Origin of the sequence: Nocardioides pymetrozini (genome assembly GCF_046058985.1) — a bacterium.
In the GTDB taxonomy this organism is placed as follows: domain Bacteria; phylum Actinomycetota; class Actinomycetes; order Propionibacteriales; family Nocardioidaceae; genus Nocardioides.
The window spans coordinates 2,677,402-2,730,286 of sequence record NZ_CP175556.1 but is presented as its reverse complement, the minus strand read 5'-3'; the positions used below and the strand labels follow the sequence as shown (position 1 = coordinate 2,730,286).

Below are 52,885 nucleotides of genomic sequence, written 5' to 3'. Positions count from 1 at the left end.
GATCACCCCCGAGCTGACCGCGCTGCGGCTGCTCGGGGGTGGCTCGGCGTACGAGGCCTATCTCGCCTTCGACGAGATCACCTACGGCCCCGTCGTGGTCAAGCTGGTGCGGCCCGCGGAGGTGGACGACGAGCACACCCTGGACGGTCTGGTCCGTGAGGCGACCGCTCTCGACGTCGCTCATCACCCGGTGACCGTTCGCGGCCTGCGGTACGACGCCAGCGGGCCGCGCCCGCATCTGGTGCTCGAGCACGTCGAGGGTCCCAGCCTCGCGCGGCTGATCCGGCGCCATCGCCGGCTCTCCCCGCAGCAGTACCTGCCGCTGGCGGTGGACCTGGCCTCGGCCCTGCACTTCTTCCGGCACTCCGACGTGTGCCACCTCGACCTCAAGCCGAGCAACGTCATCATGGGGGCGCCGGCCCGGCTCATCGACTTCTCCGTCGCCCGCTCGGCCGCGCACGCGGCCGAGATCACCGGCCGGATCGGGACCGACGCGTACATGGCGCCGGAGCAGGCCGCGCCGGGCGGCGCGTACGGCGTGCCGGGGCACGCGAGCGACCTGTGGGGACTGGGCGCGACGCTCTTCCACGCGGTCGCCGGCTACCGGCCCTTCCGCGACGCCGACCCCGGCGCCGCGGCGCCCGCGGACCGCCTCCCGCAGCTGCTCGAGGCGCCGGCGGAGCTGCCCGGCGACGTACCCGCCAGCGTGCAGAAGGTCGTCCACGCCCTCCTTGAGCCCGACCCCGCCGACCGGCCCCTCCCGCGGGAGGTCGCCGAGGCCCTCGAGCCCGAGATCGCCGCCCTCCCCGCCCCGCGCCTCCATTGGAAGGGTTGAGTCGTCACTTCCGACCCGTCGAGTCGCCGGTTCCGACCCGTTGAGTCGTCACTACTGCGACGACCCAACTGACGACTCAAGCGGTCACGACTGACGACTCGACGGGTAGGAAGTGACGACTCAACGTTCGAAGCGGTAGCCCATGCCGCGGACGGTCGTGATGGAGCGGGTGCCGAGCTTGCGGCGGAGGTACCCGACGTAGACGTCGACCACGTTGGATCCGGGATCGAAGTCGAGGCCCCAGACGTGGTCGAGGAGCTGCTCGCGGGAGAGCACCTGGCCGGCGTGGCGCAGGAAGATCTCGGCGAGGGCGAACTCGCGCGCGGAGAGCTCGGCCTCGCGACCGGCGACCGTCGCCCGGCGGGTGCGCAGGTCCAGCTCGACGCCGCCGGCGACCAGGACGTCCGGGCTGCCGTTCCCCGGCGAGGGTGGGCTCGCCTGCCGCAGGCGCAGGCGCACCCGGGCGCTCAGCTCGGCGAACCGGAACGGCTTGGGCATGTAGTCGTCGGCCCCGCCCTCGAGCGCGGTCACGGTGTCGGTGACCGAGTCGCGTGCCGTGAGCACGATGACGGGGACCCGCGAGCCCTGCGAGCGGAGCTGGTCGAGGAGCTCGAAGCCGTCGATGCCGGGCAGGCCGATGTCGAGGACCACGAGGTCGACGTCGCCGGCCAGGGCGCGGTCGAGGCCGGTCGCCCCGTCGCTCGCCACGGTCGTGCGATGGCCCTCGGCGCGCAGCCCCTTGGAGACGAACGAGGCGATCCGCTCCTCGTCCTCGACGATCAGGATGTGGGCCACGTCAACACCTGGGTCTGCTCGGAGCCTGCAGGCAGGACGGCGGGTACGTCGAGCACGAAGCGCGCACCGCGGGCACGCGGCCCCGGCCGGCCGGGATCGACATACGCGCTCCCGCCGTGGGCCTGCGCGATGGCACTGACGATCGAGAGCCCGAGCCCGAAGCCCTCGTCGCCCTCCGGTACGGCGGCCCGGCCGAAGCGGCCGAAGATCCGCTCGCGGTCCTCGGGTGCGACGCCGGGGCCGTCGTCGTGCACCCAGCAGCGGAACGTGGGGCCCACGACGGCCGCGCCGAGGGCGATCCGCCCGCCGGGGGCGGTGTGCTTGACGGCGTTGTCGGCGAGCGCGAGCAGCGCCTGGGTGATCCGCTGGCCGTCCAGCACCAGCTCGTCAGGCAGGTCCGGCGAGGCCTCCAGCACCCAGTCCCGCTCGCCGAGGGCGCGCGCCTTGGTGAGGACGCTGGCGAGCAGTGCTGCCGGGTCGGTGGCGCCCGGCGCGAGGAAGTCGGGCCGGTCGCTCTTGGCGAGCATGATCAGGTCGCCGACGAGCCGGGCCATCCGGTCCACCTCGTCGAGCAGCAGCGCGCGGGTCTCGGCCACCTCTTGGGGGCTGGCCACGTCGAGCAGCTCGAGATGGCCGCGGAGCACCGTGAGCGGCGTGCGCAGCTCGTGCCCCGCGTCGTCGAGGAACTGCCGCTGCCCGGCGAAGGAGCCCTCCAGCCGGTCGAGCATGCTGTTGACGGTGCGGGTCAGGGCGGTGATGTCGTCGTTCCCCCGCTCCGGCAGCCTCCGGGACAGGTCCGTGGCGCCGATGGTGTCCGCGGCCTGGTGCAGGGTGCGCAGGGGGCGCAGCAAGCGCCCCGACACCCAGGCGGCGGTCCCCGTGACGAGCACCGCGGACAGGACGGCGACGAGCGTGTAGGTCCGCATCGTCTGCAGCAGCTCGCCCCGGTCCTCGGCCAGGAAGGTGACGACGAGGAGCGCACCGCGCTGGCTGCCCTGGGCGACCGGCTGACCGGTGATCCGGACCTCGCCGCGGTCGGTGTCCAGGTACGTCGTCCCGCCCTCGACGACCAGCGGGGCGACGGCCTCCCGGAAGGCCGCGTCGTCGACGAGCTCGTCCTCGGGGAACTGCACGAGGGTGCCGTCGCCGATCCACCCGACGAGGAGCTCGTCGTCGTCGGGGACGTTGCGGGTCAAGAAGCCCTCGAGCAGCGCGCGGATCGAGGAGAAGTCGCCGGTGCGCTGGAGGGCGACGAACTCGTCGAGCTCCTGCTCCACCTCGCGCTGCACCGACGCGGTGACCGCACGGCTCTCCACGAAGTACACGATCAGGCCCGCCCCGGCGAGGGCGACGGTGACGAGCAGGGCCACCGCCGCCGTGATCCGGGTGCGAACCGACAGCCCGGCGCGGGCCGGCGCTGGCTCAGTCGTCATCGTGCCCGTCGTCGTGCCCGTCGTCGTCCCCCTCGTCGTGCCCCTCGTCGTGCCCCTCGTCGTGCCCCTCGTCGTCCCCGCCGTCATCACGGTCGTCCTGGCGGCCCCCGCGGTCGTCGCGGTCCTCGCCGCGCCCCCGCTGCCGGTCGTCGTCCAGCTTCGGCTGAGGCGTGATCACGGTGGCGGGTGGAGGCGTCGCCGGCTCGGACGACGGGGCCGCGGGCACCGACGTCGCGGCCTCGGACCCGTCCGCGGGCGCGGAGCCGAGATCGAGCGGCGCCCGGGCGGGCGGCTCGTCGGCTCCGGCGCGTACGACGGCGCCCGCGGCGAACCCGGCGAGCACCATCAGCACGGCGACCGGCAGCAGCACCTTCCACGCACGACTCATGACGGCACCATCCTGCCCGATCGTGGGCCGGCCGTGAGATGCCGATGAGAGAGCTCTCATCCTTTTGGCCGAGCGTGTCGGAAATCGACCTCGCCGCACGGTCCTCGCTCCGCTTCGGACCGCGGGCATCGGCCGATGCGGCTGCGCCGCGTCCGCCACGCTGCCGGCCGGTGTCCTCGCTCCGCTTCGGACCGCGGGCATCGGCCGATGCGGCTGCGCCGCGTCCGCCACGCTGCGGGCCGGTGTCCTCGCTCCGCTTCGGGCCGCGGGCATCGGCCGATGCGGCTGCGCCGCGTCCGCCACGCTGCCGGCCGGTGTCCTCGCCGCACGGTCCTCGCTCCGCTTCGGACCTCGCGAGCACGCACGCCCCCACTTTCGGAGGGGGGCGAGACCCGGCCGCCGGGCCTAGGGTGGTGCGGGTCACATGTCCGCTCCGTGCCCAGGGAGGCCCCGCGTGTTCGTCCCGTTCAGCGTCAACGACTTCCTCGATCGAGCCGTGCAGGTGTACGGCGAGCGGGTGGGCGTCGTCGACGAGCCGACGCAGCCCGCGCCCAGCCAGGGCGAGCTGACCTACGCGCAGGTCGGCGAGCTCGCGCGCCGGCAGGCGGCCAAGCTCGACGAGCTCGGGATCGCCCCGGGGGAGCGGGTCGCCGTCGTCAGCCACAACAGCAGCCGGCTGCTCACCTCGTTCTTCGGCGTCAGCGGCTGGGGGCGCGTGCTGGTGCCCGTGAACTTCCGGCTCAGCCCGGACGAGGTGCAGTACATCGTCGACCACTCGGGCGCCCGGGTGCTCTACCTCGACCCGGAGCTGGAGGACGCCCTGGCCGGCGTGCGGTGCGAGCAGAAGTACCTCCTCGGCGACGACGACGCGCTCTACGCGGCGCCGGGCGCACAGCCCAAGGCATGGGAGCCGGACGAGAGCGCGACCGCCACCATCAACTACACCTCCGGTACGACGGCCCGCCCGAAGGGGGTGCAGATCACCCACCGCAACATCTGGGTCAACGCGCTCACCTTCGGCCTGCACGCGGGCATCAGCGACCGCGACGTCTACCTGCACACCCTCCCTCAGTTCCACGCCAACGGCTGGGGGATGCCGTTCGCGATGACCGGCGTCGGCGCGCAGCACGTCATCCTGCGCAAGGTCGACGGCGCCGAGATCCTGCGCCGGGTCCGCGACCACGGCGTGACGGTGATGTGCGCGGCCCCCGCCGTCGCGGCGGCGGTGCTGGAGGCGGCGCAGACCTGGGAGGGCGAGATCCCCGGCAGCGACCGCGTGCGGATCATCATGGCCGGCGCGCCGCCGCCGACGAAGACGGTGATCCGGGTCCAGGAGGAGCTCGGCTGGGAGTTCATCCAGATCTACGGCCTCACCGAGACCTCGCCCCTGCTGACCATCAACCGCACCCGCGCGGAGTGGGACGACCTCTCCGCCGAGGAGCGCGCGACCCGGCTCACCCGGGCGGGCGCGCCGGCCATCGGCGTACGACTGGCGATCGACGAGTCCGAGGAGGGCGCCGGCGAGGTGCTCGCCCGGTCCAACGTGATCCTCGAGGGCTACTGGGAGCAGCCCGAGGAGACCGCCGCCGCGCTGGCCGACGGCTGGTTCCACACCGGTGACGGGGGCGTGCTCGGCGAGGACGGCTATCTCACGATCGCCGACCGCAAGAAGGACGTGATCATCACCGGCGGCGAGAACGTCACCTCCATCGAGGTGGAGGACACGCTGTTCTCGCACCCGGCGGTGGCGGAGGTGGCGGTCATCGGCGTCCCGAGCGAGAAGTGGGGCGAGACCATCAAGGCGCTCGTCGTGCTCACCGCGGACGCGACGCCGGGGGAGGAGATGGAGGCCGAGCTGATCCGCTGGTGCAAGGACCGGCTCGCCGGCTACAAGGCCCCGACCTCGGTCGAGTTCCGGTCGGAGCTGGCCCGGACGGCGACCGGCAAGCTGCAGAAGTTCAAGCTGCGCGCGCCGTACTGGGAGGGCTACACGCGCCAGGTGAACTGATCGGCCGGGACGAGCGAGGCCGCCCAGCCGGCGGCCTCCCACGCCGCGACCGTGGCCTCGGCCCATCCCGGCTCCGCCGCGGCCACCACGTCGACGGCCGTCGCCGCGGCCGTCTCGACGGGCGGCGACGAAGGGACAGCCAGGGGTCGGCCGCTGATCGGGTCCGCCAGGTCGGCGGCACCGTCGACGCAGGTCACGCGGCGCAGTCCGATCCCGAGGCGCCGCTGGTGCTGGGCCAGGCTCAGCGCGGCGATCCCGGCGGCGCCGTACCCGACGACGGAGAGCCGGTCCGGCGGGTGCACCGCGGACTGGCGGGCGTAGCGCACCGAGCGCAGCAGGTCGCCTCCGTCCTCCCAGGTCGGTACGACGACGCGGACCCCGCTGCGGGTCGCGATCCGGCTCGCCAGGGCGCCGACGGCGTCCGGGTCGGTGCGCACCGCGGGATGCCACAGCAGGAGGGTGTCCAGGTTGGGGTGGCCGTGCACCGCGACTCGGATGCCGGGCGCCTGCTGTTGCTGCATGGGACCACCGTAGGCTGAGCCCCCACAGGTCCGCGGTGCAGGAACCCGGTGTGAGACCGGGGCGGTTCCGCCACTGTGATCCGTGCCGTGACGTCGGCACGGAGAGCCAGACACTGGCCGCGGACGACACCTACCGATGAGGGGCGCGAACCCCCAGGAGGCACCGACCGCCATGGCGCGCATCGCACTGCTGTCCACGTCCGACACCGACCTGCTGTCCGCCCGGGCGAGCGGCGCCGACTACGGGTGGGCGAACCCCTCCCGCAGCGATCTCGACGCGCTGGTCGCGCTGGCGGCCGGGGCCGACCTCGCCGTCGTACGGCTGCTCGGCTCGCCCCAGCAGTACGACGCCGAGCTGGCCGCCCTGCGTGGTGCCGGCCGGCCGCTCGTCGTCCTCGGCGGCGAGCTGACGCCGAGCGCGGAGCTGATGGAGGCCTCGACCGTGCCGGTCGGCGTCGCCGCCGAGGCGCACCGCTATCTCGCCGAGGGCGGGCCGCGCAACCTCGAGCAGCTGCATCGCTTCCTGTCCGACACCGTGCTGCTCACCGGCGAGGGCTTCGAGGCGCCCGAGGTGATCCCGGCCTGGGGACTGGTGGAGCGGCCGGAGGTTTCGAGGCTCGTCGCTGGCGCTCCTCGCACCTCAACCACCGACGAGGGGCTCGTCGCTGGCGCTCCTCGCACCTCAACCACCGACGAGGGGCTCGTCGCTGGCGCTCCTCGCACCTCAACCACCGACGAGGGGCTCGTCGCTGGCGCTCCTCGCACCTCAACCACCGACGAGGGCCGGGCGAAGGTCGGGGTGCTCTTCTACCGCGCCCACCAGGCCAGCGGGAACACCGCGTTCGTGCACGCGCTGTGCGACGCGATCGACGCCACCGGGACCGCGGTGGGGGTGCCGATCTTCGCCGGCTCGCTGCGCGCGGCGCCCGACGAGCTGTTCGAGGCGCTCGGCGACCTCGACGCCCTCGTCGTCACCGTGCTCGCGGCGGGCGGCTCGACGCCCGCGGCGGCCAGTGCGGGGGGCGAGGACGAGACGTGGGACGTGGAGCGGATCGCGGCCCTCGACATCCCGGTGCTGCAGGGGCTGTGCCTGACCAGCAGCCGCGCGGAGTGGGAGGCCTCCGACGACGGGGTGTCCCCGCTCGACTACGCCAACCAGGTGGCGATCCCGGAGTTCGACGGCCGGATCAGCACCGTGCCCTTCTCGTTCAAGGAGATCGACCCCAGCGACCCGGCCGGCCTGCCGTCGTACGTCGCCGACCCGGAGCGCTGCGCGCGCGTCGCGGGTCTGGCGGTGAGCTACGCGCGGCTGCGCCACGTGCCCAACGCCGAGAAGCGGATCGCGCTGATGCTCAGCGCCTACCCGACCAAGCACTCCCGGATCGGCAACGCCGTCGGTCTCGACACCCCGGTCTCGGCGGTGCGCCTGCTGCGCCGGCTGCGGGGGGCCGGCTACGACGTCGGCGACGGGTTCGGGGTGCTCGACCTCGACGACGACACCGTCGCGGGGGACCGGCTCATCCACGCGCTGATCGCCGCCGGCGGCCAGGACGAGGAGTGGCTCACCTCCGCCCAGCTCACCGAAGCGCACGTGCGGGTGACCAAGGCCGAGTACGACGCGTGGACGGCGGACCTGCCGGCGGACCTGCGCGCGGAGATCGTCGAGGCGTGGGGTGAGTCGCCCGGCTCGCTCTTCGTCAATGACGACGGCGAGATCGTGCTCGCCACCCTGCGCGCGGGCAACGTGGTGCTGATGATCCAGCCGCCCCGGGGCTTCGGGGAGAACCCGGTGGCGATCTACCACGACCCCGACCTGGCCCCGTCGCACCACTACCTGGCGGCGTACCGCTGGGTGCAGCACGGCTTCGGCGCCCACGCCGTCGTCCATCTCGGCAAGCACGGGTCGATGGAGTGGCTGCCGGGCAAGAACGCCGCCCTGTCGGCGTCCTGTGCGACCGACGCCGCGATCGGCAGCCTGCCGCTGGTCTATCCCTTCCTGGTCAACGACCCCGGTGAGGGCGCGCAGGCCAAGCGGCGCGCGCACGCGACGATCGTCGACCACCTGGTGCCCCCGATGGCGCGCGCAGAGAGCTATGGCGACATCGCCCGGCTCGAGGGCCTGCTGGAGGAGTACGACAAGATCTCCGCGATGGACCCGGCCAAGCTGGCCGCCATCCGCGGCGAGATCTGGCAGCTGATGCACGCCGCCGAGCTGCACCGCGACCTCGGGCTGGAGGAGAAGCCGGAGGACGACGACTTCGACGACTTCCTGCTCCACGTCGACGGTTGGCTCTGCGAGATCAAGGACGTCCAGATCCGCGACGGGCTCCACGTCCTCGGGCAGGCGCCCCAGGGCGAGGCCCGGGTCAACCTGGTCCTGGCCATCCTGCGGGCCGCCCAGGTCTGGGGCGGCCAGGCCCAGGCCGTGCCGGGACTGCGCGCCGCCCTCGGCCTGGACCCCGACGCTCCGACGGTCGAGGTCGACCGGGTCGAGGCCGAGGCGCGGGCCCTGGTCGAGGCGATGGACAAGGCCGGGTGGGACCCCGCCCGGGTCGACGACCTCCACCCCTCGGCGCAGGTGCGCCAGGTGCTGGCCTTCGCCGCCACCGAGGTCGTGCCCCGGCTGACCCGGACGACCGACGAGCTGGACCACACCCTGCACGCCCTGGCGGGGGGCTTCGTCCCCGCCGGACCGTCGGGCTCGCCGCTGCGTGGGCTGGTCAACGTGCTGCCGACCGGCCGCAACTTCTACACCGTCGACCCCCGCGCGGTGCCCTCGCGGCTGGCGTGGCAGACGGGGCAGGCGATGGCGGACTCGCTGTTGCAGCGCTATCTCGCCGACGAGGGCAGCTACCCGGAGTCGGTGGGCCTCTCCGTCTGGGGGACCTCGGCCATGCGCACCTCGGGCGACGACGTCGCCGAGGTCCTGGCGCTGCTCGGCGTACGGCCGGAGTGGGACGAGGCGTCGAAGCGGGTCCACGACCTGAAGGTCATCCCGCTCGAGGAGCTGGGCCGGCCCCGGATCGACGTCACCGTGCGGATCTCCGGGTTCTTCCGTGACGCCTTCCCGCACGTCGTGGCGATGCTCGACGACGCGGTCCGGCTGGTGGCCGACCTCGACGAGCCCCTCGACGCGAACTTCGTCCGTGCTCACGCACAGGCCGACCTCGCCGAGCACGGCGACGCCCGGCGGGCGACGACCCGGATCTTCGGCTCCAAGCCCGGCTCGTACGGCGCCGGCATCCTGCAGGCCGTCGAGTCCGGCTCCTGGCGCGACGACGCCGACCTCGCCGAGGTCTACACCGCCTGGGGCGGCTTCGCCTACGGCCGCGGGCTGGACGGCGTACCCGCCTCCGACGACATGCGCGCGAACTACCGGCGGATCAAGGTCGCCGCCAAGAACATCGACACCCGCGAGCACGACATCGCGGACAGCGACGACTACTTCCAGTACCACGGCGGCATGGTGGCGACGATCCGCGCGCTGACCGGCGTCGCGCCACGGGCCTATGTCGGCGACTCCACCACCCCCGACGCCGTGCGCACGCGCACCCTGCAGGAGGAGACCAACCGGGTCTTCCGCGCCCGCGTCGTCAACCCGCGCTGGATCGGCGCGATGCAGCGCCACGGCTACAAGGGCGCCTTCGAGCTCGCCGCGACCGTCGACTACCTGTTCGGCTTCGACGCCACCGCGGGCGTCGTGCACGACTGGATGTACGAGTCGCTCGCGCGGTCCTACGTGCTCGACGAGACCAACCAGGAGTTCCTGCGCAGGTCGAACCCGTGGGCGCTGCGCAGCATCGTGGAGCGGCTGCACGAGGCCAAGGACCGCGGGCTGTGGGAGTCGCCCGACCCCGACGTCCTGGCCGCCCTGCAGGCGGCCTATCTCGAGGTCGAGGGGGACCTGGAGGAGGACGCTCGGTGACCGCGCCGGTCGAGGTCCGCATCGTCGGCGTCGGGATGGGGCCGCAGCACGTCACACCGGAGGCCGCCGCGGCGCTGGCCGGCTGCGACTACGCGCTGGCCGTGGCGAAGGGGGAGCACGACCCGCTGCTCGCCGTGCGGCAGGCGGTGTGCGCCGCGCACGGCGTCGAGCTGGTCGTCGTACCGGATCCGGAGCGGGACCGCTCGCCGGGCCTGGACCGCCCGGCCTACGAGGCCGCCGTCGCCGCGTGGTACGCCGCCCGGCTGGCCGCCTACCGGTCGGTGCTGGAGGAGCGGGGCGGGACCTGTGCCTTCCTCGTGTGGGGCGACCCGTCGCTGTACGACGGCACGGTCCGGATCGTGCGCGAGCTCGGGGTCGCCTTCGACGTGCTGCCGGGCATCAGCGCCCCGCAGCTGCTGGCCGCGCGACACCGGGTGGTGCTGCACGAGGTCGGGCAGCCGGTGCACGTCACCACGGCACGCCGGCTGCGGACCGACGTCGCTTCCGGGCAGCGCAACCTCGTCGTCATGCTCACCTCGGGCGTGGACCTCGACGGGCTCGAGGACTGGTCCATCTGGTGGGGCGCGAACCTCGGCGGGGCCGGGGAGCGGGTCGTCGCGGGGCGCGTCGGCGACGTGGCCGGCGAGATCGCCGCGGCACGGGAGGACGCACGCGCCGAGGCCGGCTGGGTGATGGACCTGTTCCTGCTGAGGGGGCCGGCCGATGGCGCTGCCTGAGCGGGACGTGCTGCTGTGCCGCGACTGCTGCTGCGGCACGACGAAGAAGCACCCGTCGGTCGACCACGGCGCGCAGCGCGACGAGATCGAGGCCCTCGACGACCCCGCCGGGCGGCGCGGCCCGCGGGTCCGGGTCCGCGTGGTCGACTGCCTCGACGAGTGCGACCGGTCGAACGTCGTCCTCGTCCGCGACTTCACCTGGCTCCCGGGCGGACGCCGGCCCAAGGACACCTGGCTCGGCGGTGTGCTCTCGCCCGCGTCGACCGAGGCGGTCGTCGACTGGGTGCGCGAGGGCGGGCCGGTGCCGGCGTCGCTGCAGCGGCACGTGTTCCGGGGGAAGCGCGGATGAGCGCCGCCGGCGCGGCCCTGCTGGTCGCCGGCATGACGTCCGACGCGGGCAAGAGCGTGGTGACGACGGGCCTGTGCCGGGCGTTCGCTCGGCGGGGGATCCGGGTGGCGCCGTACAAGGCGCAGAACATGTCCAACAACTCCATGGTCGTGCGCGTTCCGGACGGTGCGCCCGGGGAGATCGGCCGGGCGCAGTGGGTGCAGGCCCTGGCGGCCGGCGTGGAGCCCGAGGTCGCGATGAACCCGGTGCTGCTCAAGCCGGGCAGCGACCGGCGCAGCCACGTGGTGCGGATGGGCCGGCCGGACGGCGAGGTGTCGGCGCGCGACTGGCACGACGGCCGCGCTCGGCTGGCCGCGACCGCGTTCGACGCCTTCGACGACCTCCGCTCCCGGTTCGACCTCGTGGTCGCGGAGGGCGCGGGCAGTCCGGCCGAGATCAACCTGCGGGCGAGCGACTACGTCAACATGGGCCTCGCGCGGCACGGCGACGTGCCGACCGTCGTGGTCGGCGACATCGACCGCGGCGGCTGGTTCGCCGCCGCCTACGGCACCGTGATGCTGCTCGACGAGGCCGACCGCGCGCTGGTGAAGGGGTACGTCGTCAACAAGTTCCGCGGCGACGTCGACCTGCTGCGCCCGGGCCTGGCCGACCTGGAGCGACGCACGGGCCGCCCGACGTACGGCGTGCTGCCGTGGCACCCGGACCTCTGGCTGGACTCGGAGGACGCGCTCGACCTCGAGGGCCGTCGGGCGGCGCTCGGCACCGGCGCCCGGAAGGTGGCCGTCGTGCGGCTGCCGCGGATCAGCAACTTCACCGACGTCGACGCCCTCGGTCTCGAGCCCGGCCTCGACGTGCAGTTCGTCTCCGACGCGGCGCGGCTGGCCGACGCCGACCTCGTCGTCCTGCCCGGCACCCGCGCCACCCTGGCCGACCTGGCCTGGCTGCGCGAGCGCGGCCTGGACGCGGCGATCGTGCGTCACGCGGGGGCCGGACGGCCGGTGCTCGGGATCTGCGGCGGCTGCCAGATGCTCGGGCGTCGCATCGAGGACCCGGACGGCGTCGAGGGGGTCGCCGGCGCGGCGGTCGACGGCCTCGGGCTGCTCGACCTGGTGACGGTCTTCGGCGCCGAGAAGCGGCTGGCCCTCCACGAGCCGGCCGGCTACGAGATCCACCATGGCCGGGTCTCGGGCGCGACCACGGTCGGACGGGTCACCGGCACGATGGTGCACGGCAGCCTGGAGGACGACGCCACCCGGGCGGACTATCTGCGCGAACACCTCGACGTCGTCTCGTCGGCGTCCTTCCCCGCGGCGCGGGCGGCGCGCCTGGACCTGCTCGGTGACCTGGTCGAGGAGCACCTCGACCTCGACGCGCTCCTGGAGCTGACCCGATGAGCCGCCCGGCGCGGGTGCTGCTGCTGGGCGGGACCGGCGAGGCCCGCGCCCTCGCCGCCCGCCTGGTCGACGAGGCCGTCGCGGTGGTGTCGTCGCTCGCCGGGCGGGTCGCCCGGCCGCGGCTGCCCGTGGGAGAGGTCCGCGTCGGCGGCTTCGGGGGAGTCGCCGGACTGCGCGAGGCACTGGCCGGGTTCGATGCGGTCGTCGACGCGACCCACCCGTTCGCGCAGGGCATCAGCCGCAACGCCGCCGCGGCGTGCGCCGCCGAGGGCGTCCCGCTGCTGCGGCTGGAGCGACCCGGGTGGGCCGCCCGGGCCGGCTCCTCGTGGGCCTGGGTCGACAGCCACGAGCAGGCCGCGCGGGCCGCAGCGGACCTCGGGGAGCGCCCGTTCCTCACCGTCGGGCGCCAGGAGCTGGCCCGGTTCGTGCCGGCGCTGGCCCGCCACGAGGTGCTGGCCCGCGTCGTGGACCCGCCGGACATCGAGCTTCCCGCCGCCTGGGCGCTGCTGACCTCCCGTGGGCCCTACACCCTCGACGGCGAGCGTGCCCTGCTGGTCGACCGTGACGTCCTGGTCACCAAGGACTCGGGAGGGGAGCACACCTGGCCGAAGATGCAGGCCGCCGCCGAGCTCGGCGTCCCGGTCGTCGTCGTACGACGCCCGCCGCCGCCGGCCGGCGTCGCGACGGTCGCCGAGGTCGACGCCGCGCTGGACTGGGTGCGCGGGCTAGGAGCCTGACTCCGGCTTCCGCTCGTGACCGGCGCGTCCGTGGGTGCGCCGGTCCTCCTTCATCTCCGCCTCGTAGAGGTGGCGGCGGCCCTCGACCAGGGCGTCGCGGGCCGCGCGCTCGAGCCGCTTGAAGTCGGCGTAGTAGCCGTCGTCGTACTCCTCCATGATCTGGAAGGTCCAGCGGCCCTGCAGCACGTTGCGACCGACCAGCTCCTCCTGCAGCCGGTCCGCGAGCTCGGCGTGCCCGGCCTCGCGTAGCTGGTCGACCCCCTTGCCGAGGGTCAGGTCCGCGGTGCCGCTCAGCCGGTGGAAGGCATAGAGATGTCCGCGCGCGATCTCGACGGCCTCCAGGGCCTCGGAGATGTTGCCCAGCGCCTCGACCGTGAGGTCGTCGACGCCGTCGGGTCGGGTGTGCTCGTCGTCGATGGCCATGGCTCGACGATGCCCACAAACGCCGCGGAGCACACGGGTGCGCCTGGTTGACCTGAAGCAGAGTTGAGGTTCTAGCGTCGTGGTCGACGAAGGGAGAACCACGGATGACGACTCTCGTGACCGGGGCGACGGGCAACACCGGGCGCCACGTGGTGGCCGAGCTGGTACGACGGGGTGAGGCGGTCCGCGCGCTCACCCGCCACCCGGATGCCGCGGCGGCCCTGCTGCCGCCGGAGGCCGCAGTGGTGCCGGGCACGCACACGGACATCACGACTCTCGACGGCGCGCTGGACGGCGTCGACCGGCTGCACCTGACCGCCACGGCGGGCCTGGTCGAGACCGGTCCGGAGCTGGTACGACGCGCCGTCGCGGCCGGGGTGCGCCGGATCACCGTGCTGTGGGGCGGCTACGTCGGCCCGGTCGAGCAGGCGGTCGCGGAGTCGGGCGTCGAGTGGACCCGCCTGGAGCCACAGGAGTTCATGTCGAACGCGCTGACCTGGGTCGACTCGGTGCGTGCCGAGGGGGTGGTGCGGGAGCCCTTCGACCTGCCGAGTGCGGTCGTGCACGAGGGCGACATCGGGGCGGTCGCGGCCGTGGCCCTGCTGGAGGAGGGGCACGTCGGCCGGGCGTACAACCTGACCGGTCCCGAGGCGCTCACCACCGCACAGCGGGTGGCGATGCTGTCCGCGGTCCTCGGCAGGCCGGTCGAGCTGGTGCGGATCACCCGCGAGCAGGCCGTCGCGCGCCTGGTGGCCGACGGCGTGTCCCGCGCGGACGCCGAGTACGTCATCGGGTGGCATGCCGACCCGCCGCCCGAGGCGTCCACCCCGGTCGACACCGTCGCGCGGGTCCTGGGGCGTCCGGCGCGCTCGTTCGCGGACTGGCTGGCGGAGCACGCCGACCGGTTCGACGTGCCCCGCCTGGCCTCGTGAGGGGTCCCCGCTCCCGTCGGCAGGACCTCCGTCAGGCTGCCGCCCGCACCGCGTCCGCGAGCGGGGTCGCCGGGCGCCCGAGCAGGGCCTCGAGGTCGGTCGGCTCGACGTACAGCTCGCCCCGGCCGAGGCCGAGGTCGGCGTCGGCGAGCACGGCGGCGTACGGCTCGGGGAGGCCGGCGCCGACGAGCACCTCGGTGAGCTCCTCGGCCGGGAGGTCGGTGTAGGTCACGTCCTTGCCGAGGACCTCGCCGACCGTCGCGGCGAGCTCCTTCAGGCTGAACGCGCTGCCGCCGAGCTCGTAGACGGGCAGCGGGTCGTCGAGCAGGAGCGCCGCTGCGGCGGCCTCGGCGAAGTCGGCCCGGGTGGCGGCGCTGACCCGCCCGTCACCGGCCGCGCCGAGGACGGTGCCGTGCTCGGCGTACGTCGGGAGCTGGCCGGTGTAGTTCTCGAGATACCAGCTGTTGCGCAGGAAGGTCGACCGCAGGCCGGACGCCGCGATCGCCTCCTCGGTGGCCCGGTGCTCCTGGGCGAGGATCAGCCCGCTGGAGTCGGCGTTCGCGATGCTGGTGTAGGCGAGCAGGCCGACTTCGGCGGCCTTCGCCGCCGCGATGACATTCTGGTGCTGGGGGAGACGCTGGCCGACCTCGCTGCCGGAGATGAGCAGCACCCGGTCGGCTCCCGTGAGTGCGTCGGCCAGGCCGGCGGCGTCGGCGTAGTCGACACGGCGGGTGTCGACGCCGAGCGCGCCCAGCTCGGCGAGGCGCTCCGCATCACGACCCAGGGCGCGGATCTGGTCGGCGGGCACGCCCCGGGCGAGCAGCGAGGTGACGACGAGGCGGCCGAGCTGGCCGGTGGCGCCGGTGATGACGAGGGTCATGGTGGGTTCCTTCCCGGAGGTGGTCGTGCTGGACGACCTCCTCAACAGGACCTCCGGGGAGTTACTTCCCAATGGACAGTACGCACTTTGAGGTAAGGTACTGGCGTGGCAGAAAGTACCGAGACGATCTTCGAGCAGTTCCCCGGCGGAGTGTTCCCGGCCGCGTGCTCGAGCCGGGTGCTGCTCGACCACGTCATGAGCAAGTGGGGCGTCCTCGTGCTGGTGTCCCTGACCGACGGTCCCCAGCGCTGGAGCGAGCTGCGCCGGCGCGCGGAGGGCATCAGCGAGAAGATGCTCGCCCAGACCCTCAAGACGCTCGAGGCCGACGGGCTGGTCCACCGCGAGCAGCAGCCGGTGATGCCGCCGCGGGTCGACTACAGCCTGACCCCGCTCGGCGAGGACCTCGCCGAGGTGATGGTCCCCCTGCTGCGCTGGGTGGGACGCCACGCCGACGAGATCGTCGGCTCGTAGTCGCGCGGACGGCCCCGCCGACGAGACCCGGAGGTCCCGCCGACGAGGCCGGCACGCCGGAGCTCTGCTACTTCGGCGGTGCCGGGACCAGGCAGGCCACCGGAGCGGCGACGTTGCCGGAGAGGTCCTCGGCGTACAGCTCGGCGTCACCGGTGCCCGTGAGGTGCAGGATGCCGCTGTCGCCCAGCTGCTTCTGCGACGGGCCCGAGGCCGCCTCGGTGTACTTGACCCGCTGGCCGCTGTCGAAGGGTCCCCACACGTGCCCGCTTCCCGTGTCGCGCAGGTAGACCTCCGGGTCGAGGTCGACGACGTCGGTCGCGTCGAGGCGGTAGAAGCCGTCCTGGTTCTGGCCCTGGGGGTTCGGCCGGGTGCCGCCGGCCGGCGGACGGTGGCCGCCCGGGTTGGTCGACTCGGTGCAGGCGACGCTCGGCGGCGTCGTGTCGACGACCTCGATCGTGCCCGAGGCGTAGCCGGTGTTGCCGGCGGCGTCGGTGGCCTCGCAGTCGACCGGCGTGACGCCGAGCGGGAACTGCGCCCCCGAGGGCGGCACGCAGGTCGGCGTCAGCGGACCGTCCACGTTGTCCACGGCGGAGGACGCGTAGTCGACCACCGCCCCGTCCGGCCCGGTCGCCTCGACGACCTTGCTCTCGACCGTGACGACCGGGGGAGTCACGTCGAGGACGTCGATGTCGATGGTCTGCACGAACGCCGGGCCCGGCACCTCGCCGTTGACCTCGAAGGACACCGTGCACGACACGGTGCTGCCCTGGGGCGCGTCGCCGGCGAGCGTGACCGTCTCCTCGAAGGAGACCGTGTCGCCGCTGGTCACGGTGGCGGACGACGGAGTCAGGGTGGCCGTCACGCCCGGGTCGCAGGCGACCTCGTGGGTCACCTCCGCCGGCAGGTTCTGCAGCTGGCTGAGGATGACGTCGGAGACCTGGTCGGGGTTGGCGCTGGTCAGCGTGCCTCCGGTCTGCGAGGTCACGTACGACGCCTGGCCGGTCGAGTCCAGCCCGTCCCACAGGTAGCCGTCGGTGCCGGGCACCGAGATCGCGATCACCCGGATGCCGGCGGCCTGCAGCGCGGCGGTCGCGGAGCCCAGGCTGTGCCCGGCGGAGGGGTCGTGGCTGGTCGAGTCGCCGAACATGACGACGATCGGCGTGCCGTCGTCACGGAAGTCCACGGCCGTCGGGATCGCCGCCAGCGCGCCGACCCAGTCCTCGGCCGCGTCGCTGCCGCCGCCCGAGAGCGGGGTCCACGCGCCGATCCCGCCGGTGACCGCGGCGGTGTCCGCAGTCAGCTGCTGGCGCAGCAGGAAGTGTCCCGTCGGGTCGTCGGTGTCCTTGTAGTCGGCGACCGCGAAGCGGGCGGTGGGCTGCGCCGCCTGGATCTGGCCCACGATGCTGGTGGCGTTGGCCTGCACGTTGCCGATGCTCGCCGTCATGCTCGTGGTGGTGTCGGCCAGGAGGACGATGTCGGGGTTCGGCGGGATGGGCGGAGTCTCGACGGTCTTGGTGATGGTGACCGAGCCGCCGGGGGCCAGGGCATCGGCGTAGTGCTGCGGGCTCACACCCGGGTCGGCGACCGCGGCGACCGTGGAGGCCACCCCGAGGGCGAGGCTCAGCAGGCCCGCCGGTACGGCGCGGGCGAGGGTGCTGGGGGGAGGGAGATGCATGACAGGGTCCTTTCCGAGGGCTGTGACGGACAGCTCTCGGAGTCCCGGACGGGACCCCCTGATACATGGACCGGTCAGGCCCGGCCTCCTCGCGCGGCGGGCGAGTCGGGGGAGTAGCGGTGGGCGAGCGCCATCGCGAGGTCGGACAGCCTCGGCGCGACCAGGTTGAACACCTCGTAGAAGCTGCCGAACGCGCCGTTCACCGTGACCGGGCGGTCCTCGAGAGCGCGGACCACGCGCTCGGCACAGTGCTCGGGCGACTCGCCGCGACCGTCGTACGCGGCGGTGGGGCCGATCATGGGGGTCCGCACGATCGCGACCCGCATGTTGGTGCAGGTGACGTTGTCGAAGAACAGCTCGCGCCCCAGGATGCGACCGAAGACGTCGGGGGCGGTCTTGGAGGCGATGTAGGGGGCGAACTTCGGCGCGCGGATCTGGTTGCCCCACGTGACGATGTTGACCACGTGCCCGAAACGCTGGGCGCGCATGGCGGGCAGGAGTCCCATCGTCAGGCGCACGGGCCCGAAGTAGTTGACGGCCATCATCCGCTCGAAGTCGTGGAAGCGGTCGTGGGTCAGCTCCAGGGAGCGGCGGATCGAGTGGCCGGCGTTGTTGACGACGTAGTCGACGGCGCCGTGCTCGGCGAGGAGGCGTGCGACCAGTCGGTCGACCGACGCCGGGTCGGTCAGGTCGGCGACATAGGTCTCCGCGCGTCCGCCCTCGTCGCGGATCGCGCGCTGCACCCGGGCCAGCTCCGCCCCGCGGCGAGCCGCCAGGAGGACGGTGGCGCCGCGCCGGGCCACCGCGTGCGCGGTCGCCTCACCGATGCCGGAGCTGGCTCCGGTGACCAGCACGGTGCGGCCCGCCAGGGGACTCTCGGCGCCGGTCACGGTCCGCACGACCCGGGCCAGGGTCGCGCGCGGGCTGCGCGTCAGCAGCGCGATCGTGTTCATCGGGGCCGATCATCGCATGGTGGCGACGGCGGCGGCCGCGAGCGCCGCAGCCGTCCCGACCCGTCGGGCCAGGACCCTCGCCCGGTCGAGGTCGCCGCGGACCGGAGGCGGGCCGTCGCCCATCAGCGCGCGATGCTCGAGCCGGCCGGCATAGTCGTTCGTGCCGCCCAGCCGGATCCCCAGCGTGCCCGCGAAGGAGGCCTCGACCGGGCCGGCGTTCGGGCTCGGGTGCCCGGCGGCGTCGCGACGCCAGGCACGCCAGGCACCCCGCGGGTCCGGACCGAGCAGCGTCGCGAGGAGCGCGGTCAGCCGGGAGCCCGGCAGGTTGAGGAGGTCGTCGAGGCGCGCCGCCGCCCAGCCGAACCGCTCGTAGCGGGGGCTGCGGTGCCCGACCATCGCGTCCAGGGTGTTCGCCGCGCGATAGCCCACCAGGCCCGGTACGCCGACGAGGGCGCCCCACACGAGCGGCGCGACCACGGCGTCGCTGGTGTTCTCGGCCAGCGACTCGAGCGTCGCCCGGACGACCTCGCTGTCGTCGAGCCGCGACGTGTCGCGGCCGACGAGATGGGTCAGCTGCAGGCGTGCGTCGGGAAGCCGGCCGGCTCCCAGCAGACGGCCCACCTGCGCCACCTCGCGGTCCAGGGAGGTCCCCCCGAGCACGGCCCAGGTCGCGACCGCCGTCGCGAGGGTGTGCGGCAGCCGCCGCTCGGCCACCAGCCCCAGCCCGACGGCCCCGCCGACCAGCAGGCCGGCGTAGGCGGTCCCCGCGCGCCGGTCGTCACGCCAGGTGCGCCGCTCCAGCGCGGCAGCGACCCGGCCGAAGCCGGCGACCGGGTGCCCGCGCCGCGGATCGGCCAGGAGCCGGTCCGCGGCGTAGCCGAGGAGCAGGCCCGCCGCCCTCACAGGCTGGCGGCCAGCTCGCGCCGGGCGAGCTCGGCCGCGGCGCGGTCGTGCAGGCGCCCGACCAGGAGCGTGAGGCCGACGCCGAGGGTGACCCACAGGGCTGCGAGGGTGAGCAGCGAGGAGCGCCGGAAGTACCAGAGCGTGTCCGCCGGGAACGAGCCGACCTCGTTGACGCTCGGCAGCAGCGCGGCGGTCACGGAGACGACCGCGAGGTAGCCGCCGGCGGCGACGAAGGCGGCCGTCCAGCCGTCCATCCGGCCCCGGAGCCGGTTGGCGACGACGACGGCCGCGACCGCGGCCAGCACCGAGACCAGGAGCAGGGCGAAGTACGACGCCGTGCGGCCGCCGATCGTCTCGCCGCTGCCCACCGCGGGCGGCGTGGCGGGATACTTCGCGAACGGGACCAGCGTCACCGACACGCTGCCGACCAGCGCCACCAGCGCCGTGGAGCCGCGCGCGGAGAGGTTGCCGAGCCGGCCCAGCACGGCGGCCGCCGCCAGCGAGGCGAGCCCGCCGAGGGCGGTGCCGATGGCCAGGGTGCCGGTCAGCAGTCCCCAGCTGCGCTGGTTCTCGCGGGAGATCTCGACCATCCCGGACGGGTCCTCCGCGGCGGCCGCGGCCTGCTCGGCGGCGACCTCCTCGGGGGTCATCTGCGCGGCGGCCGCCTCTTCGAGCGCGATCGCGTCGTCGACGTACGGCTCACCGAAGGCGAAGGCGACCAGGAAGGCGACCACGCCGGCGACGAGGCCGACGGCGAGGCCACGGATCAGGAAGGCGGCCGGGCTGAGGACAGACCGGTCCCGTGAAGCGATGCCCATGGGGTCGGTGGCCGCTCAGTGGCAGGGGTAGCCGAGCAGGTGCCGCGCGTCGTGGACCCACTCGTGCACGGCGTTGCCGGCGGGGAGCGACAGGGCGCCCTGGTCGGCGCTGACGAAGAAGATCGCCAGCATCGCCAGCAGGCCGAAGAAGACGACCCAGGTGCCGAGCTGCAGCAGCGGGACGACGGGGACCTGGACGGCCGGGGCGGCCGGGGCGGCGAGCGGGGTGGCAGCGGACTGCGACATGTGATGCCTCCTCAGGGATTCAGCGTCCCTGGTCAGTGGATGTGAGGTGTGCGCAGGCACTCGTTCCTGACTTCACCGCACCCGACCCCTGCTGGGGTTGCTGAGGGCGGAGGCGGTGTCACAGTAGCGCGACTGTGCCGGACTCCCACCGGCTTCCTCGTGCCTGCGTGAAGGACTCTAGGGCATGGGGTCGGGTGGTGGGGAGCTGTCCGTGGTGCGGGTCCTGGGCTTGCGGTTTGGTCCCAAACCGCAACATTTCGGCCCCTTCAGCTGCGGTCTGTGCCCAATCGATGGGCCCGGAGAGCCGCGAGCAGCAGGTCGGTCGTGGCGGGCGGACGCACGGCGACCCGGACCCAGCTGCCGTCGAGGCCCGGGAAGGTGTCGGCCCGGCGGACCGCGACGCCGGCCTCGCGCAGCCTTCCGTGCACGCCCGTGCCGACCCGCGCGAGCACGAAGGACGCCGCCGACGGCAGGTGGTCGACGCCGAGGTCGGCGAGGCCCTTCTCGAGATGCTCGCGCCAGTCGGCGATCTGCTCTGCCCGCCGCTTCGCCTCGCCCGCGGCGTCGGTGGAGGTGCACGCCACGACCGCGGCCGCGGCGGTGGTGCCGACCGACCACGGGGTCTGCGCCCGCGCCAGGCCGGCGACCGCGCCGGCGTCGCCCACGACGTACCCCGCACGGATGCCGGGGATGCCCCAGTGCTTCGTGAGCGACCGGAGCACGACCAGCCCGTCGCGCCGTACGCCGGCCAGCGACTCCGGCTCGCCCGGGACGCAGTCCATGAACGCCTCGTCGACCACCACCAGCCTCCCCGGGCGGCGCAGGGACAGCAGCGTCTCGGCGGGGTGCAGGACACCCGTCGGGTTCGTCGGGTTGCCCACGACGACGAGGTCGGCGTCCTCCGGCACCAGCGACGCGTCGAGCGCGAAGGGCTCCCGCAGCACCACCGAGGTGACCGCGTGGCCGGCCTGCTCGAGCGCGGCGTGGGGCTCGGTGAACTGCGGATGCACCACCGCCGGCCGGGTCCACGGCCGCAGTCGCGCCACCAGCGTGAAGGCCTCCGCCGCGCCGGCCGTCACCAGCACCTCGTCCTCGGCGCGACCGTGGTGGGCGGCCACGGCCGCCCGGGCCGCACTCGGGTCGGGATAGGCGTCGACGGCCTGCAGCGACGCGAGCAGCGCGTCGTCGAGCCAGGGCGGCCGAGGGCCGTCGTACACGTTGACGGCCAGGTCCAGCAGGCCGCGGGCCTCGACGTCGCCATGGTGGCGCAGCGGGTCGCGCTCAGGCATGGGCGCGCACCGCCTCTGCGAAGCGTGCCGCCAGCTGGGGATGCCCGGCCCAGTGGGTGTGGAGGTACGACGCGTGCAGGGTCGACGAGGCGAAGCCGATTGCCTGGCCATCGACGTGCCAGGCCGCGGTCGGGCCCGCGGAGGGAGCGACCGTCGTGCGGTGGAACTCGTGCCCGGTCACCTCCTCGCCGACGCGGGTGAGCAGCGTGTCGGAGGTCGCGGTCGCGACCGGGTAGCGCAGGGTCAGCCGGTCGGTCATCTCGGCGTCGGCGCCGAGCACGCCGGACATCGCGGCGCCGTCCAGGGTGCGACAGAGGTAGAGCAGCCCCGCACACTCGGCGACCGTGGGCAGGCCGTCGAGAACCGCCTCCCTGATCTCGGCGAGGAGCGGAGTGTTCGCGGCCAGGTCGGCGGCATGCACCTCGGGGAAGCCGCCGCCGAGGTAGAGACCCGCGGTGCCCGCGGGCAGGGCGGTGTCGACCGCCGGGTCGAAGCTCACCACGTCGCAGCCGTGGGCGGCGAGGAGCTCGGCGGTCTCGGCGTACTGGAAGGTGAAGGCGCGGCCGGCCGCCACGGCGACGCGTGGGCGGCGCGAGGTGGTGGTCTCGAGGCTCCTCGCTGGCGCTCGTCGCACCTCGACCACCGGGGGGCTCGGCGACCACGGCTCGATGGACAGCGGGGGAGCGGAGCGGGCGATCGCCAGCACGGCGTCGAGGTCGACGTGCTCGGCGACCACCTCCGCCAGCCGCGCGACCACGGCCGCCGACCCGCCGCGCTCGGCCGCGGTGACCAGGCCGAGGTGCCGCGACGGGGTCGCGATCGACGCGTCGCGCGGGATCACGCCGAGCACGGGCAGCGCGATCGCGGAGCGCACCTCGTCGGCGTGCCGGGCGGACCCGGCCTGGTTGAGGATCACGCCCGCGACCTCGACCGAGCGGTCCCAGGTCGCCATCCCGTGCACCACCGCGCCGACCGAGCGCGAGGAGCGGGAGATGTCGACCACGAGCACCACGGGCGTGTGGGTCAGCGCGGCGACATGGGCCGTCGAGGAGAAGCCGGCACCGCCGATCCGGCCGTCGTACAGGCCCATCACCCCCTCCACCACCGCGACGTCCGCGGGCCGAGGGGTGCGGGCGCCGTGCAGCAGCAGCGGGGCGACCAGGTGCTCGCCGACGAGGTGCGGGTCGAGGTTGCGGCCGGCGCGGCCGCACGCGAGCGCGTGGTAGCCGGGGTCGATGTAGTCCGGTCCCACCTTGTGCCCGCTGACCTCGTGCCCTGCCGCGGCCAGCGCGGCCATCAGGCCGGTGGCGACGGTCGTCTTGCCCTGGCCGGTGGCCGGGGCCGCGACGACCACCCGGGGCAGCTCAGCCATCGCCGCTCACCACTCGATGCCCCTCTGGCCCTTCTGGCCGACGTCCATGGGGTGCTTGACCTTCGTCATCTCGGTGACCAGGTCGGCGACCTCCACGAGCTTCGGGTCCGCGCGTCGGCCGGTGATCACCACGTGTTGGCGACCCGGCCGGTTCGCCAGGGTGTCCACGACGTCGTCGACGTCCACCCAGCCCCAATTGATCGGGTAGGTGAACTCGTCGAGCAGATAGAGGTCGTGTTGCTCGGCGGCGATCCGGCGCTTGATCTCGGCCCAGCCCTCGGCGGCGTCCGCGGCGTGGTCCTCCTCGGAGCCGGCCTTGCGCGACCAGGACCAGCCGGAGCCCATCTTGTGCCACTCGACCGTGCCGTTCCCCGGGGGGAGCCTCTCGAACGCCGTCTGCTCGCCGAGACGCCACTTCGCGGACTTCACGAACTGGAACACGCCGATGTCCCAGCCCTGGTTCCAACCGCGCAGCGCCAGCCCGAAGGCCGCGGTCGACTTCCCCTTGCCGTCGCCGGTGTGCACGATCACCAGCGGCCGGTTGCGGCGCTGGCGCGTGGTGAGCCCGTCGTCCGGTACGACGAGCGGCTTGCCCTCAGGCATCGGTCCTCCTGCTGGTCCAGCGGTCGTGGTGGATGGCGTCCGCGAGCGGCCGGCGCGACCGCCAGCCGTGCCGCTCGAGGTCGGGCACCGTCTCGAGGTGGCTGACCGAGCCCAGGCACAGCCACGCCACCGGGCGCACGTCCGCGGGCATCTCGAGCAGCCCGCGCAGGAAGTCCTCGCGGTAGAAGGACACCCAGCCCAGGCCGAGCCCCTCGGCGGTCGCGGCGAGCCAGAGGTTCTGGATCGCGAGCACCGTCGAGTACAGGCCGGCGTCGGCGATCGCATGGCGGCCCAGGACGTGCGTCCCGCCGCGGGCCTGGCTGTGGGTCACGACGATGCCGAGCGAGGACTCGCAGATGCCCTCCACCTTGATCCGGTCGAAGGTGGCGCGCCGCTCCGGCGGCAGCGAGGCGGCGAAGGCGTCGCGCTCGGCGGTGACATGCTCACGGAAGGTCCGCCGCAGCGCGGGATCGCGCACCAGCACGAAGTCCCACGGCTGGCTCATCCCGACGCTCGGCGCCCGGTGCGCGGCGCCGAGCACCCGCTCGAGCACGTCGTCGGGGACGGGCGCTCCGGTGAACTCGGCCCGCACGTCGCGCCGGCGCTCGATGACGTCGTACAGCGTGGCGCTCGGGGGCGTGCTCATGCCGCGCGCCGGGTGACGTCCATCAGCGCCTCCGCGCTGACCTCCCCGACCGGGAGGTGCTCGGCACCGAGGTGCTCGGCGAGGGTCGCGGCGAGACCCAGGCGCAGCGGGCCGCTCTCGCAGTCCACGACGACGCTGCTCACCCCCGCGTCGGCGAGGACGCCGGCCGCCCTCCGGGACCGAGCGACCGCGTCGGCGCCCGCGGTCGCCCGGCCGTCGGTGACGAGGACGAGCAGGGCGCGGCGGTGCGGGTCGCGGGTGCGCTCCACCGCGAGCACGTGGGCTGCCTCCAGCAGGCCCTCGGCGAGCGGTGTGCGACCTCCGGACGGCAGCTCCTCCAGCCGCTGCGCCGCGGCGTCGACGGAGTGGGTGGGCGGCAGCGCCAGCTCCGCCGTCGCGCCGCGGAAGGTGACCAGGCCGACCTTGTCCCGGCGCTGGTAGGCGTCGAGCAGCAGGCTCAGCACGGCCGTCTTCACCTGCTCCATGCGCCGCCGCGCGGCCATCGAGCCCGAGGCGTCGACGCAGAACAGCACGAGATTGGCCTCCCGGCCCTCGCGGACGGCCACCCGCAGGTCCGTGGGACGCAGCAGCAGCCGCCCGCCCCCGGTGCGCCCGCGCGCCCACTGGTGGGGGACCGCGGCGCGGATCGTCTCCGTGAGGTGGATCGCGCCGCCCCCCTGCCCGGCCGGCGCGGTCGCACCGATCCGACGGCCGCTGCTGGTGCGGGCCCGGCTGCGCTTCCCGGCGGTGCCGGCGCCGACGCCGCGGGCCGTCAGCAGCCGGGTGCGGTACGTCGAGCCGGTCGGCGCCACCGCGCTGGGCGCGCTGCCCGTGCCCTCTCCACCGGTCGGCGGGGCACTGCCGGGCGCGGGGGCGTCGGCCGGGTCGGCGTCGACGGGGCCGCCGTCGGCGTCGTAGTGCGCGTCGTCGGCGGCGCCCTCCGGAGCGGGACCCTGCGGCTCGGGCCCGGGCCCCTCGTCCGGGCCCTCCGGCTCGGGCGGCAGGTCGTCGTCACCGAGCACCTGGTCGAGCAGGTCCTCGTCCAGTCCCGGCGCGTCGAATGGCTTGCGCCGCCGCCGGTGGGGCAGCGCGAGCCGGGCCGCCACCCGGATGTCCTCGAGGTCCACCTGCGACCGGCCGGACCACGCCGCATGGGCCACGGCCGTGCGGGCGGTGACGATGTCGGCACGCAGGCCGTCCACGTCGAAGGCCGCGCACACCTCGGCGATCTTCAGCAGCCCGGCGTCGGTCAGCCGGACCTCGCCGACGAGCCCACGGGCGGCGGCGATCCGCGCGCGCAGCGCATCCTCCGCTGCGGCGTAGCGGGCCGCGAACCCGGCCGGATCGGCGTCGTACGCCATCCGGCGGCGCACGACCTCGGCCCGGAGCGCGGGGTCGCGCGGCGCCGCGACCTCGACGGTGAGTCCGAAGCGGTCGAGCAGCTGCGGGCGCAGCTCGCCCTCCTCGGGGTTCATCGTGCCGACCAGCACGAAGCGGGCGTCGTGCGTCATCGAGACCCCGTCCCGCTCGACGGTCGCGCGGCCCATCGCCGCGGCGTCGAGAAGCAGGTCGACCAGGTGGTCGTGCAGCAGGTTGACCTCGTCGACGTACAGGATGCCGCGGTGCGCCTTGGCCAGAAGTCCCGGCTCGTACTCCGCCCGGCCCTCCGCCAGTGCGCTCTCGAGGTTGATGGAGCCGGTGACCCGGTCCTCGGTGGCGCCGATGGGCAGCTCCACGAGGGGGACCGGGCGTCCGTCGACCGGCGGGAGCACGGCCGCCAGGGCGCGCACGATCGTCGACTTCGCGGTGCCCTTCTCGCCGCGCACCAGCACGCCGCCGACCTCCGGGGCGATCGTGGTGAGGATCAGGGCCAGGGCCATCGGGTCGGGCCCGTCGGCTCCGTCGGCGCCGACCACCGCGCTGAAGGGGAAGTGGTCGGCGGCGGGGGTCTGGGTCGTCGCGGTCATCGCAGGCGCTCCTTCCGGGCGACGCGGGCGGGGGAGTAGAGGTAGGACTCGGCGTCGGCGTGCTCGGTGCCCGGCGCCAGTGCGGGGCCGACCAGGATCACCGCGGCCTGGCGCAACCCGGCCTCCTCGACCAGGTCGGCGATGGTGCCGACCGTGCCGCGCAGCACCAGCTCCTGCGGCTGCGAGGCCCGGGAGACGACGGCGACCGGGCAGTGGGCCCCGTAGAACGGCACCAGCTCGGTCATCAGCGTGCGGGTGCGGGTGATCGCCAGATGCAGCACGAGGGTCGCGCCCGTCGCGGCGTACGCCGCCAGCGACTCGCGCTCCGGCATGGCGGTGGAGCGTGCCTGGGTCCGGGTGAGCACGACCGTCTGGGTCAGCAGCGGCACGGTCAGCTCCCGGCCGACGACGGCGGCCGCCGCGGCGTACGCCGGCACCCCCGGCGTCACGTCCCACGGCACCTCGGCGGCGTCCAGTCGTCGCGTCTGCTCGTGCAGGGCGGAGTACAGCGACGGGTCGCCCGACGTCAGCCGGACGACGTCGCGGCCGGCGACGTGCGCCTCCACCATCGTGGCGGTGATCCGGTCGAGGTCGAGGTCCTGGGTGTCGACCCGCTGCGCGTCCTCGCGGCAGTGGGAGAGGACCTCGGCGTCGATGTAGGTGCCGGGGTAGAGCACCACGTCCGCGGTGGACAGCAGGGAGACGGCGCGCAGGGTGATCAGGTCGGCCGCGCCCGGGCCGGCGCCGACGAAGTGGACCGTCACGAGAGCTCCCCCTGATCCCTGGTCCAGGACCACTGGACGACGGCGCGGGCGGGCGTCCAGCCGGTGAAGCGGCTGCCGAGCGGCGCGACGTGCTCGACCGCGAGCCGGGTGAGCTCGCCGCCGTACGCGTGGAAGGCGTCGACCAGCAGCCGCTCGGTCTCGAGGGTCACGCCGTGCGCGACCAGGCGGCCGCCGGGCGTGAGGGCGTCGCGGCACAGGTCGAGCAGGCCCCCCGCGGTCGCGCCGCCGCCGACGAAGACCGCGTCGGGCGCGGGCAGCCCCGCGAGGGCGCCGGGCGCGTCTCCGGTCACGACCTCGAGGCGGGGTACGCCGAGCCGGTGGGCGTTGCGGTCGATCCGGGCCGCACGTCCGGGGTCGGCCTCGACGGCGGTCGCGGTGGTCAGGGGGTGCGCGCGCAGCCACTCGATGGCGACCGAGCCCGCCCCGGCGCCGACGTCCCAGAGGTGCTGGTGGGGTGCTGGGGCCAGCCGGGCGAGGGCACTGGCGCGCGCGTCGCGCTTGGTGAGCTGGCCGTCGTGCTCGAAGACGTCGTCGGGCAGCCCGCTGCTCCAGGACGCGGCGCCGGGACCCGCGACCTGCAGGGCGAGGACGTGCAGCCGCGGCAGCCCGGCGGGGACGGGCCTCCCGGCGGCGATGTCGGTGCGCGACTCCGCGGGCGACCCCAGGTCGCCCAGCACGGTCATCGTCGAGGCGCCGAAGCCGGCGTCGGACAGCACGGCCGACACGGCCGCCGGCGTCGTCTCGTCGGAGGAGAGCACCAACAGCCGCCGACCGGGTGCGAGCTCGCGGCGCAGCGCGTCGACGTCGCGGCCCACCAGCGTGACGACCGCGGACTCCTCGGCCGACCAGCCCATCCGGGCGCGGGCGAGCGCCACCGACGACACCGCCGGCACGACGTCGACCGCGTCCGCGCCGAGCAGCCGGACCAGCGTCGTGCCGATGCCGGAGACCAGCGGGTCCCCGGACGCCAGGGCCACGATGCTGCGGCCGCGATGCTCCTTCAGCACGCCGGGCAGGGCGGTGAGCGGTCGCGGCCACGGCCGCCGGACCTGCCCGGGGACGGCGGGCACCAGGCCGAGATGGCGCTCGCCGCCGAGCAGCACCTCGGCGGAGCCGACGAGCCCGCGGGCGGGCGGCGGGAGGTGGCCGTCGGCCCCGATGCCGACGACGGTGATCAGTCGACCCATCGGGGCGTCCAGACCGTGCCGTTCGGCTCCACGCGGGTCGACGAGGCGCCCACGAGGAGGAGGCACTTCATGTCGATGGAGGCGGTGTCGAGCGCACCGAGCGTGGTCACCGTCAGCGACTCCTCGGCCCGGCCGACGTCGCGGCCGACGACGACCACGGTGTCGGGGGAGCGGTGCTCGAGCAGGATCTTCTGCATCTCGACGACCTGGTCGCGCCGCGACCGCGAGGCGGGGTTGTAGACGCCGAGCACCAGGTCGGCCTCGGCGATCGCCCGCAGCCGGCGCTCGACCACCGGCCACGGCTTGAGCCGGTCGGAGAGGCTGAGCACCGCGAAGTCGGCGCCGATCGGCGCGCCCGCCCGCGCCGCGACCGCCTGGACGGCGCTCACGCCCGGCAGCACCCGCACCGGGACGCCGGCGTACGCCGGGTGGTCCGGGTCCGCCGCCGCCTCGAAGACCGCCGATGCCATGCCGAACACCCCGGCGTCGCCGCCGGAGACCACCGCCACCCGCTCGCCACGCAGGGCGAGGTCGAGCGCGAGCCGGGCCCGGTCGACCTCCACGGTGTTGCCCGACGCATGGCGCTGCAGGCCCATCCGCTGGGGGACGCGGTTCACGTAGGGCGCGTAGCCCACCACGTGGTCCACCTCGGCCAGGGCTGCGCTCGCCTCGGGCGTGAGCCAGCCGTCGGGGCCGGGGCCGAGGCCGACGACGAGGAGCTCGGCAGCCTGCGGTTTGGTCCCAAACCGCATGTCCTCGGCCGGATCTGCTGCGGTCTGTGACCAATCCGCACGCATCCGCGCCGCCGACGCGGGCCGCGCGGAGTCGCCGGGGACGACGATCAGCGAGAAGTACGGCACGGCGTCGGCGTCCACCTCGGCCACCGGCAGCCACCGCTCCTCGGGCTGGGAGGCGCGCTCGACGTACAGGGCACCGTCGAGGCGCCCGGCCTGGGCGAGGGCGGAGCGTACGGCGGGGAAGGTCCGGCCGAGCTTCATGATGACCGCGCCGTCGGTGTCGGCGAGCCGGCGGGCCAGCTCCGCCTCGGGCAGGGTCCCGGGCAGCACGGTGAGGACGTCGGTCTGGCGCACCAGCGGGGCCGGGATGGTGGCGGTGGCGGCGGCGAAGGCGGGGACGCCCGGGACCACCTCGACGGCGAAGCGCTCGCGGAAGCGGTCGACCAGGTACATCGACGAGCCGTAGAAGAGCGGGTCGCCCTCGGCCAGCAGGACGACGTCGCGACCGGCGTCGAGGTGCGCGGCGAGCCGGGACTCGCACTCGTCGTAGAAGTCGGCCAGGGCGCCGACGTACCCGCCGGGATGGTCCGTCGCGCCGGTCGTGACCGGGTAGCGCAGCTCCTCCTCGACCGCCTGGGCCGGGATCAGGTGGGCGGCGATCCGGCGGGCGTGGGACTGCTTGCGGACGCCGGCGTGGAAGGCGACGACAGGCGCCCCGGCGATCAGCCGCTCGGCCTTGCGCGTGATCAGCTCGGGGTCGCCGGGGCCGATGCCGACGACGAGGAAGCGACCGGTCACTCCTCCTCCTGGGCGAGCGCGTTGACGGCGGAGGACGCCATGGCGGACCCGCCCCGACGTCCGCGCACGGTCACGAACGGGATGTCGATGCCGTGCTCGTCGGCGAAGGCGGCGAGCGCGTCCTTGGACTCGGCGGCGCCGATGAACCCGACCGGGCACCCGACGATCGCGGCGGGCCGGGGAGCGCCGGCGAGGACCATCTCCAGCAGGTGGAACAGGGCGGTCGGGGCGTTGCCGATCGCGACCACGGCGCCCTCGAGGAGCGGCTCCCACAGCGAGACCGCGGCCGCGGTGCGGGTGGTCGACCAGCGCCGGGCGAGCTCCGGCACCCGCTCGTCGGTGAGCAGGCAGTGCACGGGGTTGTCCGCGGGCAGCCGGCCGGCGGTGATGCCCATGGCGACCATCCGGGCGTCGCAGAGGATCGGCGCGCCGGAGTCCAGCGCGGACCGCGCCGCCGGCACCAGGCGCGGATGGATGACCAGGTCCCGGACCAGGTCGGTCTGCCCGCTGCCGTGGATCATCCGCACGGCCACCTTCTCGGCGTCGGCGGGCACCTGCGAGAGGTCCGCCTCGCGCCGGATCGTCGCGAAGGAGTCGACGTAGATCGCCGGCCCGTCCGCGACGTAGGCGTACCGGCGCGGGGGAGCGGTCAGCTCGGACAGGTCGGTCACGGGGCCTCCTCGGAGGTGGACGGGATCAGTACGCCGTTCCAGGGCGTGACGACGACGGCCGGTGCCGTCCAGGGGCTGAGGGCCGCGAGGTCGAGGCCGTCCTCGCCGACCGCGACGTGCTCGCCGCCCGCGACCGGGCCGAAGGGAAGCGGCCCGGTCGAGATCGTGGCTCCCGGCACGGGGTCGGCCGGGCGGACGAGGGGGGCGGCCAGCTCGGGCACGTGCCAGGCGGCGTCCGGACCGGTGCCGCGCGCGGCGAGGAAGGCGCGCGCGAGCGCGACCAGCGCGGCCGGGGCCGCGTCCAGGGCCACGACGTCGCCGTACCCGTCGCCGACGACCAGCTGGGCGGTGGCGGCGTCCAGCGCGACCAGGCCGAGGTCCTTGTGCCGGTCGGCCAGGTCGCCGCGGCCGTCGTCCAGGGTGAACAGGAACCGGCCGGGGAGGCGCGCCATCTCGTCGTCGGCGCGCAGCAGGGCGTCGAGCGTCGTGACGACGGGCCGCAGGTCGGCGCGGCCGCCCGCGAGCCCGGTCTGCGGCGAGGCCAGCACGTTACGGATCCGGTCGTGGGCGCGCGAGGGCAGCAGCCCGGTGCGCTCGAGCGCGGCCAGCGCCGGCGCGGCGAGCCGGCCGTCGGCGTCCAGGGGCATCGCCCGCAGCTGCAGGTTGGCCCGGCCGGTGAGGCGGACCCGGCCGTCGCCGTACTCCTGGGCGACCGTGGCGAGCGCGCGCAGTGCCGTCAGCGGCACCCGTCCGCCCGGGATGCGGATCCGCACCAGCCCGCCGTCGTCGGCGGGCCAGGGGTGCACGACGCCGGGACACCGGTCGGGGCGGCTGCGCGCGGTCTGCGCCATCGCTGGTCCTTCGAGGCCGGGGCTCCTCGCGATCGCCCCACATCGACCTCGCGACGGATGTCGCAAGGGCCAGCAGGTCTTCGGACTCGGGATCAACCGGGACGGAGCGCCTTCCCAGGTCGTCGACCGACCCAGTGACTCTGGTCCCGCGTGCTGACCAGTGCTCCGCCCGTCACCCACACCGCTGCGCGTCAGTCCCGGACTCTCACCGGGTTCCCTGACCACCCGGGGACTGCTCCCCGGTGAGGTCGACTGGCACCGGCACCATAGCAACCTCGGTGCCCGGGGCACATCGCCAGTGGCTAGCCTGGCCGCATGCCCTCGCTCCAGGACGTCGTCGACCTCGTCCACGGCTGGTACCCGCCCGCGACCGCCGACAGCTGGGACCGCGTGGGCCTGGTGTACGGCGACCCGGAGCAGCAGGTGCGCAGGGTGCTGCTCGCCGTCGACCCGACGCCGGAGGTCGCGACCGAGGCCGCCGACGTGAAGGCCGACCTGCTGCTGGTCCACCACCCGCTCTTCCTCAAGGGCGTCCACGGGTTCGCGGCCACCACGCCGAAGGGCCGCACCCTGCGCACCCTCGCGCGCGCCGACTGCGCGCTCCTCACCGCGCACACCAACGCCGACCAGGCGGCCGGCGGGGTGTCGGAGGCGTTCGCCGTCGCGCTGGGTCTCAAGGAGCTCGCTCCGATCGTCCCGGCCGCGGCCGAGCCCCTCGACAAGCTGACGGTCTTCGTGCCGGCCGACGCGGCCGCGCCCGTTCGCGCGGCCGTCGCCGAGGCGGGCGCCGGACAGATCGGCGACTACGACTACGCCTCGTTCACCAGCGCGCCCGGCGAGGGGCGCTTCCGCCCGCTCGACGGCGCGAGCCCGATGATCGGGGCCGTCGGCGAGCTGACGACGGTGGAGGAGGTCCGGATCGAGGTCGTCGTCCCCCGCGGGCGCCGCGAGGCCGTGGTCCGGGCGATGCTGGGCGCGCACCCCTACGAGGAGCCGGCCTACGACGTGGTCGAGCTCGCGGACCCCGGCCTCGCCTCGACCGGCACCGGCCGGATCGGGGTCGTCGAGCCGACCACCCTGGCCGGCTTTGCCGAGTCGGTGGCCGCCGCGCTGCCGGCGACCCACCACGGCGTCCGGGTCGCCGGCGACCCGGAGCGTCCCGTACGACGCGTGGCGGTGTGCGGCGGAGCGGGCGACTTCCTGCTCGACCGGATCGCGACCTCCGACGCCGACGTCTACGTCACCAGCGACCTGCGCCACCACCCGGCCGCGGAGTTCCTCGAGAAGGGCGGCCCGGCCCTGGTCGACGTGGCGCACTGGGCGGCCGAGTGGACCTGGCTGCCCGTCCTCGAGCAGCGCTTGCGTGAGGCCCTCGGAGACGCGGTCGAGACCCGGGTGAGCGCGCTCGCCACCGACCCGTGGACCATGCGCCTGTGACCGCGCCTGTGACCGCGCCTGTGACCGTTCCTGCGAGGATGACCCCGTGAACGCCGACCCCGCCGCCCAGCTCCGCCTGCTCGACCTCCAGGCGCTCGACGCGCAGGTCGACCAGCTGCGGTACCAGCGCAACAACCCGGCCGAGGCCGCCGAGATCAAGGACCTCCTCGGCAGGAGGATCGACGTCGACGGCCGGCTGCGCGACCAGCGCATCGTCGTCGACGACCTCGCCGCCGCCCAGGCCAAGGCCGACGCGGACGTCGAGCAGGTCAAGGCACGCCGCACCCGGGACCGGGAGCGGATGGACTCCGGCGCGATCGCCGACCCGAAGGCCCTTGAGCGGATGCAGCACGAGCTGGAGTCGCTCGAGCGCCGGATCGCGACCCTGGAGGACGAGGAGCTCGAGGTGATGGAGCAGCTCGAGGAGGCGCAGTCCGCGCTGGCCGAGCTGACCTCCGCCATCGACGACATCGACGCCCGGCTCGGCGCCCTCACCACCGCCCGCGACGAGAAGGTCGACGCCCTCGACGCCGAGATCGCCCGGGTCTCCGCCGAGCGGGGGCCGATCGTGGCCCAGATCCCGGACGACCTGGTCGCCCTCTACGAGAAGCTGCGCGCGAGCAAGGGCGGCGTCGGCGTCGGGGCCCTGCGGGCCCGGCAGTGCAGCGGCTGTCAGCTCACGCTCGACGCCGGCGAGATCGCAGCGATCCGAGCGGCTCCCGCCGAGACCGTACTGCGGCACGAGGAGTGCCAGCGGATCCTGGTCCGGACTCCCGAGAGCGGACTGTGACCGACGCTCGTCCCGCCCGGGTCGTCGTCGAGGCCGACGGCGGGTCCCGCGGCAACCCCGGCCCGGCGGCCTACGGCGCCGTCCTGCGCGACGCGGCGACCGGCGCCGTGATCGCGGAGGACGCGCGCACGCTCGGTGTCGCGACCAACAACGTCGCCGAGTACTCCGGTCTCGTCGCCGGCCTCAAGCTCGCCGCGGACCTCGCGCCGGACGCGCAGGTCGAGGTCCGGATGGACTCCAAGCTGGTCGTGGAGCAGATGTCGGGGCGCTGGCAGATCAAGCACGCCGACATGAAGGTGCTCGCCGCCGAGGCCAGGGCGCTGGCACCCGCCGGTACGACGTACACCTGGGTGCCCCGCGCGGAGAACTCGTGGGCCGACCGGCTCGCCAACGAGGCGCTCGACGGCATCCGCTCGGGGGTGAGCCTGCCGGGCGACCAGGTGGCCGACGAGCCCGACTCCGCGATCGAGGAGGCCGAGTCGCCGGCGTCCGGGCCGGGCCAGCCGACCACGTTGGTGCTCGTGCGCCACGGCGTCACCCATCACACCACCGGCCGCCGCTTCTCCGGCGGTCTCGGCGGCGACAACCCGCCGCTGTCGGAGGAGGGTCGCGCGCAGGCCGCCGAGGTCGCCGCCTGGCTCACCGAGCTGAAGGAGAGCATCGACGTCGTCGTGGCCTCCCCGGTGCGCCGTACCCGCGAGACCGCGGACATCATCGCCGCCTCTCTCGGACGCGAGGTCACGGAGGAGCCCTCCTTCGCCGAGATGGAGTTCGGCGACTGGGACGGGCTCAGCTTCACGGAGGTCGCCGAGCGCGACAAGGAGCGGCTGGACGCGTGGTTCGCCGACATGGCGGCGGCGCCACCGGGCGGCGAGTCCTTCGTGGCCGTCCAGGAGCGGGTGCTCGCGGGCCTGGCCCGGCTGCTCGCGGCGCACCAGGGCCGCACGGTCGTGCTGGTCAGCCATGTGACGCCCATCAAGACCCTCGTCGCCCATGCCCTCGACGCGCCGCTCGAGACGCTCTTCCGGATGGAGCTGGCGCCCGCCGCTGTCACCGTGCTGGCCTTCTACCCCGACCCGCGCACCGGCGAGCAGAAGGGCTCGATGCGCTTCTTCAACGCGCTCGCGCCCGGCCGGCGGACGCTGCGGGACACCGGGCGCTGGTAGCGGGCGCGGGGGTTCTGGGGCGCGGCCTCGAGACAGTTTCACCGGCCAGCCGGTGAAACTGTTCAGGGTTGGACGAAGAAACTCACGCCTGGACGATGAAACTTCTTCGTCCAAGCGTGAGTTTCACCGGCCGGCCGGTGAAACTGTCCCCGGGGCCCCTACAGCTCCCCGACCACCACATCCAGCTGCGTCCCCGCCCGACCGGGCGCGCCGAGCTCGACCGTCCAGCCCAGCCGCCGGAGCGCGTCGGCGAGGGCCGCGGGCGTCCGGGGGTCGACGCCGTCCTCGAGCAGGGCGCGGACGATGCGGCCCTTGGTGGCCTTGTTGAAGTGGCTCACCACCTTGCGGGTGCCGTCGTGCTCGTGGAGCACCCGCACCGTCGCGACCCGCGGTGCCAGGTCCGGGCCGGGACGCCAGAAGCCGGCGTACATGCCGGAGCGCAGGTCGACCAGCAGGCCGCGGCCCAGCGTCGCGAACATCACGGCCGGCAGCGCCTCGCGCCACACGGCGGCGACGGGGCCGAGCCGGGGGAGGCTCGCGTCGCCGGAGAGCCGGTACGCCGGGATCCGGTCGCCGAGGCGCACCATGCCGAACAGGCTCGAGGCGACCGCGACCCGTGAGGTGGCGCGCCGCTTCGCCGACGCCGAGAGCGTCGCCACGTCGAGGGCGTCGTACAGGACACCGGTGTAGATGCGGTCCGCGCGGGCCGTCGGAGCCTGGCGCAGGCCGGCGTTGCGCTCGACCAGGTCGGCCTGCCCGGCGGACAGGCCGAGCACCTCGGCCGCCTTCGCGGGGTCCTCGCGGCACAGGGTGACCAGTGCGTCGAGGATCTCGCCGCGCGCGTCGGTGAGCGCGGGCGACGACAGCGAGGAGAGGTCGAGGGCCTGGCCGCGTCGCGGAGCGGACTTCCCCTCGCTCGGCGGCAGCAGGATCAGCACGGGCGCAAGGATAGGCTCGCCGGCATGCCGAGCAATCTCGTGGTCCGGGTCAAGGCGAGCTCCCCGGAGATCCAGGCCGGCCTGGCGGCGATCGCGCGGGAGCTGGAGCTCCCCGGCGAGTTCCCGGCGGAGGTCACTGCCGCGGCCGAGCGCGCGGCGTCCGATGCGGTGCTGCCCGACCTGGACCGCACCGACCTGCCGTTCCTCACCATCGACCCCGAGGGCTCGATGGACCTGGACCAGGCGGTGCACATCGAGCGCGACGGCGACGGCTACGTCGTGCACTACGCGATCGCCGACGTCGCCGCCTTCGTCCGGCCGGGGGACCCGGTCGACCTGGAGGCCCACCGCCGTGGCGAGACCCTGTACGGCGCCGGCTCCCGCATCCCCCTTCATCCGCCGGCGCTCTCGGAGGGGGCCGCCTCGCTGCTGCCCGACCAGGTCCGGCCCGCGCTGCTGTGGACGATCCGGCTCGACGCGGACGGGGCGAGCACCGACGTCCGGGTCGAGCGCGCCCGGGTGCGCTCGACGGCGCGCTGGTCCTATGTCGACGCCCAGCGCGCGCTCGACGACGGGACGGCCGGGGAGGTGCTCGAGCTGGTCCGCGAGGTCGGCAGGCTGCGGGAGCAGCAGGAGGTGGTCCGCGGCGGCATCTCCCTGCCGCTGCCCGAGCAGGAGGTGGACGAGAGCGACGGCGCCCTGCGGCTGGTGTTCCGCCAACAGCTGCCCGTCGAGCTCTGGAACGCGCAGATCTCCCTGCTGACCGGCATGGCCGCCGCCTCGCTCATGGTGGGGGCCCAGGTCGGGATGCTGCGCACCCTGCCGCCGGCCGACCCGCGCGACGTGGCGCGCCTGCGCCGCGTCGCCAAGGGCCTGGGCGTGGACTGGCCGGCCGGCGTCGACTATCCGGCGTTCATCCGCTCGCTCGACCCCGCGGTGCCGCAGCACCAGGCGATGGTCGTGGCGTGCACGCGGCTGCTGCGCGGAAGCGGGTACGCCGCGTTCGACGGCGAGCTGCCCGAGCAGACCCGCCACTCGGCCATCGCCGCGGAGTACGCCCACGTCACCGCGCCGCTGCGCCGCCTCGGCGACCGGTACGCCGGCGAGGTCTGCCTCGCCGTCTGCGCGGACGCCCCGGTCCCCGCGTGGGTCAGCGCGGCGCTGCCCGGGCTGCCGAAGACGCTGCAGGACTCCGCCCGCCGGGCCGGGGCCTACGACCGGGCCGTGCTGGACCTGCTCGAGGCGGCGGTCCTCGCCGACCGCGTCGGGGAGGAGTTCGACGGGGTCGTCACCAGCGTCCACGAGGACGAGGCGACGTCCGGCGTCGTCGTGCTCGCCGCGGTGGGGGTCGAGGCGCCGGTCCGCTCGGAGCGTCCGCTGCCCCTCGGCGAGGACGTCCGGGTCACCCTCGCCACCGCCGACGTCGCGGCCCGCAAGGTCGCCTTCACCCTGCCGTGACGACGGTCGGCAAGGTCCTGGTCACCGGTGGCGTGCGGTCCGGGAAGTCCCGCCACGCCGAGTCGCTGCTGGCCGACGCGCCGGCCGTCACCTATGTCGCCGCCGGTCCGCGGTACGACGACGCCGACTGGGCCGCCCGGGTCGCCGCCCACCAGGCTCGCCGGCCGGTGGGGTGGTCGACCGCGGAGACCCGCGATGTCGGCGGGATGGTCGAGGCGGCGACGAGTCCCGTGCTGGTCGACTGCCTCGGCACGTGGCTGACCGGCGTCATCGACGACGCCGGCCTGTGGGACGCCCCGGTCGCCGCGATCGAGGCGCACGTCCGCGGCCACCTCGACGCTCTGCTCGCCGCTCTCGCCGCGACCGACCAGGCCGTGGTGCTCGTGACGAACGAGGTCGGCCTCGGCGTCGTACCGGAGCACCGGTCGGCACGCCTCTTCCGGGACCTGCTCGGCACGGTCAACCAGCAGGTCGCGGCGGCGTGCGACGAGGTCCACCTCGTCGTCGCCGGCCGGGTCCTGCGGCTCTGAAGCCGGCTCAGCTCCCCGCGAGCCCGACCAGGAGCACGGCGAGCGCGAGCTCGACGCCCGCGCCGAACACGTCTCCGGTGACGCCGCCGAGGCGGCGTACGGCGTGTGCGGTCAGCGCCGCGACGGCCAGGGCGGCGACGCCGACGGCCACAGGACCCCGGACCGGGTCGACGAGCATCGCCAGTGCGGCCAACGCCGCCCACCCGGCGAGGGCGGCGAGGACAGGGACCCGCCGGGTGAAGGTGATGCCGAGCCCGTCCTCGCGGGCGGGCGGCGCGAGCGTGCAGGCGCTGATCCACAGCGCGGCGCGGGAGGCGCACACCGCCGCTCCGGCGATGAGCGCGGGCCGCAGCTCGCCGCCGAGGCGCCCGTGGACCACGAAGGAGCTGAGTGCCGCGGCCTGTGCCCCGAGCACCAGGACGAGCGCCGCGACCCCCGCAGGGCCGGCCGTCCCGCTCTTCATCACCGCCAGCGACCGCTCACGGTCGTACGACGAGGTGAGCCCGTCGGCGACGTCGGACAGGCCGTCGAGGTGCAGGGCGCGGCTGCCCGCCGCGAGCACGCCGAGCGCGGCGAAGGCGACGGCGAGCGGGGGCAGGCCGAGCCGCCCGCCGGTCCACAGGACGACGCCCACGACGACGCCGAGGGGGAGGACCGCGAGCGGTGCCAGCAGGAGCGCCCCGGTCGCGACGCCGGGAGTGACGCGCAGGACCGCCGGGACCCGCAGCGCGGTCAGCATCCCGACCGACAGGCGCAGGCTGCGCCCGACGACCGCGACGCTCACCGCTCCTCGGCTGGCGGCATGAGGTCGGCGAGGAGCGCGACGTCGCTCAGCAGGGCGACGGCCGAGCGCAGCACGGGGACGGCGGCCACCGCGCCGGACCCCTCGCCCAGCCGGAGGCCGAGGTCGAGCAGCGGCTCCAGGCCGAGCTTCTCCAGCGCGAGCGCCTGAGCGGGCTCGGTCGAGCGGTGGCCCGCCGCGAACCAGGCGGACGCCCCGGGCGCCAGCTGCTCGGCGTACAGGGCGCAGGCGACGGACATCAGGCCGTCGAGGAGGACCGGTACGCCGCTCTCGGCGGCCCGGACCAGGTAGCCGACCGTCGCGACGAGGTCGGCGCTGCCGAGGGCGGCGAGCGCGTCGAGCGGGTCGGCGACCCGGGCGCCCGCGCGGTCGAGGGCCTGCTGGACCACGACCTGCTTGTGCGTGAGCGCGGCGTCGTCCACGCCGGTGCCGCGACCCGTGACCTCGGTCGCGGGCAGGCCGAGCGCGGCGGCGACCATCGCGGCGGCGGGCGTCGTGTTGCCGATCCCCATGTCGCCGGAGAGCAGCAGCTGGGCGCCGGCGGCGATCTCCTCGCCAGCCACGGTCCGGCCGGCCTCGAGCGCCTGCGCCGTCTCGGCGGCCGTCAGGGCGTCCTCGAGGTGGATCGCGCCGCTGCCGCGACGCACCTTGTGCGCCCGGACGTCGGCCGGGACGCCGTCCAGGTCGTCGTCCACGCCGAGGTCGAGGACGCGGACGTGGACCCCGTGGGCAGCGGCGAGCGCCGAGACGCCGGCCTTGCCGAGCACGAAGGTGCGCACCATCGCCGGCGTGATCGCCGGCGGGTAGGCGGACACCCCGTGCTGCGCGACACCGTGGTCGCCCGCGAAGATCACCAGCCGGACGTTCTCCAGCGGCGCGGGCGGCACCGAGCCCTGGGCCGCGCAGAGCCAGATCCCGAGCTCGCCGAGCCGGCCGAGGGCCCCTGCGGGGGTCGCGAGGCCGGCGAGGCGCTCGGCCGCGGCCGAGCGAACGTCAGGGTCGGGTGCGGCGAGGGCGCTCATGCGGCCGAACGCTACCGCCGGCACCGTCCCCGCCGGACGCGCGCTCAGGTGAAGAGCATCACCAGGACGCCGGACAGGGCCAGGAGGGCCAGGACGAGCACCAGCCCCGGCCACTCATGCTCCTCGAGGTCCTCCAGGTCGGGCACGTTCGTCGTCATCGCTTCCCCCAGGTGGCGCCGCGCCGAGTGTCGCTACGGATCGGTCGAGCCGGTGCCGGACCCACGCCTCGGCGCGCCACTAGTGTCCGCGTGTGGCCCACACCGTGCTCGTCGTCCCAGTACCCGCGCTGGAGGACTACATCCGCGCTCGCTGGGAGCACTACGACCCACGGTGGGTCTCCCGCGACCCTGCGTTCACCCACGCCCACATCACCGCGCTGGCGCCCTTCCTGGCCGCGCCCAGTGACGCCGAGCTCGCGCGGGTCGCGGCGATCGCCCGCACCACGGCGGCGCTCGACTTCGTCCTCGACGAGGTCAGCGCCTTCGCCGACGGCATCGTCCACGCCGTCCCGTCGCCGGCCGCACCGTTCGCCGAGCTCACCGCGCGGCTGTGGCGGGAGTTCCCCGAGTGCCCGCCCTACGCGGGGGAGTTCGCGGACGTCGTACCGCACCTGACGCTGGACCGCGTCGGGCCGACCGTGTCCCTGGCCTCGGTGAGCGCCGCGCTCGCCGGGGTGCTGCCGGCCCGTGCCCGCGCGGAGCGCCTCGAGCTGCACCGGTACGCCGAAGGCGACTGCCGGGTCCTGGCGAGCTGGCCGCTGGGCGGTTGAGACCGCGCGCGGAGCGGGCCGGGTCATCCCCGCTGGGCCGGGATCCGCTCGCGCAGCCAGGCCGTCGTGCCGGCGGGGAGCCCCTTGAGCTTCGGGCGCTCGGGCAGGGGAGTGACGAACAGCGCGGTCCCCTCGGGCAGGGCCCACTTCAGCTCGTGGTAGACCGGCGAGAGGCCCGCGCCGCTCTCGAGGAGCACCAGGTCGTCGGCGAGCCGCCGCACCCCGACCCAGGGGCCGACCACGCCCTCCGGGACGGGGGCGGCGGACCAGGCGAGGTAGACGGTCATGCCGGTCCAGGTACCCGCCGGGGCCGGCCGGACCCGCCCCGGAGCTCTCCGGGGCGGGACCGGCTCAGTGGGCCAGCTTGAGACCGATGACGCAGCCGACCAGGCCGAGCAGGAGGAGGATCCGCACGACGCTCACCGGCTCCTCGCCGCTCGCCATCGCGATCACGACCGTGAGAGCGGCCCCGATGCCGACCCACACGGCGTAGGCCGTGCCGACCGGGAGGCTGCGCATCGCGTAGCCGAGTCCGACCATGCTCGCCGTCACCGCGACCAGGAAGACCGCCGACGGGACGAGCCGCGTGAAGCCCTCGGTGCGGGACAGGGCCGTGGCCCAGACCGCCTCGAGAACCCCCGACAGGACCAGTACGAGCCACGCCATCACGACCACATCCTTCGTGGCCGTCTTGTCGCGCTCCGGGTACGGCTCCCTCGTCCGGCAGCCGCCCGCCGGCTGTCCTCCCAGCCTAGCGCCGCGCGTGGGTCAGGCCGCGTCGGTGGCGGCGCCGACCTCGCCGATCGCGCTGCGGAGGTCGTCGAGGATGCGCTTGAGGAGCCGCGAGACCTGGACCTGGGTGACGCCGAGCTGGTCGGCGATCTCCTGCTGGGTCATCTGCTCGTAGAAGCGCATCCGCAGGATCCAGCGGTCGCGCTTCTTCAGCTTGCGGCACGCCGGGCCCAGCAGGACGACCGACTCGCTGTGGTCGAAGCCGCCGTCGACGACCGAGAGCAGGTCGCCGATCGGCGTGCCGGTCTCCGTGAGCGGCTCGTCGAGCGAGGAGGAGCGGGTCAGCTGGCCCGTCGCCTTCGCCTCCTCGACCTCCGCCTCGGAGCAGCCCAGCTCGTCGGCGAGCTCCGCGATCGTCGGCGGACGGCCCAGCACCTGGGACATCAGCTCCTCCGCCTCGGTGAGGCGGGGGCGCAGCTCCTGCAGACGCCGGGGCGGGCGGACCGACCAGCCGGCGTCACGGAAGTGGCGCTTGAGCTCGCCCAGGATGCTCGGGACGGCGAACACCAGCAGGTCCTCGCCCTTGGTGGGGTCGAACTTCTGGACCACCCGGGTCAGCGCCAGGCAGGCGACCTGCTCGAGCTCGGCCTGGTCCTGGCCGCGGTTGCGGTAGCGGCCGGCGAGGGTGTGCGCGACCGGGATGTTCAGCACGATCACCTGCTCCAGCAGGTCGTCGCGCTCGGCGCCGACGGCCTCGTGGGCGAGCGTGAGGAGAGCGCTCGTCCGGCGCTTGCGCTCGTCGTGGGAGAGCTTGGCGGCGTCGGCGGCGGTGAGCACCGGGTCGAGGGCCGGGTCGAGGGCCGGGTCGAGGGCAGGGTCGAGGGCCGGGGCGAGCGTGGACGGGGCTTCTTCGATGCTGAGTACGGACATGGATTACTCCCGATGATCGGAAGTGGCATGCGGCGGTGGGCTGGGCCGCATCGAGTCATTCGCGACAGACCTACTACCCGGGCGGGACGGCGGTCATACCTGATTCGTCGGACGAATCTTCGCCGGACCCTCGCGAGGCCGGAGCGAGGCCGACGCGCGGCCGCGTCGAAGTCCCACCTCGTGGCCGGCGGTGCTACGGTTGCGGTGTTGAAGAGTTTCCCGTCAGGGAGGCTCCTGCGCCCAAGGTGGGCGCAGAACATCTTGTCGCTCTTGGTCTTCGGTTCAGCTGGGCATCAGGCAAGGGATGTCTTCAGCACCAAGCCCGGCACGTCGCCGGGTGACGAACACCAAGGAGAAAATCATGGCTCAGGGCACCGTTAAGTGGTTCAACAGCGAGAAGGGCTTCGGCTTCATCGCTCCGGCCGACGGCACCCCGGACGTCTTCGTCCACTTCTCGGCCATCCAGGGCACCGGCTACAAGTCCCTGGACGAGAACCAGCAGGTCGAGTTCGACGTCACGCAGGGCCCGAAGGGCCCGCAGGCCGAGAACGTCCACGCGATCTGACGTACGTCGTCTGACGCTTCAGAAGGCCCCCGGCACCTGGTGCCGGGGGCCTTCGCCCTTCTCATCCGGGACAGCCAGGCGTCTGCCTCGTAGTCTGCGGCCATGGCCACCTTCACGCTCACCTGCATCGGCGACGACCGCCCCGGCCTCGTCTCGGACCTCTCGGCGCCGATCCACGCCCACGGCGCGAGCTGGAACCGCAGCCAGATGGCACGGCTGGGCGGGAAGTTTGCGGGGATCCTGCTGCTGGACGTCCCCGACGCGCGGGCGGAGTCGCTGGTCGCGTCGTTGACGGCGCTGAGCGAGGTCGGCCTGCTCGTCACCCTCGAGCGCACCGACGACGTCGCCGCCGACGGCGCGCAGCGCATCGAGCTGGAGCTGCTGGGCGCCGACCGGCCCGGCATCGTCGCAGAGATCTCCAGCGCTCTCGCGGGCAGCGGCGTGGGCATCGAGGAGCTCGCGACCGACGTCCGCGACGCCCCGATGGCCGGAGGCAGGCTGTTCGAGGCGCGGGCCGTGCTGCACACACCGCCCACCACGGGCACCGAGGACCTGCGCTCGATGCTCGAGGCGATCGCCGACGAGCTGATGGTGGAGGTCCACCTGTCCGAGCCCGACGGCGCGGACACCGACTGAGCCGGAGGCCGCCCCCTCAGACGTGACCGCTGAGCTGGGCCATCCGGTTCGCCAGCGCGTCCACCATGGCGCTCGCCTGCTTGGCGGACAGCGCCGAACCGCGCGCGTCGCCCTGGCTCGACACCGCCAGGACGTCGACCGACAGACGGGCGCCGCCGGCCAGCGCGCGCAGCTCGTCGACCTTGTCGCCGAAGGGCGTGCCGCTGCCGGGGGAGTAGGAGCGCACCACCTCGTCGAGGTCGTCGGCGAACAGGTCGGCCTTGGTCACCGCGATCACCAGCCACACCGGGGCGGGTCGTCGCACGGCCATCGACGCGATCCGGTGGGCGGTGATCGTCCAGTCCTCGAGCTCGGCGGCGAGCTGCTCCTCGCGGGTGGCGCTGGCGCTGCCCGTCGTACCGGCGGCGCGGCGCGGGGTGGCGTGGCCGTTGGCGACGACATGCAGCACGCCGTCGACGGGCTCGTCGTGGAAGACCTGGTCCAGGGCGCCCAGCCGGGTGGCGGCGTTGTCACCCGGGACGACGAGGAAGCGGAAGCCGTGGAGCCGGCGCGAACGGCGGGTCCGTCGCTCCATCACGGCCGAGCCGACCTCGGCCGTGCTGCTGGCGGAGCTGCGGCGGGCGAGCCGGTCGGCCAGCTGCGTCTTGCCGACCCCGGTCATCCCCGTCACCGCGACGGTGGGATAGCGCCGTCGGAACAGCCGCCGCACCTGCTCGGGCGCGGCCGCGAGGCTGCCGAGGACGCCGGTCGCCACCGTGGCTCCCACGGCGGCCCGGGAGGTCCGGGGCAGGATCGGGTGGGAGCGAGCAGTACGGGACACGACGCCTCCTGGGCTGCCATCGTTCGCGGTTCGCCCCCGAGCCTACGGACCGGGGTGGCGCGACGGCGTCTCAGGCGGGCGCGGGCAGGTCGACCACGACCGGCAGGGGCAGGAGGAGCCAGTCGATGCGCCCGATGCCGGCGAGATGGGCGGGATCGTTGTCGCGCAGCTCCTCGAGCTCGGCCTCGGTCTCGGCACGCACGACGCACATGCCCCAGCTGTGCTCGGGGTCGGCGACGGGGGAGTAGATGAGCACGCGGCCCTCGGCGAGCGGCCCGCGCCAGTACTCGACGTGCTCCATCATCGTGGCCATCTCCTGCTCGGACATCGTCTGGGCGAAGTCGGACCGGTGGGCGTGCAGGCGGTACAGGTACCAGGACATGGGATCTTCCTCTCGCTGAGCTGTCCGCGGGGACCGGCGGGCGGGCGCTCGCCAGTGCAGCGCATCCCGTGTTCAGCCTGCGTAAGGCTGGTGGCCGGCGTGCTCACACCGACCTCAGCGCCTCGGTCGGCGGCACGGCGGCGGCACGGTTGGCGGGGTAGATGCCGACCACACCACCGATCAGGCAGGCGGCGAGGAGGCCGAGCAGGACCGGGCTCCAGGGCACGACCACGCCCCAGCCCTGCGAGGTGGCGTAGGCGACCGTGCCCAGCACGCCGAGGCCCGCGCCCGCCAGGCCGCCGATGACCGAGAGCAGCACGGACTCGGTGAGGAACTGGGACCCGATGTCCCAGCGGGTGGCGCCCAGCGCTCGTCGTACGCCGATCTCCCGACGTCGCTCGAGCACGGAGATGACCATCGTGTTGGCGATGCCGACGGCTCCCACCAGCAGCGCGACGGCGCCGAGCCCGAGGGTGAGCGTGGTCAGCGACTCGTCGGCGGCAGCCTGGGCCTCCAGTGCGTCGGAGGGCCGGGAGACCGACACCTCGGACGGGTTGGCAGGCTGCGCGGTGGCCGCCAGGAGGGACCGCGCCTCGCCGACCCTGCCGTCTACCGCCCGGGTGTAGATCGTGCTGGGCGGCAGGTCCGTGCCCCACAGCTCGGTGGCGACGGCCGGCCCGACGAGGACCAGCTCGTCGAGCTCGGGCGCGAGGACCACGGGATCGAGGATCCCGACGACGGCCAGCCAGCGTCCGGAGACCCAGATCCGCACACCGTGGGCGAGCGCCGTGGCGTCGATGGCGAGGCGTCGCGCCGCGGTCGCGCCGAGGACGACGACCGGGAGGGACGGGTCGGCCCGGTTGATCCAGCGCCCGGCGGAAAGGTCGGCGGCGACGACGTCCAGCAGGGACGGGTCCGCGGCGGCCACGCCGAGTCCGGAGGTCTGCTCCTCCGGGATCAGCGGGTTCTTGCGGACCGTCGCATCGACCGCCCGGACGGCGGCGACCGCGTCGACGTCGTCCATCCGGCCGATCATGGCCACCGACTCGTCCGGCAAGGTGGCGTCCTCGCCCGTGAAGTCCTGGCCCGGCTGGACGGTGAGCAGGTTGGTGCCGAGCGCCGCCAGCTGGCGGTTGAGGTCTGCACGGCTGGACTCGGCCAGGCCGAGCACGCCCACCAGGGCGGTGATGCCGATCGCGATCCCGAGCGCGGAGAGCGCCGTACGAGCGGGGCGGCTGGACAGCCCGAGGACGCCGATCCGGAACCGGTCGGAGGTGCGCAGCCCGCCGCGTCGGGCGACCTGCCGGGCCGCGCCGCGTGACGTCCGGGCGCTCATGCCGTCGCTCCCACGCACTCGTCGGCGACGATCCGCCCGTCGCTGATCGTCACCACCCGGGGGGCCCGGTCGGCGACCCGGCCGTCGTGGGTGATCAGCACGATGGTGGTGCCTGCCGTGTGGAGGCGCTCGAACAGCGCGAGCACCGTCGCTCCGGACGCGCTGTCGAGGTTGCCGGTCGGCTCGTCGGCCAGGAGCACCCGCGGCTCGTGGACCAGCGCCCTCGCGACGGCGACGCGCTGGCACTCTCCGCCCGAGAGCTGGGCGGGGCGGTGGTCGAGGCGGTGACCGAGGCCCACGCGCTCCAGCGCCTCCGCGGCGCGGCGGCGCCGCTCGGCACGTCGTACCCCCTGGTAGAGGAGGCCGTCGGCGACGTTCTCGAGCGCGGTCTGGCGCTCGAGGAGGAAGAACTGCTGGAAGACGAAGCCCAGCTCGGTCGCCCGCAGCCGGCTCAGGCCGGCGTCGGAGAAGGAGGACAGCTCGTGCCCGCCGATGCGCACCGCGCCCGCGGTGGCGCGGTCGAGCGCTCCGGCGAGGTTGAGCAGGGTCGACTTGCCGGAGCCCGAGGGCCCGACGATCGCGACATACTCTCCCTGCCGTACGACGAGGTCGACGCCGTGGAGCACCGTCAGTGCCCCGTCGCCCGCTCCGTAGGTGCGGGTCACCTGCTCGAGCTCGAGCACGGGAGCGGGCGCGCTCATGGGGTCACCACGACCTGGTCGCCCTCGTCGAGGTCGCCGCTGACGGCGGCCGTGGTGTCGCCGAAGCCCTGCGTGGCGACCTCCACCAGCCGGCGGCCGTCGTCGTCCACCACCTCCACGCCGTAGCCGCCGCCGGCGAGTGCGACGAGCGCGGAGACGGGAACGATCAGCACGTCCTCGGCGAGGACGCCGGAGAAGGACACCAGGGTCGACGCGCCGTCCAGCTGCGCGCCCATCGCCCGTCGGGCCTTGCGGCCGCCGGGCTCGATGGTGACGGCCAGCATCTCCTCGGACTTCTCGTCCTCCGGCGGCACGGTCTCGACGTCCGTCACGCGCCCGCGGGCCGTCGTGCCGTCCGCGAAGCGCAGCTCGACGACCGCCCCGGGCGCCGCGAGGCTCCGGCGCGAGGGCTCCAGCTCCACGCGCACCCGGCGCTCGTCGGTGCTGGTGGCCAGGACCGTCGTGCCCGGCTGGACCTGGTCGCCGACGGTGACCGCGGTCGACGCGACCCGCTGGTCGCCATCGGTGAACACGACGCTGCCGAGGGGCAGACGTCCGGTCTCCTCGAGCTCGTGGTCCTCCTGCCACTGCCGGACCGCGCGCGTCGTGGCCCAGGTCCACTCCTCGTCGACCTCCAGCGTCGCGTCCTCGGGATAGCCGAGGTCGCTCAGCGCCGCCTCGAGCTGCCGCACGTCGCGCCCGTCGTCCATGCCCGGCTCCAGGTCCCGCCACGCCGGAACGCGGCCGTCGAGCCGGAACACCGGCGAGCGGTCGACCTCCCACAGGCGCCCGCCCTCACGGATCGTGCGCCCCTCGCGAGGCAGCCAGGTGACGGTGCCGGCCAGGTGGGTCGCCAGGTCGTGGCCCGCGCCGTACTCCAGCGACCCGCTGGCGGAGGTCGTCTCGACGAGGTCGCCGCGGCGGACCGGGACGGTGGTGGCCGCGCCCGCCGCCCCGTCGTCCGGCGCCGCCCCCGGGTCGGAGTCGGTGCCGACCGCGGTGACAGTGCCGGCGGCCAGTGCGATCACGAGACACGCGCCGCCGACGACGTACCCGGTGCGCATCTCACTGTCCGCCTTCCAGTGCGGGAGCCTCGAGCCCCGACTCCTCGGCGCACGCGGCGTGGTCCTTCTGGAACTCCGGGTCGGTGGGGTCGACGCCCCCGCCGAGCTCGGCCCGGACCTGCCCGCCGTCGAACTGGGGGTCGGGGATGTCCCAGCCGCGCTCTCGCATGCAGGCGGCCTGGGCGAGCATGGCCTCCTTCTGCTCGGGGTCGACCTTCATGTCCTCGGCGTCGGGCAGCACGTCCTCGATCAGGTGATGGCACTTCTCCTCGGCGGCACGGGCGGTCTCGGGGTCCACCTCCTTGCCGTTGATGAGGAGGCCGCCGCCGGCGCCCGGCTTGGGATCGTCCATAGGGACGCCGTTCTCGCGCATGCAGGCGGCGAAGTCGAGGAAGGCGTCCTCGCGCTCGGCCGCTGTCGGCTCCTTGGGACCGGCGCCGTCGCCACCGTCCTTCCCGGTGTCCGACTGGCAGGCGGTCAGCAGGGTGCACAGCAGCGCGGCCACGGCACCGGCCTGCCACGTCTTCGTCGTGCGGATCATGGGTTCCTCCTCGAGCTGGGGATCGGGTGGGACCACCTCACCGCCCGGCGGGTTCGGGCAGCGTTGGCCGGCGACGGGTCTCCCGGCCCCGGGCCTTATCCCCGCCACATCCACGTCTCTGGGCCGTGCTCTCTCAGCGGCTCCTTGGCCGGTTCTTACGCGGACTGAACCGAAGGGCTGGGACCCTGCTGGCATGCGCGTGCTGGTCGTCGAGGACGAGGAAGTCATGGCCGATGCCCTGTTGCTGGGCCTGCGCCGGGCCGGCTACGCGGCCGATGCCGCCCACGACGGGGCCGCGGCACTCGAGCTCAGCGGGCTCAACCCCTATGACGTCGTCATCCTCGACCGGGACCTCCCGGTCGTCCACGGGGACGAGGTGTGCCGGCGCCTGGTCGCGGGTCAGCAGGGGCCTCGGATCCTGATGCTCACCGCGTCCGGGCAGTTGGAGGACCGCGTCGGCGGGCTGCAGCTCGGCGCCGACGACTATCTCCCCAAGCCCTTCGCGTTCGCCGAGCTGCTGGCCCGGGTCGACGCCCTGTCCCGTCGGAGCGAGCGGCTCGTGCAGCCCGTGCTGCGACACGGGGAGCTGGAGGTGGACACCGCTCGTCGGGAGGTGCGGCGGGCGGGCGCGCCGGTTCCCCTCACGCTCAAGGAGTACGGCGTCCTCGTCGAGCTGGTGCGGGCCGAGGGCGCCGTCGTCTCGGCCGAGGAGCTGCTCCAGCGGGTGTGGGACGAGAACGCCGACCCGTTCACCAACGCCGTGCGCGTCACCATGGTGGGCCTGCGGCGCAAGCTGGGTGCGCCCGACCTGGTCGAGACCCTGCGCGGCTCGGGCTACCGGATGGTGCGATGAGCGACGGGGTGCTCGAGGACCGCGGACTGAGCGTGCGGTGGCGGCTGACCGTCGTCTACACCGCGGTCGCCGTCGCGTCCGCCGCCGTACTGCTCGCGGGGATCTACGTTCTCGTCAGCCTGCAGCAGCGCCGCAGTGTCCTGATCGGCGACGTGGACCCGATCACGACCGAGCTGGCCGGCCCCTCGCCGAACGGCGACATGGTGGTCCGGCGGGCGATCGTCGACGCGCAGGCCGTCGCGGTCGACAACACTCTGCGCAACCTCCTGGTGTGGTCGGCCGTCGGACTGCTCCTGATGGCGGCGGTGTCGGTGCTCGTCGGCTGGATCTTCGCCGGCCGTGCGCTGCGGCCGGTGCACGTCATCACCAGTCGGGCGCGGCGCATCTCGGCCGACTCCCTGGACGAGCGCCTCGCGATGGACGGCCCCCGCGACGAGCTGCGCGAGATGGCCGAGACCTTCGACTCACTGCTGGACCGGATCCAGGAGGCCTTCGCGTCGGAACGGCGTCTGGTGGCGACGATGTCCCACGAGCTGCGCACGCCCCTGGCCAACCAGCGCGCCGCGCTCGACGTCGCCCTGACCGACCCGGACGCCTCGACCGACGAGCTGCGCGGCGCGGCGGAGACCGCCCTCGGCCAGGCGGTGCGGGCCGAGCGCACCATCGACGCCCTCCTGGCCCTGGCTCGGGTGCAGGCCGGCGCCGAGGAGGCGCGGCTCGTGCCGGTGCCCCTGGATGCGATGGTGGCCGAGGAGCTCGAGGTCGCCCGACGCTCGGGTCCCGACCTGCGCTGGAAGGTCGACCTCGAGGCCGTGACGGTGCCGGCGGCCGAGGAGATCCTGCGGCGCGCGGTGGCCAACCTCCTGCAGAACGCCGTCGTGCACAACGCCTCGCGCGGCCGGGTCGAGGTCCGCGTCCGCGCGGACGACGGCGGGGCGGTGCTGGAGGTCGTCAACGACGGTCCGGTCGTCGACGGCTCCGCCGTGAGCTCGCTCGTGCTGCCGTTCCGGCGCGGGAGCGCCGATCGCACCGCGTCGGGCCGGGGCACCGGCCTCGGGCTCACCATCGTGCAGGCGGTGGCCGACCTGCACCACGGCAGCCTCGAGCTCACCCCGGTGCCTCGCGGCGGTCTGCGCGCGGTCCTGGTGCTTCCGGGAGGGACGGCCGGCGCTCCCTAGCCGCCCGCCAGGGCGGCCCGGACCTCCAGCCCAGCCCGCTCACCCGAGGCCGCCGCGTCGGCGAGAGACGGGACGTCGAGCTGGTAGTCGCCGGCGAGGTGCACCGGGCCGAGGCTCTCCCTCAGCACCGGCAGCGTGGCGCGCTCGCCGGGGGCCCAGAAGGGCACCACCCGGGGGTGACGGCGCACGATGCCGGCGTCGACCTTGCCCTCGAGCTCGGGATAGAGGGAGAGCAGGTCGGCCGTGAACCGGGCCACGATCTGCTCGTCGGTCAGCCGGAACAGCGCATCCGCCTCGGCGCCGCCGGCGAAGCAGGCCAGTGCGCCGCCGGGCCGGCGTGCGCCCGGACCGCGCAGGGCCGCCGCGTGGTTGAACATCGCCTGGAAGGACAGCCGCGGGGTCGAGACGGCGATGTAGTCGTCCCACCGCTGGGGGCCCTCCTCGTGGGTGAAGAAGCCCACGACGACGTACCGCCCGTAGCGGATCGCCTCGAACGCGGCGCGGTAGGCCACGGGGAGGCTCGGCATGATCTTCAGGGCGACGTCGGCGGGCACGGCGACGACGGCCCGGCGGGCGCGGATCCGTGCGGGTCCGCCGGCGTCGGCGTAGTCGACGGTCACGCCCTCCGCGGTCCACTCCACGCTCGACACGGGCGAGCCCAGCCGGAGCCGGTCGCCGAGGTCGGAGGCGAGGACGTCGGTGAGGGTCTGGTTGCCGCCCTCGGGCAGCGCGAAGTTCGGCACCTTGGCGGGGTCGGTGAGCAGGATCCCCATGGAGTAGACGAACTGGGTCGCCGCCGTCTCCTCGGGCTCGCAGCCCATCCACTGCCCCGACCACGAGCGCACCATGTCGCGGGCCAGCTCGGAGCCGAGGCCGTCGAGCACGTACGCCGCCGGCCGGGCGTCGAGCCTGGCGCGCACGCGCCGGGACCAGGGGTTGTCGATGTGCGGTTCCAGGAAGGGCGCGTTGGCCAGGATCCGGGCGCCGATGGCGGCAAGGCTGAGCTTGTCCCTGACGCTCATCCGGGAGCGGAACATCAGGCCGAACGGGTTGGAGGTGTCGACGACCCGTCCACCGAGGGACAGGGCGACCCTCTTGCCGGCCAAGGAGCCCATGGGGACCTGGTGACGCTCCAGCGCGTCGATCAGCGGGCCGGTGCCCTCGGTGAACTGGGTGCCCAGGTTGATCCAGTAGTCGCCGCGACGCACGGTGTCGACGCGGCCGCCGGCGCGGTCGGTGGCCTCGAGGACGACCACGTCGCGGTCGGCGAGCGTGGTCGCCGCCATCAGGCCGGCCATGCCGGCGCCGATCACGACGATCTCGTGGGTCTCCTCGCGGGCGTGGGATGAGGTCGCCATGATGCTCAGCTCGCCTTCGTGGTGGTGGTCTGGTCGGCGCTGTCGAGCGCCTTCGCGATGGAGGCGACCAGCCGCTCGGTCGCCCGCCGGCAGCTCGGGCTGACCGCGGTGTAGGACAGGTAGCCGTGGACCAGGCCCGCCTCGCGGTCCACCCGGGTGGGGACGCCGGCGTCGAGGAGGGCGGTGGCGTAGGCGAGTCCGTCGTCGTGGAGGGGGTCGAAGCCCGCGAGGTTGACGATCGCGCGCGGCAGCCCCTCGAGCGACGAGGCGCGGTACGGGGAGACCCGCGGGTCGGCGACGTCGGTCCCGGTGGGGAGGTAGCTCTCGACGAACCACGCGATCTGCTTGGCCGACAGGGCCGGCGAGCCGGCGAACTCGTCCTGGGACGGCCGGTGCTCCACCAGATCCGTGACCGGCTGGATGAGCACCTGGAGCATCGGCTGCACTGCCTCTCCCCGCACCTGCTGGCACAGGACGGCGGCGATGTTGCCGCCCGCACTCTCGCCCGCGACGACGATCCGGTGCGGGTCCACGCCCCACGAGGCCGCATGCTCGACGACATGCCGCCATGCGGTGAGGGCGTCGTCCTGCGCCGCCGGGAAGGGGTGCTCGGGTGCGAGGCGATACTCGACGGACACGACGTCGGCGCCGGTGCCGTGTGCGAGCATGCGCGCCGGGGCGGTGTAGCTGGCCCGGCTGCCGATGACGAACCCACCGCCATGGAAGAAGAGGACCAGGCCACGCCCGGGCGTCCCGCTGCTGTAGCGGGTGGCCGGCAGGCCACCGCCGAGGTCGAGCTCCTCCTCGACCCTGCACGCGGCAATGCGCGAGGCGAACAGGGCCAGGTCGCGCTCGGTCGTCGCCCGCGCCTCGGCGGGCGGGAGGTCGCTGTAGTCGGGACCGGACTCGCCGAGCTTCATCAGCAGCGCGACGTCGGGGGCCATGGTGTCCCCGGCAGTGTTCGTCGCCGGTCGCGCCACGATCCGCTGCACCCCGGCGGGCAGGCGGCTCAGGAGGACGAGCACCGCACGCTGCACGCGCTGTGCGACGGTGAAGTGGGGGGTGCTCATCGGGGTGCTCATGACGCCGCCTCGACGCTGACCAGGCGCGGCGCCTCGGCGGCCCGCTTCGAGAACTGCAGGTCGCGGTGGATCAGACGTCCCTTGAAGAGCCGGTTGTCCTTCACGAAGGTCGTGTGCATCCGCCACGGCTTGCCGGCCCCCTGGCGCGGCAGCTCGGCCTCGGCCCGCTGCATGTAGCCGGCCGAGAGGTCGAAGAGGCTCTGGGTCGGCATCCCCTCCGGCGCGACGGGCACCGCCGTGTCGTACCCCTTGCGGTCCATCTCGCGGATGACCTCAGCGACGAGGCGCGTGACGTTGCGGATCCGCAGGGTCCAGGTCGCCTTGGTGAAGCCGAGCATCATCGCCCAGTTGGGCACGCCCGAGATGAGTGCGCCGTGGTAGAGCGGGGTGCCGGCGACGTCGACCGGGGTGCCGTCGACCGTCGGCCTGATGCCGCCGAGCATCTGCATGACCAGACCGGTCGCGG

The 52,885-nt window shown here is 74.4% G+C and carries 55 protein-coding genes and 4 riboswitches (2 of these 59 running past the window's edge); of the genes, 19 read left to right on the top strand and 36 right to left on the bottom strand.

Annotation, left to right across the window (positions count from 1 at the left end; translation table 11 throughout):
• Positions 1–835: the 3' portion of a serine/threonine-protein kinase gene (locus ACJ5H2_RS13310; RefSeq protein ID WP_408895889.1), read on the top strand. It extends 44 nt beyond the left edge of the window; 835 of the gene's 879 nt are visible here — the last part of the coding sequence; its start codon lies beyond the left edge, outside the window; it ends in the stop codon at positions 833–835.
• A gap of 120 nt (positions 836–955) precedes the next feature.
• Here ACJ5H2_RS13310 and ACJ5H2_RS13305 read toward each other — a convergent pair whose 3' ends face one another.
• Genes ACJ5H2_RS13305 through ACJ5H2_RS13295 form a run of 3 tightly spaced genes read right to left on the bottom strand, consistent with a single transcriptional unit; the run spans position 956 to position 3,451 of the window.
• Positions 956–1,630, bottom strand: coding sequence for a response regulator transcription factor (locus ACJ5H2_RS13305; RefSeq protein ID WP_408895888.1), 675 nt, complete (start codon positions 1,628–1,630; stop codon positions 956–958).
• Complete coding sequence (locus tag ACJ5H2_RS13300) at positions 1,615–3,063, bottom strand: sensor histidine kinase (RefSeq protein ID WP_408895887.1); 1,449 nt, start codon at positions 3,061–3,063, stop codon at positions 1,615–1,617. Before ACJ5H2_RS13300 ends, ACJ5H2_RS13305 begins: the two co-directional genes overlap by 16 nt.
• Positions 3,053–3,451 (bottom strand): hypothetical protein, encoded by a 399-nt coding sequence (locus ACJ5H2_RS13295; RefSeq protein WP_408895886.1) that lies wholly within the window; start codon positions 3,449–3,451, stop codon positions 3,053–3,055. The genes ACJ5H2_RS13300 and ACJ5H2_RS13295 overlap by 11 nt, the downstream gene beginning before the upstream one ends.
• A 454-nt stretch (positions 3,452–3,905) precedes the next feature.
• Here ACJ5H2_RS13295 and ACJ5H2_RS13290 point away from each other — a divergent pair, with 454 nt between their 5' ends.
• A complete protein-coding gene (locus ACJ5H2_RS13290) occupies positions 3,906–5,459 on the top strand; it encodes an AMP-binding protein (protein ID WP_408895885.1) in 1,554 nt (517 codons plus the stop codon).
• On the opposite strand, the gene ACJ5H2_RS13285 is transcribed toward ACJ5H2_RS13290, so the two are convergent.
• A complete protein-coding gene (locus ACJ5H2_RS13285; protein ID WP_408895884.1) occupies positions 5,438–5,980 on the bottom strand; it encodes a hypothetical protein in 543 nt (180 codons plus the stop codon). The two genes, ACJ5H2_RS13290 and ACJ5H2_RS13285, sit on opposite strands and share 22 nt — an antisense overlap.
• A 16-nt stretch (positions 5,981–5,996) precedes the next feature.
• A riboswitch (cobalamin riboswitch) is annotated at positions 5,997–6,117 on the top strand.
• 35 nt (positions 6,118–6,152) lie between these two features.
• Here ACJ5H2_RS13285 and cobN point away from each other — a divergent pair.
• From cobN to ACJ5H2_RS13260, 5 genes are read left to right on the top strand one after another with little or no spacing between them, the layout of a single operon-like run.
• Positions 6,153–9,905, top strand: a complete 3,753-nt coding sequence (gene cobN, locus ACJ5H2_RS13280) for a cobaltochelatase subunit CobN (RefSeq protein WP_408895883.1) — start codon at positions 6,153–6,155, stop codon at positions 9,903–9,905.
• On the top strand, positions 9,902–10,642 hold the full coding sequence (locus ACJ5H2_RS13275; RefSeq protein WP_408895882.1) for an SAM-dependent methyltransferase: 741 nt from the start codon (positions 9,902–9,904) through the stop codon (positions 10,640–10,642). Before cobN ends, ACJ5H2_RS13275 begins: the two co-directional genes overlap by 4 nt.
• Positions 10,629–10,991 (top strand): (2Fe-2S) ferredoxin domain-containing protein, encoded by a 363-nt coding sequence (locus tag ACJ5H2_RS13270; protein ID WP_408895881.1) that lies wholly within the window; start codon positions 10,629–10,631, stop codon positions 10,989–10,991. The genes ACJ5H2_RS13275 and ACJ5H2_RS13270 overlap by 14 nt, the downstream gene beginning before the upstream one ends.
• Positions 10,988–12,385: a cobyric acid synthase gene (locus ACJ5H2_RS13265; RefSeq protein WP_408895879.1), complete on the top strand. Its 1,398-nt coding sequence runs from the start codon at positions 10,988–10,990 to the stop codon at positions 12,383–12,385. The genes ACJ5H2_RS13270 and ACJ5H2_RS13265 overlap by 4 nt, the downstream gene beginning before the upstream one ends.
• A complete protein-coding gene (locus tag ACJ5H2_RS13260; protein ID WP_408895878.1) occupies positions 12,382–13,122 on the top strand; it encodes a cobalt-precorrin-6A reductase in 741 nt (246 codons plus the stop codon). Before ACJ5H2_RS13265 ends, ACJ5H2_RS13260 begins: the two co-directional genes overlap by 4 nt.
• Here the strand turns inward: ACJ5H2_RS13260 and ACJ5H2_RS13255 are convergent.
• A complete protein-coding gene (locus ACJ5H2_RS13255) occupies positions 13,111–13,545 on the bottom strand; it encodes a hypothetical protein (protein WP_408895877.1) in 435 nt (144 codons plus the stop codon). The two genes, ACJ5H2_RS13260 and ACJ5H2_RS13255, sit on opposite strands and share 12 nt — an antisense overlap.
• Before the next feature lie 104 nt (positions 13,546–13,649).
• Between ACJ5H2_RS13255 and ACJ5H2_RS13250 the strand changes: the two genes are divergently transcribed.
• Complete coding sequence (locus ACJ5H2_RS13250) at positions 13,650–14,477, top strand: NmrA family NAD(P)-binding protein (protein WP_408895876.1); 828 nt, start codon at positions 13,650–13,652, stop codon at positions 14,475–14,477.
• A gap of 31 nt (positions 14,478–14,508) precedes the next feature.
• On the opposite strand, the gene ACJ5H2_RS13245 is transcribed toward ACJ5H2_RS13250, so the two are convergent.
• Positions 14,509–15,357 carry an NAD(P)H-binding protein gene (locus ACJ5H2_RS13245; RefSeq protein WP_408895875.1) on the bottom strand — a complete coding sequence of 283 codons (849 nt, stop codon included), beginning with the start codon at positions 15,355–15,357 and terminating at the stop codon, positions 14,509–14,511.
• A gap of 105 nt (positions 15,358–15,462) precedes the next feature.
• On the opposite strand from ACJ5H2_RS13245, the gene ACJ5H2_RS13240 reads away from it, so the two are divergent.
• Positions 15,463–15,828 (top strand): winged helix-turn-helix transcriptional regulator, encoded by a 366-nt coding sequence (locus ACJ5H2_RS13240; protein WP_408895873.1) that lies wholly within the window; start codon positions 15,463–15,465, stop codon positions 15,826–15,828.
• A 67-nt stretch (positions 15,829–15,895) separates the two neighbouring features.
• Here ACJ5H2_RS13240 and ACJ5H2_RS13235 read toward each other — a convergent pair whose 3' ends face one another.
• The 15 genes from ACJ5H2_RS13235 to ACJ5H2_RS13165 form a co-directional block, all read right to left on the bottom strand.
• Positions 15,896–17,503, bottom strand: a complete 1,608-nt coding sequence (locus tag ACJ5H2_RS13235) for an HYR domain-containing protein (protein WP_408895872.1) — start codon at positions 17,501–17,503, stop codon at positions 15,896–15,898.
• Between the two features lie 74 nt (positions 17,504–17,577).
• Positions 17,578–18,456 (bottom strand): SDR family NAD(P)-dependent oxidoreductase, encoded by an 879-nt coding sequence (locus ACJ5H2_RS13230; protein WP_408895871.1) that lies wholly within the window; start codon positions 18,454–18,456, stop codon positions 17,578–17,580.
• A 9-nt stretch (positions 18,457–18,465) separates the two neighbouring features.
• A complete protein-coding gene (locus ACJ5H2_RS13225; RefSeq protein ID WP_408895870.1) occupies positions 18,466–19,359 on the bottom strand; it encodes a cobalamin biosynthesis protein in 894 nt (297 codons plus the stop codon).
• Positions 19,356–20,177, bottom strand: a complete 822-nt coding sequence (locus tag ACJ5H2_RS13220; RefSeq protein WP_408895869.1) for a CbtA family protein — start codon at positions 20,175–20,177, stop codon at positions 19,356–19,358. Before ACJ5H2_RS13220 ends, ACJ5H2_RS13225 begins: the two co-directional genes overlap by 4 nt.
• Positions 20,178–20,192: 15 nt before the next feature.
• Complete coding sequence (locus ACJ5H2_RS13215) at positions 20,193–20,423, bottom strand: CbtB-domain containing protein (protein ID WP_408895868.1); 231 nt, start codon at positions 20,421–20,423, stop codon at positions 20,193–20,195.
• Between the two features lie 62 nt (positions 20,424–20,485).
• A riboswitch (cobalamin riboswitch) is annotated at positions 20,486–20,580 on the bottom strand.
• Positions 20,581–20,689: 109 nt separating this feature from the next.
• Positions 20,690–21,712: an Rv2231c family pyridoxal phosphate-dependent protein CobC gene (cobC, locus tag ACJ5H2_RS13210; protein WP_408895867.1), complete on the bottom strand. Its 1,023-nt coding sequence runs from the start codon at positions 21,710–21,712 to the stop codon at positions 20,690–20,692.
• Complete coding sequence (locus ACJ5H2_RS13205; RefSeq protein WP_408895866.1) at positions 21,705–23,084, bottom strand: cobyrinate a,c-diamide synthase; 1,380 nt, start codon at positions 23,082–23,084, stop codon at positions 21,705–21,707. The genes cobC and ACJ5H2_RS13205 overlap by 8 nt, the downstream gene beginning before the upstream one ends.
• A gap of 6 nt (positions 23,085–23,090) precedes the next feature.
• Positions 23,091–23,687 (bottom strand): cob(I)yrinic acid a,c-diamide adenosyltransferase, encoded by a 597-nt coding sequence (gene cobO, locus ACJ5H2_RS13200; RefSeq protein WP_408895865.1) that lies wholly within the window; start codon positions 23,685–23,687, stop codon positions 23,091–23,093.
• On the bottom strand, positions 23,680–24,333 hold the full coding sequence (gene bluB / locus ACJ5H2_RS13195) for a 5,6-dimethylbenzimidazole synthase (RefSeq protein WP_408895864.1): 654 nt from the start codon (positions 24,331–24,333) through the stop codon (positions 23,680–23,682). The genes cobO and bluB overlap by 8 nt, the downstream gene beginning before the upstream one ends.
• On the bottom strand, positions 24,330–26,300 hold the full coding sequence (locus ACJ5H2_RS13190) for a VWA domain-containing protein (RefSeq protein WP_408895863.1): 1,971 nt from the start codon (positions 26,298–26,300) through the stop codon (positions 24,330–24,332). The genes bluB and ACJ5H2_RS13190 overlap by 4 nt, the downstream gene beginning before the upstream one ends.
• Positions 26,297–27,064: a cobalt-precorrin-4/precorrin-4 C(11)-methyltransferase gene (locus ACJ5H2_RS13185; RefSeq protein WP_408895862.1), complete on the bottom strand. Its 768-nt coding sequence runs from the start codon at positions 27,062–27,064 to the stop codon at positions 26,297–26,299. Before ACJ5H2_RS13185 ends, ACJ5H2_RS13190 begins: the two co-directional genes overlap by 4 nt.
• Positions 27,061–28,272: a precorrin-6y C5,15-methyltransferase (decarboxylating) subunit CbiE gene (cbiE, locus tag ACJ5H2_RS13180; RefSeq protein WP_408895861.1), complete on the bottom strand. Its 1,212-nt coding sequence runs from the start codon at positions 28,270–28,272 to the stop codon at positions 27,061–27,063. Before cbiE ends, ACJ5H2_RS13185 begins: the two co-directional genes overlap by 4 nt.
• Entirely contained in the window at positions 28,260–29,807 is a 1,548-nt protein-coding gene (gene cobJ / locus ACJ5H2_RS13175) for a precorrin-3B C(17)-methyltransferase (RefSeq protein WP_408895860.1), read from the bottom strand. Before cobJ ends, cbiE begins: the two co-directional genes overlap by 13 nt.
• A complete protein-coding gene (locus tag ACJ5H2_RS13170) occupies positions 29,804–30,469 on the bottom strand; it encodes a precorrin-8X methylmutase (RefSeq protein WP_408899634.1) in 666 nt (221 codons plus the stop codon). Before ACJ5H2_RS13170 ends, cobJ begins: the two co-directional genes overlap by 4 nt.
• 5 nt (positions 30,470–30,474) lie before the next feature.
• Entirely contained in the window at positions 30,475–31,329 is an 855-nt protein-coding gene (locus ACJ5H2_RS13165) for a nitrite reductase (protein WP_408895859.1), read from the bottom strand.
• A 53-nt stretch (positions 31,330–31,382) separates the two neighbouring features.
• A riboswitch (cobalamin riboswitch) is annotated at positions 31,383–31,601 on the bottom strand.
• Positions 31,602–31,644: 43 nt separating this feature from the next.
• Between ACJ5H2_RS13165 and ACJ5H2_RS13160 the strand changes: the two genes are divergently transcribed.
• The 3 genes from ACJ5H2_RS13160 to ACJ5H2_RS13150 are packed head-to-tail and all read left to right on the top strand — an operon-like array spanning position 31,645 to position 34,722.
• The gene (locus tag ACJ5H2_RS13160) at positions 31,645–32,766 is read left to right on the top strand and encodes a Nif3-like dinuclear metal center hexameric protein (RefSeq protein ID WP_408895858.1); all 1,122 of its coding nucleotides are present in this window, start codon (positions 31,645–31,647) and stop codon (positions 32,764–32,766) included.
• A 46-nt stretch (positions 32,767–32,812) separates the two neighbouring features.
• The gene (locus ACJ5H2_RS13155; RefSeq protein WP_408895857.1) at positions 32,813–33,556 is read left to right on the top strand and encodes a zinc ribbon domain-containing protein; all 744 of its coding nucleotides are present in this window, start codon (positions 32,813–32,815) and stop codon (positions 33,554–33,556) included.
• A complete protein-coding gene (locus ACJ5H2_RS13150) occupies positions 33,553–34,722 on the top strand; it encodes a bifunctional RNase H/acid phosphatase (protein ID WP_408895856.1) in 1,170 nt (389 codons plus the stop codon). Before ACJ5H2_RS13155 ends, ACJ5H2_RS13150 begins: the two co-directional genes overlap by 4 nt.
• 158 nt (positions 34,723–34,880) lie before the next feature.
• Here the strand turns inward: ACJ5H2_RS13150 and yaaA are convergent, their stop codons facing one another.
• Entirely contained in the window at positions 34,881–35,660 is a 780-nt protein-coding gene (gene yaaA, locus ACJ5H2_RS13145; protein ID WP_408895855.1) for a peroxide stress protein YaaA, read from the bottom strand.
• Positions 35,661–35,684: 24 nt separating this feature from the next.
• On the opposite strand from yaaA, the gene ACJ5H2_RS13140 reads away from it, so the two are divergent.
• Positions 35,685–37,118, top strand: coding sequence for an RNB domain-containing ribonuclease (locus ACJ5H2_RS13140; RefSeq protein WP_408895854.1), 1,434 nt, complete (start codon positions 35,685–35,687; stop codon positions 37,116–37,118).
• Positions 37,115–37,648, top strand: a complete 534-nt coding sequence (gene cobU, locus ACJ5H2_RS13135) for a bifunctional adenosylcobinamide kinase/adenosylcobinamide-phosphate guanylyltransferase (protein WP_408895853.1) — start codon at positions 37,115–37,117, stop codon at positions 37,646–37,648. Before ACJ5H2_RS13140 ends, cobU begins: the two co-directional genes overlap by 4 nt.
• Positions 37,649–37,655: 7 nt before the next feature.
• Here the strand turns inward: cobU and ACJ5H2_RS13130 are convergent, their stop codons facing one another.
• Together ACJ5H2_RS13130 and cobT are read right to left on the bottom strand one after the other, a co-directional pair.
• On the bottom strand, positions 37,656–38,432 hold the full coding sequence (locus ACJ5H2_RS13130; protein ID WP_408895852.1) for an adenosylcobinamide-GDP ribazoletransferase: 777 nt from the start codon (positions 38,430–38,432) through the stop codon (positions 37,656–37,658).
• A complete protein-coding gene (gene cobT / locus ACJ5H2_RS13125; protein WP_408895851.1) occupies positions 38,429–39,472 on the bottom strand; it encodes a nicotinate-nucleotide--dimethylbenzimidazole phosphoribosyltransferase in 1,044 nt (347 codons plus the stop codon). Before cobT ends, ACJ5H2_RS13130 begins: the two co-directional genes overlap by 4 nt.
• A 250-nt stretch (positions 39,473–39,722) precedes the next feature.
• Here cobT and ACJ5H2_RS13120 point away from each other — a divergent pair, with 250 nt between their 5' ends.
• Positions 39,723–40,241: a 2'-5' RNA ligase family protein gene (locus ACJ5H2_RS13120; protein WP_408895850.1), complete on the top strand. Its 519-nt coding sequence runs from the start codon at positions 39,723–39,725 to the stop codon at positions 40,239–40,241.
• Positions 40,242–40,264: 23 nt separating this feature from the next.
• Here ACJ5H2_RS13120 and ACJ5H2_RS13115 read toward each other — a convergent pair whose 3' ends face one another.
• The 3 genes from ACJ5H2_RS13115 to ACJ5H2_RS13105 form a co-directional block, all read right to left on the bottom strand.
• Positions 40,265–40,528, bottom strand: a complete 264-nt coding sequence (locus ACJ5H2_RS13115; RefSeq protein ID WP_408895849.1) for a hypothetical protein — start codon at positions 40,526–40,528, stop codon at positions 40,265–40,267.
• Positions 40,529–40,592: 64 nt separating this feature from the next.
• Complete coding sequence (locus ACJ5H2_RS13110; protein ID WP_408895848.1) at positions 40,593–40,907, bottom strand: DMT family transporter; 315 nt, start codon at positions 40,905–40,907, stop codon at positions 40,593–40,595.
• Positions 40,908–40,920: 13 nt separating this feature from the next.
• A riboswitch (guanidine-III (ykkC-III) riboswitch) is annotated at positions 40,921–40,985 on the bottom strand.
• Between the two features lie 24 nt (positions 40,986–41,009).
• The gene (locus tag ACJ5H2_RS13105) at positions 41,010–41,903 is read right to left on the bottom strand and encodes a sigma-70 family RNA polymerase sigma factor (RefSeq protein WP_408895847.1); all 894 of its coding nucleotides are present in this window, start codon (positions 41,901–41,903) and stop codon (positions 41,010–41,012) included.
• A gap of 361 nt (positions 41,904–42,264) precedes the next feature.
• Between ACJ5H2_RS13105 and ACJ5H2_RS13100 the strand changes: the two genes are divergently transcribed.
• Together ACJ5H2_RS13100 and ACJ5H2_RS13095 are read left to right on the top strand one after the other, a co-directional pair.
• Positions 42,265–42,468 carry a cold-shock protein gene (locus tag ACJ5H2_RS13100; protein ID WP_408895846.1) on the top strand — a complete coding sequence of 68 codons (204 nt, stop codon included), beginning with the start codon at positions 42,265–42,267 and terminating at the stop codon, positions 42,466–42,468.
• Between the two features lie 102 nt (positions 42,469–42,570).
• Positions 42,571–43,104: a glycine cleavage system protein R gene (locus ACJ5H2_RS13095; protein ID WP_408895845.1), complete on the top strand. Its 534-nt coding sequence runs from the start codon at positions 42,571–42,573 to the stop codon at positions 43,102–43,104.
• 16 nt (positions 43,105–43,120) lie between these two features.
• Here the strand turns inward: ACJ5H2_RS13095 and ACJ5H2_RS13090 are convergent, their stop codons facing one another.
• The 6 genes from ACJ5H2_RS13090 to ACJ5H2_RS13065 all read right to left on the bottom strand — a co-directional run bounded on the left by ACJ5H2_RS13090 (position 43,121) and on the right by ACJ5H2_RS13065 (position 47,948).
• Positions 43,121–43,924, bottom strand: a complete 804-nt coding sequence (locus tag ACJ5H2_RS13090; protein ID WP_408895844.1) for a hypothetical protein — start codon at positions 43,922–43,924, stop codon at positions 43,121–43,123.
• Between the two features lie 70 nt (positions 43,925–43,994).
• Positions 43,995–44,306: a hypothetical protein gene (locus ACJ5H2_RS13085; RefSeq protein WP_408895843.1), complete on the bottom strand. Its 312-nt coding sequence runs from the start codon at positions 44,304–44,306 to the stop codon at positions 43,995–43,997.
• A 103-nt stretch (positions 44,307–44,409) separates the two neighbouring features.
• Complete coding sequence (locus ACJ5H2_RS13080) at positions 44,410–45,642, bottom strand: ABC transporter permease (RefSeq protein WP_408895842.1); 1,233 nt, start codon at positions 45,640–45,642, stop codon at positions 44,410–44,412.
• A complete protein-coding gene (locus ACJ5H2_RS13075) occupies positions 45,639–46,343 on the bottom strand; it encodes an ABC transporter ATP-binding protein (protein WP_408895841.1) in 705 nt (234 codons plus the stop codon). Before ACJ5H2_RS13075 ends, ACJ5H2_RS13080 begins: the two co-directional genes overlap by 4 nt.
• Positions 46,340–47,407: a peptidoglycan-binding protein gene (locus ACJ5H2_RS13070; RefSeq protein ID WP_408895840.1), complete on the bottom strand. Its 1,068-nt coding sequence runs from the start codon at positions 47,405–47,407 to the stop codon at positions 46,340–46,342. Before ACJ5H2_RS13070 ends, ACJ5H2_RS13075 begins: the two co-directional genes overlap by 4 nt.
• A gap of 1 nt (position 47,408) precedes the next feature.
• On the bottom strand, positions 47,409–47,948 hold the full coding sequence (locus tag ACJ5H2_RS13065) for a hypothetical protein (RefSeq protein WP_408895839.1): 540 nt from the start codon (positions 47,946–47,948) through the stop codon (positions 47,409–47,411).
• 193 nt (positions 47,949–48,141) lie between these two features.
• Here ACJ5H2_RS13065 and ACJ5H2_RS13060 point away from each other — a divergent pair, with 193 nt between their 5' ends.
• Together ACJ5H2_RS13060 and ACJ5H2_RS13055 are read left to right on the top strand one after the other, a co-directional pair.
• Complete coding sequence (locus tag ACJ5H2_RS13060) at positions 48,142–48,801, top strand: response regulator transcription factor (protein ID WP_408895838.1); 660 nt, start codon at positions 48,142–48,144, stop codon at positions 48,799–48,801.
• Entirely contained in the window at positions 48,798–49,979 is a 1,182-nt protein-coding gene (locus ACJ5H2_RS13055) for a sensor histidine kinase (RefSeq protein WP_408895837.1), read from the top strand. The genes ACJ5H2_RS13060 and ACJ5H2_RS13055 overlap by 4 nt, the downstream gene beginning before the upstream one ends.
• On the opposite strand, the gene ACJ5H2_RS13050 is transcribed toward ACJ5H2_RS13055, so the two are convergent.
• The 3 genes in view from ACJ5H2_RS13050 to ACJ5H2_RS13040 are tightly spaced (at most 5 nt apart) and all read right to left on the bottom strand, a layout consistent with a single transcriptional unit that may run on beyond the window.
• Entirely contained in the window at positions 49,976–51,337 is a 1,362-nt protein-coding gene (locus ACJ5H2_RS13050; protein ID WP_408895836.1) for a flavin monoamine oxidase family protein, read from the bottom strand. The genes ACJ5H2_RS13055 and ACJ5H2_RS13050 overlap by 4 nt on opposite strands.
• Before the next feature lie 5 nt (positions 51,338–51,342).
• Complete coding sequence (locus tag ACJ5H2_RS13045; protein ID WP_408895835.1) at positions 51,343–52,419, bottom strand: alpha/beta hydrolase; 1,077 nt, start codon at positions 52,417–52,419, stop codon at positions 51,343–51,345.
• Positions 52,416–52,885, bottom strand: the end of a protein-coding gene (locus ACJ5H2_RS13040) for a flavin-containing monooxygenase (RefSeq protein WP_408895834.1). It continues 1,054 nt past the right edge of the window; the window shows 470 of its 1,524 coding nt (coding positions 1,055–1,524); the start codon falls outside the window, past its right edge; it ends in the stop codon at positions 52,416–52,418. The genes ACJ5H2_RS13045 and ACJ5H2_RS13040 overlap by 4 nt, the downstream gene beginning before the upstream one ends.

Excerpts from the sequence above, each read along its gene's own strand:
- ACJ5H2_RS13300 (WP_408895887.1), bottom strand. The coding sequence starts at position 3,063 with ATGACGACTGAGCCAGCGCCGGCCCGCGCCGGGCTGTCGGTTCGCACC.
- ACJ5H2_RS13295 (WP_408895886.1), bottom strand. The coding sequence starts at position 3,451 with ATGAGTCGTGCGTGGAAGGTGCTGCTGCCGGTCGCCGTGCTGATGGTG.
- ACJ5H2_RS13285 (WP_408895884.1), bottom strand. The coding sequence starts at position 5,980 with ATGCAGCAACAGCAGGCGCCCGGCATCCGAGTCGCGGTGCACGGCCAC.
- cobN (WP_408895883.1), top strand. The coding sequence starts at position 6,153 with ATGGCGCGCATCGCACTGCTGTCCACGTCCGACACCGACCTGCTGTCC.
- ACJ5H2_RS13270 (WP_408895881.1), top strand. The coding sequence starts at position 10,629 with ATGGCGCTGCCTGAGCGGGACGTGCTGCTGTGCCGCGACTGCTGCTGC.
- ACJ5H2_RS13265 (WP_408895879.1), top strand. The coding sequence starts at position 10,988 with ATGAGCGCCGCCGGCGCGGCCCTGCTGGTCGCCGGCATGACGTCCGAC.
- ACJ5H2_RS13260 (WP_408895878.1), top strand. The coding sequence starts at position 12,382 with ATGAGCCGCCCGGCGCGGGTGCTGCTGCTGGGCGGGACCGGCGAGGCC.
- ACJ5H2_RS13255 (WP_408895877.1), bottom strand. The coding sequence starts at position 13,545 with ATGGCCATCGACGACGAGCACACCCGACCCGACGGCGTCGACGACCTC.
- ACJ5H2_RS13250 (WP_408895876.1), top strand. The coding sequence starts at position 13,650 with ATGACGACTCTCGTGACCGGGGCGACGGGCAACACCGGGCGCCACGTG.
- ACJ5H2_RS13245 (WP_408895875.1), bottom strand. The coding sequence starts at position 15,357 with ATGACCCTCGTCATCACCGGCGCCACCGGCCAGCTCGGCCGCCTCGTC.
- ACJ5H2_RS13235 (WP_408895872.1), bottom strand. The coding sequence starts at position 17,503 with ATGCATCTCCCTCCCCCCAGCACCCTCGCCCGCGCCGTACCGGCGGGC.
- ACJ5H2_RS13230 (WP_408895871.1), bottom strand. The coding sequence starts at position 18,456 with ATGAACACGATCGCGCTGCTGACGCGCAGCCCGCGCGCGACCCTGGCC.
- ACJ5H2_RS13220 (WP_408895869.1), bottom strand. The coding sequence starts at position 20,177 with ATGGGCATCGCTTCACGGGACCGGTCTGTCCTCAGCCCGGCCGCCTTC.
- ACJ5H2_RS13215 (WP_408895868.1), bottom strand. The coding sequence starts at position 20,423 with ATGTCGCAGTCCGCTGCCACCCCGCTCGCCGCCCCGGCCGCCCCGGCC.
- cobC (WP_408895867.1), bottom strand. The coding sequence starts at position 21,712 with ATGCCTGAGCGCGACCCGCTGCGCCACCATGGCGACGTCGAGGCCCGC.
- ACJ5H2_RS13205 (WP_408895866.1), bottom strand. The coding sequence starts at position 23,084 with ATGGCTGAGCTGCCCCGGGTGGTCGTCGCGGCCCCGGCCACCGGCCAG.
- cobO (WP_408895865.1), bottom strand. The coding sequence starts at position 23,687 with ATGCCTGAGGGCAAGCCGCTCGTCGTACCGGACGACGGGCTCACCACG.
- bluB (WP_408895864.1), bottom strand. The coding sequence starts at position 24,333 with ATGAGCACGCCCCCGAGCGCCACGCTGTACGACGTCATCGAGCGCCGG.
- ACJ5H2_RS13190 (WP_408895863.1), bottom strand. The coding sequence starts at position 26,300 with ATGACCGCGACGACCCAGACCCCCGCCGCCGACCACTTCCCCTTCAGC.
- cbiE (WP_408895861.1), bottom strand. The coding sequence starts at position 28,272 with ATGGGTCGACTGATCACCGTCGTCGGCATCGGGGCCGACGGCCACCTC.
- ACJ5H2_RS13165 (WP_408895859.1), bottom strand. The coding sequence starts at position 31,329 with ATGGCGCAGACCGCGCGCAGCCGCCCCGACCGGTGTCCCGGCGTCGTG.
- ACJ5H2_RS13160 (WP_408895858.1), top strand. The coding sequence starts at position 31,645 with ATGCCCTCGCTCCAGGACGTCGTCGACCTCGTCCACGGCTGGTACCCG.
- ACJ5H2_RS13140 (WP_408895854.1), top strand. The coding sequence starts at position 35,685 with ATGCCGAGCAATCTCGTGGTCCGGGTCAAGGCGAGCTCCCCGGAGATC.
- cobT (WP_408895851.1), bottom strand. The coding sequence starts at position 39,472 with ATGAGCGCCCTCGCCGCACCCGACCCTGACGTTCGCTCGGCCGCGGCC.
- ACJ5H2_RS13115 (WP_408895849.1), bottom strand. The coding sequence starts at position 40,528 with ATGACCGTCTACCTCGCCTGGTCCGCCGCCCCCGTCCCGGAGGGCGTG.
- ACJ5H2_RS13110 (WP_408895848.1), bottom strand. The coding sequence starts at position 40,907 with ATGGCGTGGCTCGTACTGGTCCTGTCGGGGGTTCTCGAGGCGGTCTGG.
- ACJ5H2_RS13105 (WP_408895847.1), bottom strand. The coding sequence starts at position 41,903 with ATGTCCGTACTCAGCATCGAAGAAGCCCCGTCCACGCTCGCCCCGGCC.
- ACJ5H2_RS13100 (WP_408895846.1), top strand. The coding sequence starts at position 42,265 with ATGGCTCAGGGCACCGTTAAGTGGTTCAACAGCGAGAAGGGCTTCGGC.
- ACJ5H2_RS13095 (WP_408895845.1), top strand. The coding sequence starts at position 42,571 with ATGGCCACCTTCACGCTCACCTGCATCGGCGACGACCGCCCCGGCCTC.
- ACJ5H2_RS13085 (WP_408895843.1), bottom strand. The coding sequence starts at position 44,306 with ATGTCCTGGTACCTGTACCGCCTGCACGCCCACCGGTCCGACTTCGCC.
- ACJ5H2_RS13080 (WP_408895842.1), bottom strand. The coding sequence starts at position 45,642 with ATGAGCGCCCGGACGTCACGCGGCGCGGCCCGGCAGGTCGCCCGACGC.
- ACJ5H2_RS13075 (WP_408895841.1), bottom strand. The coding sequence starts at position 46,343 with ATGAGCGCGCCCGCTCCCGTGCTCGAGCTCGAGCAGGTGACCCGCACC.
- ACJ5H2_RS13070 (WP_408895840.1), bottom strand. The coding sequence starts at position 47,407 with ATGCGCACCGGGTACGTCGTCGGCGGCGCGTGTCTCGTGATCGCACTG.
- ACJ5H2_RS13065 (WP_408895839.1), bottom strand. The coding sequence starts at position 47,948 with ATGATCCGCACGACGAAGACGTGGCAGGCCGGTGCCGTGGCCGCGCTG.
- ACJ5H2_RS13060 (WP_408895838.1), top strand. The coding sequence starts at position 48,142 with ATGCGCGTGCTGGTCGTCGAGGACGAGGAAGTCATGGCCGATGCCCTG.
- ACJ5H2_RS13055 (WP_408895837.1), top strand. The coding sequence starts at position 48,798 with ATGAGCGACGGGGTGCTCGAGGACCGCGGACTGAGCGTGCGGTGGCGG.
- ACJ5H2_RS13050 (WP_408895836.1), bottom strand. The coding sequence starts at position 51,337 with ATGGCGACCTCATCCCACGCCCGCGAGGAGACCCACGAGATCGTCGTG.
- ACJ5H2_RS13045 (WP_408895835.1), bottom strand. The coding sequence starts at position 52,419 with ATGAGCACCCCGATGAGCACCCCCCACTTCACCGTCGCACAGCGCGTG.